The sequence below is a fragment of the Duganella qianjiadongensis genome (assembly GCF_009857915.1).
In the GTDB taxonomy this organism is placed as follows: domain Bacteria; phylum Pseudomonadota; class Gammaproteobacteria; order Burkholderiales; family Burkholderiaceae_D; genus Rugamonas; species Rugamonas qianjiadongensis.
Window position 1 is genome coordinate 56,976 of record NZ_WWCM01000010.1, and the last position, 57,287, is coordinate 114,262.

Below are 57,287 nucleotides of genomic sequence, written 5' to 3' on the forward strand. Positions count from 1 at the left end.
TTTGCGCAGCTTGTCGCGTCCTTCCAGCGCCGGTCCCACCAGCACCGAATAGAACAGGACCGCCCCCAGCACCAGCCCTCCCACGCGCAGGAAAGTACGTTCCTGTTCCGTGCGCGCACTCCAGAAAGCCGCTGCGCGGGCACGATAGTCATTCATCATCTGCGTCATCGCGCTCATGGTTTTCCTCCTGCTGCGCCACGCAGTACGCGCACCTGCCAGTTACCGGCCGAGCTTTCGGCCAGATCGAGCTGACGCGCCGCCAGTGCAGCGCGCAGTTGCGCCAGTGCGGCGCCATCGACCATATTCGGCTTCACCTTGAGCAATAGCGCACGCTCGCGGTATTCCAGCGTAGCGATAATATCTTTACGGGGCAGCACGGCCAGCGCCTCGCCCAGTGCCGCACTGATGGCGGTAAATTCATCGGCACCAGCTTCGCCGCCATCGGCCTTGGCCAGCGCGACATTCTTGCGCATCTGCTCAAGCGGATAGATGGCCGGCTCGTTCGGATAGGCCGCCTTGAAAGTCTGCAGCATGCTCAGTCGCACAGCCTCGGCATCGCGACGCAGGCCCAGCCACTCCACATTCAGGCCGATGACATTCACCAGGATGGCCAGCGCACCGATGCGCAGCGGCCAGCGCCAGCGCTGCCACTGGCGGCCGGCATTGCCGGTGGTGCCCAGCGCCGGCGCCAGATCCAGCGCTCCCGACCCCACCCGTGCTGCAGCAATCCAGTGTACCCACTGGTCTTCCAGCACGGTGATGCCATGCACGCTATCGGCACCGGACTGCAAAGCGGCGAACTCAGTCTGCAGGCTGGACGGCAGATACAGCGTTACCGGGTCACTCCCAGCCAGTGCGCGCAAAGTCTGCAGCGCCGCTTGCGGCTGCGCTGGCAGCGTCATGCCGAAACCGGCGGACTGCGCGGCCCTCACAGCCAGCTCGTAGCCGGCGTCGCTCACGCCCAGCGCAGCGGTCACCGTACCAGGCTGGTAAGGCAGGCATAGCTGCGCAGGCAGCAGGGAAATACTGTGCGCGCCTTGCGCCAGCAGGGCCTGCGCCAGACGCTCGAGCCACGCGCGCTGCGCTACGGCGATGGTACGCACGCCCTGCGCATCGGCAGGACCGGCGGCCAGCACGCAGTCGGCCGGATCGCCCAGCACCTGTTCTTCCACCAGACCGGGCAGAGCTTCTTTCAGACGTGCGGGCGACAGCGGCGGCGCCGTCACCTGCAACAGCGTGACATCGGCTGCTGCCAGCAGCAGCACCACGCGCCGCGCGGAACCCACCAGATCAGCCAGACTGCCCAGCGCAGCGGTGCCCTGCTGCAGCAGATTGCCGGCGTCGCCTACCAGCGCATAGGCGCAGCTCTGGGCCGCGCCATTATCAATACTGGCTTTGGCCGGATAGCGGATAAAAAGTGTACTCAAAGGGTCTCGCTTTCGTTCTTGCCTGTTCTAGTTTTCCCGTATCCACTTAACCTCGGTGGCGCCCACTGAACTGCGCTTGAGCAGCGACACCGTGTCGAGCGTGGCGCGATCAAGCTTTACCTTGCTTAGCGCCAGAAAGTAATTACTTTTTACATCCACCGGAATACTCGGTTTCAACGCGCCGTTCTGGAATTGCTGCAGCTGATCCTCGAAATTCGATGCATTTTTGAATGGCGTACGGCGGCGCACATTCACCAGCGCTGCTGCATCGGCCAGCGATAGCCGGTCTACCGCAGCGGCCAGCACTTCCGCTGGCGCAGTGTTCGCATTGAGCGCCGTCCGCTCCGGCAGCACGATCACCAGATCACGCAAGCGCTCGATGGCCGCCGGCGTAAACCCGCTAATGGCCAGCAAATCCTCCACCCGCAACAGGCCTAGCGGCTGCGGACCGCTAGCCTGCTGGCTGTTCTGCAGCGGATTGGCCGTTCCGCCCGGCGGCAGATTCGGCGGCGTAAAGGAAGCAGCGCTGGCCGCTGCAGCGGCACCCGCACCAGCTGCCGGCAATGCCTGCGCATTCACTACCGTATTCGCCACCGCCTGCGCCAGCGTCGCATCAAGCTGCACATTGCGCAACAGGCGCTGCAACGCAGCCACCTGCGCCGGATCGGCCGCACGCTGCCCTGCCGCCGCCAGATTAGTCAGATTGTAGCGCGACTGCGCATCCATCATGCGGCCAGACAGCGTGGCATTGAAATTTTCTGCCTGCGCCCGTTCACGTTCAATGTAGTCATCCAGCCGGGTTTCTTCCAGCGGCGTGGCCCACACCCCGTTCAGATGGGTTACGCCACCCGAATCGAAAAAGTCCTGAAACAGTACCAGCCGGCTCAGATCGAGCGCACCGCGCACGATCCAGCGCGTTTGTAATTGCAGGCGCTGGTTTTCCATCGAGCGCACCTGCACCTGTTGCTGCCAGAACAGGCTGGCCACAATGGTCACGGCCAGTGTGGTCAGCAGCAGCGCCGTCACCACCGCGACCCCCTGTTCGCGGCGCATCAGGTCCATCATAAGGCCCCCAGCAGAAACGACTTCACCAGCGGCTGCGCGGCGTCGGTCAAGCTCAGCGTCACTTCCATGCCGGTCGGCAGATTCGCCGCAGTCACTGCACCAGCAGTGGAAATACCGGCAGCAGCAACCCAGCCCGTGCCTATCCAGTAACGTACGCTCAGGCCCTGCACGCCGCTCTGCAGCGATACGCTGCCCTGCTGATCCTGATCGCTATCGCTGATAGCAGCCTGCCACAGCGCGTCAAGCTGCTGCAGGTCGCGCGTGGCGGCCGACTCGCGCCGCATTAGTTCACCATTGCGCAAACGGTAGGACACCACCTGCAGGCGGGTTGGCTGCATATCGTTCAATACCAGCCGCACCAGCGTCAGCCCCTGATTTTCCGCCTGCAGATAGGCCCGCCCCTGCAGCAGCGTAGCCGGCGCCAGATTGGCGGCATCGCTCTGCATCTGGGCAAACGCCAGCTGCATGCCGCGCGTCTGGCTCATCTGGCCGGTCAGCACGCTACGCGAACGGATGATGCCATCGAGCCCGCGCCAGCCCAGCACGGCGACGATGGCCAGTATCGAGATCGCCACCAGCAGTTCGATCAGGGTGAAGCCGCGCACTGCAGCGGCATGCTGGCGGTTCAGATCGGCGGCCATCATTGGTTCAGCACCAGTTGCACCAGCTTGACGATGCGCCGATCCGGCGCCGCCTGATCGTACACGCTCACTTCCACACGGCGGAAGCGGGGGTTCGGGCTAGGGATGACTTCTTCCTCGCACATCAGCTTCAGGTCGCCCTGCGGACATTCGTAGGTCTGCTTGCCCACGGCAGGGAACTGTTTGGTCAGGCGCATCTGCACCATGCGGTTCTCGGCCGACCAGGTGGCCATCATCGAACTGCGCAGGCCATTGCTATTGGCCGTCAGACTGCCCACCGCACGCAGCGAGGCGCCCAGCGCCGTGCCGACGATGACCAGTGCCACCAGCACTTCCAGCAGGGTGAATCCGTTTTGTGCGGTTTTGCCCATGCTAGTCCACCGTAAAGTGGCCGACGCCGTCGGCATGGATGGCAACGCTGGTTTCGCCGCTGCGCAGCGACAGCACGAAAGGCTTGTCGACCGGCTCGCGGCCGAAGACGATGCGCAGACCGGGATTGACGTCACTGGGCGGCGGATCGAGCAGCAGCGTCAGCGGCGAGTTCTTGAAACTGCGCTCGCGCAGCATGTCGTCCTGCTGCGGCAGGTCCCACTGCTTGTCATTGCGGATCATGAAACGGTAGCCCTCGGTATCGGCTTCGAAAGCGATCTGGCGGTTGCGCACGATAGCTTCATCACGCGCTACCTGCAGCAGCAGCGCGATCCGCTGGGCATCTTCGCGCATGCCCTGCTCCTTGCCCGGCAAGGCGTTCAGACTCACCAGCCCCAGCGTGATGCCCAGTATGACCATCACCACCAGCAGCTCGATGAGCGTAAAACCGCGTGCCGGGGCGGTCTGCATGATCAGGCTTGCCGATCTACCTAGTTATCCCACGAACCGATGTCGGCATCGTCGCCAGTGCCACCGGGTGCGCCATCGGCGCCGTAGGAGAACACGTCCACCTCGCCGTGTATGCCGGGCGAGAGGAACTGATACGGATTACCCCATGGGTCTTTCGGCATCTTTTCCAGATAGCCGCCGGTCTTCCAGCCGTTGGCCGCAGGGCCATTGGTCGGTTTGGTCAGCAATGCCTGCAGGCCCTGCTCGGTGGTGGGATAGCGCTGGTTATCGAGCTTGTAGAGCTTGAGCGCCTGCATCACGGTGGCGATGTCGACTTTGGCCGCTGCAATCTTGGATTCACCCGTACGGCTTAGCAGCTTGGGCACCACCAGCGCCGCCAGCACACCCATGATGACCACGACCACCATGATTTCGATCAGCGTAAAGCCGCGTACGACACGACGTGGAATGGAAAATTTTTTCATAATCAGAAGGCGGGCAGTTAAGTGCGAAAAGTGAGTGCGAAAGTATAAGGTGGAATCATGACAGGCTGACGAAATACCGGCAATTTTTGCGTCGCCTGCCTTAGCCAGCACTTAAACGGGCAGTATCCCTGCCCGTTCTTTACGCTGTTTTACCTGCTAGTCGTGTTTGCGGCTAGTGGATTCGATACGGTGCATGGCGCCGTCATTGGCGCCGCCTTCGGCTGCGGCCATCGGCGTAGACACCACTTTGGGCGTGGCGCCGACAAACGGCGCGATACCCAGTTCCGCATCGATTTCGCGCGGCGATACCAGATAGCCGCGGGTAATCACGGCCGCCACTTTACGCAGGTCGGCGATATCCCTGGTCGGATCGCCATCCACCAGCACCAGGTCGGCCAGCTTGCCCGGCGTGATGCTGCCACGCTCATGGCTGGTGCGGGTGTAGCGCGCGCCATTGCGGGTGGCTACCTGCAGCGCCTGCGCAGGGGTCAGTCCGGCTTTCACCAACTGGCTCAGTTCGGAATGCAGGGTAAAGCCGGCAATATCGTCCGTGCCAGCCACGATAGGCACACCGGCACGGTACATGATGCCGACGAATTCGATCATCTTGGCGTAGGACTTCTGATAGCGCTTCCACACCGTGTCATTCTCGATCTTCATGCCGCCCACGGAGAAACCGCGCGCCACATCGGGCGGCATATTGGCCGCAAAGCCCCGATACGGCTCGTTCATATCGCCATCACGCTGTTGCAGGAAGGCGAAGGCCGTCAGGGTAGGATCGATGGAAATCTGCTTCTTCACCAGCCCTGCCACGAAATCCTTGTACGGCTTGCTGTTGAAGTCCATATCGGCCACTTTTTCGGCCGGCAGGATGAAGCGGTTCAGGTTACGGGTTTCCGTGTCCGGCTTGACGAGGAAGTTCAGCAGCACCTGATTGATGTGCTGGATTTCGTCGTAGCCGGCATCGAGCGCTTCCTGCGCGCGCAGACCAGCCGGAATGTGGCCGGAAACGCGCATGCCGCGGCTGTGCGCATAGGCCACCGTGTCTTTCAGGATGGCTTTAGGGAAGGAGTTATAGATTTTCAGCTGCGGATAGCCATGCTGGGCATACCAGTCCACTGCCTTCTTGGCCTCGGCCAGATCCTTGATGACAAAGCCGTTATTGGCGCTGAACGGGCTCTCGCCTTCGAGGAAACCGGCCGGCACCACTTGCGGCGCCAGCAGCTTGCCCGCCGCCGTTTCATCGAGCATGGCTTGCAGCTGGGCGTTATCGTTGCCCATGTCGCGCACGCTGGTCACGCCCGTAGACAGGTTCAGCGCACCGGACCAGCGATCCACGTGGCCGTGCATATCGAACAGGCCGGGCAGTACGATGCGCCCTTCCGCATCGATGGTGTTGGCCACGCCCTGTGCTGGCGAACCGGCAGGCAGCACGGCGGTAATCCGGCCACGCAGCAGATAGATATCGGACGGCGCGCCGACCACGGCTTTTTCGCTATCGAACACGCGCGCATTGCGCACCACGGTCAGGCCCTTGAGCGGATGCTGCAGCTTGGCGGCCAGATCTTCCAGCATCCTGTTCTCGGCCTGCTTCTGGCGTGCTGCCAGTTGCGGCGCGACGCTCTGCCAGCCTTCTTCCAGTATGCTGGCAAAACCGGGAATGATGACGCCGAACAGGCGCGGCGTGCTGCCCGTAGTGGCCCAGTAGAACGCCGGCGACAGGCCCACGCCCGTCTGCGCTACCAGCTGCACGGTCTGTTTAGCGCCGCTAGCGCTGCTCACTTCCAGCGTATCGAGCACGGTCTGGGTCAGGGTACCGGATGGCAGCAGCGCCATTTTGTGATCGGGTGCTGCTGCCAGCACGCCGATGTAGGCCGACACCACTTCGAATGAACTATTCAGCGGCAGGTAGGCCGCGACGCCTTTGACGGTTTTCTGGCCCTGCTCGGAGGTAGACTTCCACTCGGCCTGATCGCCCTTGCGCTCGAAGCGCTCGTTGACCACCGCGCCGAAGGTGGAATTGCCCTGCACGCTGTAGCTGGTCATGCTGCCGTCGGCCGTCATGCGGAACTGTTCGGTCAGGTCCGGGCCACGGCCATTGTTTTTGAATTCGAAGCGTACTTTGGTGCTGCCGTCGTCGAGGTGCTCGGTGACCTGCGCGCCGATCTGCTTGGCGTTTTCGGAGATGATCAGATACCTGGTAGTGCTGGCAGCATGAGCGCTGAATGCGGCGGCCAATGCCAGCGGCATGATGGCAAGTCGTTTGAGCAGCAAGATAGTCCCCTTCACAGGTTGATTAGTTGAGAGTGCAGCCTCTGCAGACCGGACAGTCGCCGTTGCGCGCCACGCTGATACTGGTCCACTCCATATACAAGCCGTCGAGCATCAGCAGCCGGCCGGCCAGTGACGTTCCGACGTCCATCAGCAGCTTGAGTGCTTCGGCCGCCTGCATGGCGCCCACCACACCCACCAGAGGCGCAAACACGCCCATGGTCGAACAGGCTACATCTTCGAATTTCTGATCCTGCGGGAACAGGCAGGAATAGCAGGGCTGGGTGCCGCTGCGCGGATCGAATACGCTGATCTGGCCATCGAAGCGGATCACGGCGCCCGATACCAGCGGCTTGCACAGCGCCACACAGGCACGGTTGACGGCGTGGCGGGTGGCGAAGTTGTCGCTGCAGTCGAGCACCACATCGGCTTCGGCCACCAGCGCCTGCAGGCGCGCTTCATCGGCGCGCTCGTTGAGCGCAATCACGCTGATTTCAGGATTGATCTGGCCCAGCGTCTGGCGCGCCGATTCGGCCTTGGGCTGCCCTACCCGCTCGGTAGTGTGGGCGATCTGGCGCTGCAGATTGGTCAGGTCTACTGTGTCGTTATCGACCAGCGTAATCTGCCCCACGCCGGCCGAGGCCAGATACATGGCAGCCGGCGAACCGAGGCCACCGGCACCGATCACCAGCGCACGCGCAGCCAGCAGCTTCTGCTGGCCTTCGATACCGATCTGGTCGAGCAGTATATGGCGCGAGTAGCGCAGCAGCTGCTGATCGTTCATGGCCGTGGCGACGGGGCGGACTTGGCAGCCGATGCGGCCGACGCGGCGGCCGAAGCTGCTGCAGCAGCAGTAGCCGGTCCATCGGCCTTGGACAGCTGTACCGACAGGCCCTTGAAGTGGCGCAGCGCCTGCTGCAGCTGGAAGTCATCCTTGGAACCGAATTCCACCGGCTTGGCCTTCTTCGCCAGCGCCGCCGCACGCAGTTCTTCTTCCAGCTCGTCGCGCTGCGGCCCTTGGGACTGGGCGGCAGCCGGATCGCTATCGTTATTCAGGTGCTTCTGCAGATCGGCTTCGCGCACGCGCAGGCCCTTCATCGCGTCGCCTTCGGCACTTTCATCTACCAGCAGATCCGGTACGATGCCGCGCGCCTGGATCGAACGGTTGAGCGGCGTGTAATAGCGCGCCGTGGTCAGCTTGACGGCCGTATCGGCGGTAAGCTGGCGCAGCGTCTGCACCGAACCTTTACCGAAAGTCTGCGAACCCATGATGATGGCGCGCTTGTAGTCCTGCAGCGCACCGGCCACGATTTCCGACGCCGACGCCGAACCGGCGTTCACCAGCACCACCATCGGCACGTCTTTCAGGGCGGCCGGCAGTTTGGCTAGCGGGTCGTTCTTGCCGCGCACGACATAGTACTCGGGGCGGGCATAGAAAGTCTGCTTGGAGTCGGCCAGCTGGCCATTGGTGGACACCACCACGGCATCCTTAGGCAGGAAGGCAGCCGAAACGCCGATCGCACCGGGCACCACGCCACCGGGATCATTGCGCAGATCGAGCACCAGCCCTTTCAGATGCGGGTCCTGCGCATACAGCGCAGCGAGCTTTTTGGCCATATCGTCCACGGTCGGCTCCTGGAACTGCGAAATGCGCAGCCATGCATAACCGGGTTCTATCATTTTGGCTTTGACGCTCTGCACGCGGATTTCCTCGCGCATGATGGTCAGCACCAGCGGTTTGTCTTCATCCTTGCGGCTGATGGTCACCACCACCTTGGTACGCGGCTCGCCGCGCATTTTCTTCACACTTTCATCGAGCGACATGCCTTTGATGGGCGTGCTATCGATGCGGGTAATCAGGTCGCCAGCCTTGATGCCGGCCTTGAAAGCAGGCGTATCCTCGATCGGCGACACCACCTTCAGATAGCCGTCTTCCATGCCCACTTCGATGCCGATGCCGACAAACTTGCCCTCGACGGTTTCGCGCATTTCCGCAAAAGCCTTCTTATCGAGATAGACCGAATGGGGATCGAGCGACGCCACCATGCCGGAAATAGCTTCCGTCAGCAGCTTCTTGTCATCAACCGGCTCCACATAATCGCTCTTGATCAGACCAAAAACGTCGGATAGCTGGCGCAGTTCTTCCAGCGGCAACGGCGAGCCGCTGGCTTTCTGCGCTATCGCGGGATATTGCAGGGAGATGGCCACACCAGCCACCATTCCCAATCCTACCAGGACCATGCTTTTGACTTTGTTGCCCATTTTTCCCGCAAACCTTAAAACTTGATCCAGCCAGCCGGATCGAATGCCGCGCCCTGATGGCGTAGCTCGAAGTATAGACCCGATTCTTCCTGCCCGCCGCTGTTACCGGCCGTGGCGATCTGATCGCCGGGTTTAACGATGTCGCCTATGCGCTTGAGCAGCGTCTCGTTGTTACCGTAAATGCTCATGTACTGGCCACCGTGATCGACGATGATCAGGTTACCGAAGCCGCGCAGCCAGTCGGAAAACACCACCCGCCCGGCCGCAATGGCCTGAATGCCGGCGCCTTCGCTGGCGCGGATGAATACGCCCTTCCAGCTCGGGCCATCGCCACGCTTGCTGCCGAACTTCGCCGCCAGCTTGCCCGTCACGGGTGGCCGCAGCTGCCCTTTCAGGCTGGCGAAAGCGCCTGCCGGTGCGGCCGGCGCCAGCGCAATATCGGCCGGTTTGGCAGCTTCTTCGTCACGCGGCACAGATTTCGGTACTTCCACCGGCTTTTGCACCGCCACTTTCGCTTCCTCGGCCGGCTTCACGCTGCCTGCCTTGCCGCCATTGGCGCGTGCCAGCCGCTGGCGCTCGGCCTCGGCCGCCGCTGCTCTGGCCTGCGCACGCGCTTCCGCTTCGGCTTTCGCGCGGGCTTCGGCCCGTGCCGCCGCTAATTGTTCCTGACGTTTTTTCTCGGCCGCTGCGGCGATGGCCTGTTCCTGTATCAGCTTGTTGAGCTTATCGACCAGCCCACCCAGACGCTGTTCGTCGCGTTCCAGATTGCCCGCTTCCTTGCGCTGGGCCACCAGCTTCTTCGACAGATTGGCCAGCAGCGTGGCGCGCCGGCCCTTTTCCTGTTCCAGTTTCTGCTTCTGCTGTTTCTGCTCTTCGGCGATTTCCTGCAGCTCTTCCTTGGCGTTCTCCGCGTCGGCCTGATTGGTTTCCACCGCTTTCAGGTTGGCGCGCAGGGACTCCAGCAAGCGCGCCTGCGCCTGCGATACATAAGCCATCATCTGCAGATCGCGGTTGATGCGGTTGGGGTTATCGCCCGAGAGCAGCAGCTTGATGCGGTCTTCATTGCCCGCTACGTACTGCTCGCGCAGCAGCCTGGCCAGCTGCTGCTTCTGCTGTCCCACTACCTGCGCCAGCCGCTCGTGCTCGGCCGCCAGCTGCTGCAGGCGCAGGTTGGTGGCATCCTGCTCCTGCCCCAGCTCGCGCAGCGAACGGTTGGCATCGGAAATCGCCTGCTCCGATTCGGCCAGCGTATCGGCCGCATCATCCTTGGCGCTTTCGGTCTTGCTGATGTCCTTCTTGAGCGCGCTGAGCTTCTGCTGCAAGCCGGCGCGCTCGGCCTCGGCCGCCGCTTTCTGCTTGCTGCGTTCGGTGGTCTTGCCGAAGGTGGCCGCCTGCGTGCCCTGCAGCGGCAGGGACAGCAGCAATGACACTAGCAAGGACGCCAGCAGCGGCACAGCGGCGCGCTGCAGGGCGGCGCGCCCGCGTGGGAGAGCAATCTGAGACAAATTACTTGGCCTTACCCTGGTTGGCGACGGCTGCCTGGGCGGCAGCGATGGCATCGGCATCACCGAGGTAGTAGTGACGGAGTGGCTTGAGGTTTTCGTCCAGTTCGTACACCAGCGGCTGGCCGTTAGGGATGTTCAGGCCGACGATGTCGTTGTCGCTGATACCGTCCAGCATCTTGATCAGGGCGCGCAGGCTGTTGCCGTGGGCCGAGATGATGATTTTTTTGCCAGCACGGATAGCCGGAGCGATTTCTTCTTCCCACACGGGCATGACACGGGCCACGGTGTCTTTCAGGCATTCGGTCAGCGGAATCTGTTCCTTGGACAGACCAGCGTAGCGCGGGTCGTTGAACGAGGTGCGGTCGTCGCCCGCTTCCAGCGCTGGCGGCGGGGTGTCGTAGCTGCGGCGCCATACCAGCACCTGATCGTCGCCGTACTTGGCGGCCGTTTCGGCCTTGTCCAGCCCCTGCAGGGCGCCATAGTGACGCTCGTTCAGACGCCAGTCGTTTTTCACTGGCAGATACATCATATCCATCTCGTCCATGGCCAGCCACAGGGTGCGGATGGCGCGCTTGAGTACCGAGGTGTAGGCCAGATCGAAGCTGTAACCGGCGTCTTTCAGGACCTTGCCGGCGGCTCTGGCTTCGCTCACGCCTTTCTCGGTCAGATCAACATCGGTCCAGCCGGTGAAACGGTTCGAGAGGTTCCAGGTGGACTCGCCATGGCGCATGAATACGATTTTATACATGTGAACTATCTTCAAAAAAGTGTGAACGGGACGGAAAACCGGTGCAGCAAGAACTCTTCCAGCTTCTATTTTATAATGCGCGGATTAAGTTAAACCATTGGATCCCTGTGAAATTCTTCATTGATAATATTTTCGTCATCGGCATCGTGGCTCTTTCGGGCGGTGCTCTGCTCTGGCCGGTACTTACCCAGCGCGGCAAACGCGCCACGGCACACGAAGTCACGGTCTTGATAAATGGCGGCAAAGCCACCATTGTTGATGTACGCGACGCAACGGAATTTGCCTCTGGTCACTTAGCCAACGCTAAAAACATTCCGCTGGCCGATCTGGACAGCCGTATCGGCGAACTGGATAAAGCTAAGAGCAAATGCGTCATTCTGGTCTGCCAGAGCGGTGCCCGCTCCGGCGCCGCCGCAGGCAAACTGCTGAAAGCCGGCTTCACCGACGTCGTCAATCTGGACGGTGGCGTTGCTGCATGGCAAAAAGCCAACCTGCCGCTGGTGAAATAAAGGAAGGAATTACCATGACTGCCCGAGTAATCATGTACACCACTGCCGTATGCCCTTACTGCGTACGCGCCGAGCGCCTGCTGGAATCCAAGGGCGTGACCACGCTGGAAAAAATCCGTGTCGATCTGGATCCGGAACAGCGCATGGCCATGATGGAAAAGACCGGCCGCCGCACCGTGCCACAGATTTACATCGGTGACACCCATGTGGGCGGTTTCGATGACCTGTATGCGCTTGATCAAGCGGGTGGCCTGATCCCCTTGTTAAATGGCTAAACGCCACCAAATACAACGTCGGCATGGTTGAAATGCTTTGAAATCATAATGATTTTGATACAATTGCCCTCGCGTTTGGATGGCAATACAACCAAGCAAACATTCTCTGAGCGGCGCAAGCCGCTCGATTTCACTACAACGAAAGCGTTCCATGTCTGACGAAACTCAACAACCAGTTTTCCAAATCCAACGCGTCTACCTGAAGGACCTGTCGCTGGAACAACCAAATTCCCCAGCGATCTTCCTGGAACAAGAAGCTCCTAGCATCGAAGTCGCTCTGGACGTTGGCGCGTCGCCACTGGCCGAAGGCATCTTCGAGTCGACCGTCACCATCACCGTGACCGCTAAAGTCAAAGACAAGGTCGCTTTCCTGGTAGAAGGCAAACAAGCCGGTATCTTCGAAGCACGCAACATTCCTGCTGAACAGCTCGATCCGCTGCTGGGCATCGGTTGCCCTAACATCGTCTACCCTTACCTGCGTGCCAACATCGCTGACGTGATCACCCGTGCCGGTTTCCCTCCAGTACATCTGGCTGAAATCAACTTCGAAGTGTTCTACCAGCAACGTCTGCAAGCAATGGCCGAAGCCGCTGCTGCTGCACCAGCTGCCGCCGCTGACGGCGCTACCACCCACTAAGCAAGCGCTTAGCTGGCTGGTTCCTGCTGCCGGACGCCCGTCCGGCAGCAGCAATACCCCCAGGTGAGCAGCTGCGCTCCCGTACCTTGCTAGGCATCCCATGAGCTTTCCCCGTTTCCTGATCAGTCTGTCCCTGTTGCTGGCCGCGTCCAGTAGCCATGCGTTCGACTTCAAAACCGTGGGTGCCGCCCCTGTGATCCTGTATGACGCCCCTTCCACCAAAGGCGGCAAGCTGTACGTCGTGCCCCGTGGTGCACCGCTGGAAGTGGTGCTGGCCTATGGCGACTGGCTCAAAGTACGCGATGCGGCAGGCGCGCTGGCCTGGACCGAAGCCAAAGGCCTGAGCGCCAAACACAATGTCATCGTGCGCGCGGCCAATGTGAAAGTACGCGCCACGGCGGACGACAATGCCAGCCCCGCCTTCATAGCCGATAAGGATGTGCTGCTCGAAGTCATGGAACCGGCCGCCAACGGCTGGATCAAGGTGCGTCATCGCGACGGCCTGAGCGGTTACGTCAAAAGTAGCGAAGTCTGGGGCATATAATGTTGCCACGGCGTGCGTGCGCCGTCTGGCCAACGAGGTGTCATGCAAGAATCAACTAAACAAACGGCGGCTGTCCGTCAGGTAACCGTGCTGGGCGCTGGCGCCTGGGGCACGGCTGTTGCTATGGCGTTGGCCCAGCGTCACGACGTCATGCTGTGGGGCCGCAACGGCGCCGCCATGGCCGCCATGGCCGAGGCACGCGTCAATCAGGATTATCTGCCCGACCAGCCGTTTCCGGCTGGTCTCAAAATCAGCAGCGATTTCGCTACTGCGCTGGCCCACGTTGCCCGCCCCGACAGTCTGCTGATCGCCGCCTGCCCGGTGGCCGGCCTGCGCCCTTTGCTGGCGCAGCTCAAGGCTTACCCGATACCGAATGTGGTGTGGCTGTGCAAGGGCTTCGAATACGACACCGGCCTGCTGCCGCACCAGATCGTGCGTGAAGTGCTGGGTGATAGCGTGGCCGGTGGCGCCCTGTCAGGTCCATCGTTTGCGCAGGAAGTGGCACGCGGCCTGCCCTGTGCCCTGACCATCGCCTCAACCGACGCTGCGCTGCGCGAGCGCGTGGTGGCCACCGTGCATGGCGGCAATCTGCGGGTCTATTCGAGTACCGATCTGGTGGGCGTCGAGGTGGGTGGCGCCGTGAAAAATGTGCTGGCCATCGCCACCGGCGTGGCCGACGGGCTGGGGCTGGGCCTGAATGCCCGTGCCGCCCTGATTACGCGCGGACTGGCGGAAATTACCCGTCTGGGCGCGACGCTGGGCGGACAGACGGAAACCTTTATGGGCCTGACCGGCATGGGCGACCTGATCCTCACCTGCACGGGCGATCTGTCGCGCAACCGCCGCGTCGGCCTCGGTCTGGCGCAAGGCAAGGCGCTCGAACAGATCGTGCAGGAACTCGGTCATGTGGCCGAAGGCGTGCCCTGCGCCAAGGCTGTGCGCGAACTGGCAGGCAAGCTGGGCGTGGAGATGCCGATCACCAACGCCGTGGCTGGCGTGCTGTTCGATGGCGACCAGCCGCCAGCGATGGTGGCACGCCTGCTAGCCCGTGACCCGCGCGACGAAGCGGTGCAACGCTAGGCAGGCGGCAGTCCAGCCTCGCTGAGCGCTGGCCTGTTGCTGACGCGCCCGCCTTTATTCCGCGCTGACTTCCTCTTGCGCCGTGCGCATCCACTGCACCAGCGGAAACGCATCCTTCAGGCCGCTCACTAGCGTGGGCACCAGCAGTTCCGGCTGGTTCAGCGGCAGATCGATTTCGGTCCACACGAAAAAGCTTTTCAGCTTGATGTACTCGATATGCTCGTGCGCGGGATCGAAACCTTTAGGCGGGCGCTGCAGCTTGCCTTCGTTCTGGATATCGCCGAAAGTCGCGCGCAACTTCTTGTTTTTCAACACTTTGGTGAAACCGGCCGCATCCTCCACCATCAGCTGGCGCAGCGCTTTCAGGCGGGGTGGCGGCGGCATGTATTCACCGGCGCCGAACAGCAGACGGCCTGCCGCATCGATCTGCATGTAGTAGGTAGGACCACCGGCCTTGCTGGGACGGCGCATGTCGTTCGGCGCTACCGCCGCAGAAAAGCGGGTCTTGTACGGGCTCTTGTCATGGGCAAAGCGCACGTCGCGGTTGATGCGGAACATGGCTTTCTTGGGATCGCAGAACTTCACGGCCGGATCGAATTTGCCCAGCTCGGCAATCATCTCCGTGACCACTTGCAGGAATTCGGCCCGCAGAATGTCGTAGCGAGGCTTGTTCATGATGAACCATGGCCGGTTGTTGTTCTCGGTCAGTTCGGACAGAAAATGTTTGAGATCGCGTAAATGCATGGGCTTCCTTATCGCTTGCTGCTGGGACGCTTGCCTACCTGTACGGTCAGCGTGCTTTCCTGATTCTTGCGTAAAATTTTGAGGCTGGCTTTTTCACCCGGCACCAGCTGGGCGATCACATTCAGCATCTGGTTGGTATCGACGATGGCCTGCTCGTTCACCGTCAGCAGAATATCGCCGGGCTTCACGCCGCCGTGATCGGCCGGACCGTTTTTCACCACGCCGGCAATGATGGCGCCGCTCTGGCGTTTGAGGCCGAAGCTGCTGGCCAGTTCCGGCGTAATTTCCTGCGTCTCCACGCCCAGCCAGCCGCGCACCACCTGCCCGTTCTTGATAATGGCTTCCATCACGGATTTGGCAGTGGAAACAGGAATGGCAAAGCCTATGCCTATCGAGCCGCCCGTCTGCGAATAGATGGCCGAATTAATTCCCAGCAGATTGCCGTTGGTATCGATCAGGGCGCCGCCGGAATTGCCGAAATTGATGGCCGCATCCGTCTGGATGAAATTCTCGAAGTGATTGATGTGCAGATTGTTGCGGCCCAGCGCGGAGATGATGCCCATGGTGACCGTCTGGCCCACACCGAACGGGTTGCCGATGGCCAGCACCACATCGCCCACCTGCGCCTGATCGACCTGCCCCAGCACCATCACCGGCAGCTTTTCCAGACTGATCTTGATGACCGCCAGATCCGTCTCGGGATCGGTGCCCACCACCTTGGCGGCAGCCTTGCGGCCATCGGCCAGCACCACCTCGATTTCGTCGGCCGCTTCCACCACGTGGTTATTGGTCAGGATATAGCCTTCGGCCGAAACGATCACGCCCGAGCCCAGACTCGATTCTTCCTCATCGGCATCGCTGTCATGGTCGCGCTCGCCGAAGAATTTCTTGAAGAAGGGATCACGCAGCAGCGGATGCTTGCCGCGCTTGGGTTTCTTGCTGGTGATGATGTTGACCACGGCCGGCATGGCGCGTGCTGCCGCCGCACGGTAGGAACCGGCAGCAGGTACCGGCGCCCTGGCGGGACGGGCTTCCAGCATCACGGCCGGATGCTCGGCATCGCCCATCTGCTGGGCGCGCGCAGGCGGGCGCCGCTCCGGTCCTACGGCGGTGTACACCATATACAGTGCCAGTAACACGGTCACCGTTTGAGCAAACAATAACCAGAGTCGTCGCATCGCCGTAGGCCTTGCCGTCGCAGGGACGGCAGCTGGTTATTTTTTCAGGGAGTCGCGGATTTCGCGCAGCAGGGCGATGTCTTCCGGTACCGGTGCTGGCGCCGCTTCGGCTGCCGCCTCGGCCTGCTTATTGCTGAGATTGCGCGCCTTGTTCATCAGACGCACCATCTGGAAGATCACGAAAGCCAGAATGATGAAGTTGAGCAGGATGGTAGCGAAGTTACCGTAGGCGAACACGGCACCCAGTTTCTTGGCCTCTACCAGACTCAGATTCGAGGCCTGACCGTTGAGGCCGATGTAGTAGTTGGCAAAGTCCAGGCCGCCGAACAGTTTGCCTATGGGTGGCATGATGATATCGGCGACCAGCGAGTCCACGATCTTGCCGAAAGCGCCGCCGATGATCACACCGACGGCCAGATCGACCACGTTGCCCTTCATCGCGAATTCTTTAAATTCCTGCATCATTGCCATAGTCTTTTTCCCCGCTGTGTGGTCAATTGTGAACAAAACCGCGCTTGGATCATACTATTTTTTCAATCAGATTCAAAACACCGCTATCAGATGCGCATTTTGGTGCGGTTTTAGGCTATAAATTTGTCTTGCATCAATATCTACCGTTTGTGCGCCCCTAAGTAGGGCATCACCCTGCAGAATTCAAGCGCACAACGGCGCACTCTGCAGCAACATGCGGGGCCCGAGGAGGATTTTTTCTTTAGTTCGAAAACTGCTTACCCTATAATTTAAGGTTGCAAGAAGCTCCGTAGACGGGGTTTTCGCTTCCGATTTTGGTGTATGCGGTATCGGATTTTGTTCGCACTTTGACTGATTGGGGTTTGTATGAGTAACGAAAAGCAGGTCGATTCCGGCCGACGCGGATTGCTCGTCGCTACTGGCGCGGCGGGTGGTGTAGTGGGGCTGGCAACCGCTGGCGCGTTGGTAAGTACGTTCCAGCCGTCCGAGCGCGCCAAGGCCGCCGGCGCACCGGTAGAAGTGGATATTGGCAGCCTCAATCCGGGCGAAATGAAAACCGTGGAATGGCGCGGTAAGCCCGTCTGGATCATCAAACGTACGCCGGAGATGATCGCCTCGCTGAAAAACACCGACGGCAAAGTTGCCGACGCTGAATCGAAACGTAATCCGGACGAATTCACCCCGGAATATGCGCGTAACGAACACCGCTCGCGCAAGCCGGAAATTCTGGTGGCCGTCGGTATCTGCACCCACCTGGGCTGCTCGCCTTCGTCGAAATTCACCCCCGGCCCGCAGCCATCGCTGCCGGACGACTGGGAAGGCGGCTTCCTCTGCCCATGCCACGGCTCGACCTTCGACATGGCAGGCCGCGTGTTCAAGAACAAACCGGCACCGGACAATCTGCAAGTTCCGCGTCACATGTTCCTGAGCGACACCAAGCTGGTGATCGGTAAAGACGAGAAAGGCGAGGCATAAATCATGGCGGCTTTCAAAGAGACCAAATTCCCGGCCGACGCGCCGGCGGCACAAAAAGCGCTGGGCTGGGTCGATGACCGCTTCCCGCTGAGCAAACTGTGGAACGACCAGTGGGGCAAATACTACGCTCCCAAGAACTTCAACTTCTGGTACATCTTCGGCTCGCTGGCCATGCTGGTGTTGGTGCTGCAGATCGTCACCGGTATCTTCCTGACCATGCACTACAAACCGGACGCGCTGCTGGCCTTCGCTTCGGTGGAATACATCATGCGCGAAGTGCCGTGGGGCTGGCTGGTGCGCTATATGCACTCGACCGGCGCTTCGTCGTTCTTCATCATCGTCTACCTGCACATGACGCGCGGCCTGCTGTACGGCTCCTACCGCAAGCCACGTGAACTGATCTGGCTGTTCGGTTTCGCCATCTTCCTGTGTCTGATGGCCGAAGCCTTCTTCGGTTACCTGCTGCCATGGGGCCAGATGTCGTACTGGGGCGCCCAGGTGATCGTCAACCTGTTCGGTGCGATTCCGCTGATCGGCCCTGACCTGTCGCTGTGGATCCGTGGTGACTACGTGGTGTCCGACGCGACCCTGAACCGCTTCTTCGCCTTCCACGTGATCGCGATTCCGCTGGTTCTGCTGGGTCTGGTTGCAGCCCACCTGATCGCGCTGCACGAAGTGGGTTCGAGCAACCCTGACGGTATCGAAGTGAAAGAAAACCTGGGCGCCGATGGCCACCCAGTCGATTCGATTCCTTCCCACCCTTACTACACCGTGCACGATCTGTTCGGCGTATCGATCTTCCTGACCATCTTCAGCGCCGTGGTGTTCTTCGCGCCGGAAATGGGCGGTTATTTCCTGGAATACAACAATTTCCTGCCCGGCGATTCGCTGAAAACCCCGCTGCACATTGCGCCGACCTGGTACTTCACGGCGTTCTACTCGGTGCTGCGTGCGACTACCGCGGACTTCATGTGGGTACTGATGTTCTTCGTGGCTGGCTATGTCAGCTTCGTCTGGCTGAAGTCGAATCTGGCCCGCACCACCAAGACTGCGATTGCCGCAATTGCACTGGTGGCCGTGGTTGGTATGCTGCCACAGGTACTCGATGCGAAATTCTGGGGCGTGGTGTTCTTCGGTGGTTCGGTGGTGATTCTGGCCTTCCTGCCTTGGCTGGATAAATCGCCGGTCAAATCGATCCGCTACCGTCCAAGCTGGCACAAATATGTGTACGCCGTGTTCTTCCTGAGCTTCCTGACGCTGGGCTACCTCGGTACCCTGCCGCCAACGGAAGGCCGTACGATTATTTCGCAAGTCTGCACGCTGCTCTACTTTAGCTTCTTCCTGTTCATGCCGTGGTGGAGCGCCATGGGCACGTTCAAGAAGGTGCCGGACCGTGTGGTTTATCACGCGCACTGATCGACTTGGCTAAAGTACACAAAGGACATTACATGAATTTCCCTAAAAAACTGCTCGCCATGCTGGCTCTGGTGCCGGCACTGGCACTGGCCAACGAAGGCGGCGTCGCTCTCGACAAGGCCCCGGACCGTTCCAACAACATGGCTGCCCTGCAGAATGGCGCGAAACTGTTCGTCAATTACTGCCTGAACTGCCATAATGCGTCCTCGATGCGTTACAACCGTCTGAAAGATCTGGGCCTGACGGAAGACCAGATCAAGGCTAACCTGTTGTTTACCGGTGAAAAAGTGGGCGAAATGATGACCACCACCATGCAGCCGAAAGATGCCAAAGCATGGTTCGGCGTGGTACCACCGGATCTGTCGGTCATCGCCCGCGCCAAGGCATCGAATGCCGGCAGCGGTGCCGACTACCTGTACACCTACCTGCGTACGTTCTACAAGGATGACACCCGCCCGACCGGCTGGAACAACCTGGTACTGAACAATGCAGCGATGCCGCATATCCTGTGGGAACTGCAAGGTGAACAAAAGGTTAAAATGAAGGAAGTGCCGGATCCGCACGAAGCCGGTAAAATGACGCACCAGTTCGATGGCTTCGAACAAATTACTCCAGGGAAACTGAGCAAGATCGATTATGACAATGCCGTCGGCGATCTGGTCGGTTACATGGAGTGGATGGCCGAACCGGCTGCCGCCACCCGTAAAAAACTTGGTGTGGTAGTGGTCATGTTCATGGCCTTGTTCGCCTTCCTGGCATGGCGCTTGAACGCGTCCTTCTGGAAAGAAGTGAAGTAAACCAAATCGAGAGCGCCGGTTCGCCGGCGCTTGTTTTTGCGATGCCCGCACTGGCGGGCGATCGATTCAGGATGAGCCGTTCGCGGCGTCATCCTTTTTGTTTCTAAGGAACTATAAAAAATGATGGTTCTCTACTCGGGTACGACCTGCCCATTTTCGCAACGCTGCCGTCTGGTCCTGTTTGAAAAAGGCATGGACTTCGAAGTGCGCGACGTTGACCTGTTCAACAAGCCGGAAGACATTTCGACCATGAATCCTTATGGTCAGGTGCCGATTCTGGTGGAACGTGAACTGATCCTGTACGAATCGAACATCATCAACGAGTACATCGACGAGCGCTTCCCGCACCCGCAACTGATGCCGGCCGACCCGCTGATGCGCGCCCGTGCCCGTCTGATGCTGTTCAACTTCGAAAAAGAACTGTTCGTCCACGTGCACACGCTGGAAAGCGAGCGCGCCAAGGGCAACGACAAGAGCCACGACAAGGCCCGCGCCGAAATCCGCGACCGCCTGACCACGCTGGCACCGCTGTTCCTGAAGAACAAGTACATGCTGGGCGACGAGTTCTCCATGCTGGACGTCGCCGTCGCGCCGCTGCTGTGGCGCCTCGACCACTACGGCATCGAACTGTCGAAGACGGCAGCACCGCTGATGAAATACGCCGAGCGCATCTTCTCGCGCCCAGCCTATATCGAAGCGCTGACCCCGTCGGAAAAGGTAATGCGCCGCTAAGCGCAGTACTGCTGTTCTTGAAGTCTATCGGCGCGTTTGCCAGCCAGTTCTGGCGGCGCGCCGGGTTTTATCGCAGTCTGGAAAGCCATGTCTGAAATTTCTACCAAGCCCTATATGCTGCGCGCCATTTACGAATGGTGTACCGATAGCGGCTATACGCCGTATCTGGCCGTCAAGGTCGACCGTGCCGCCACAGTGCCGATGGAATACGTGAAAAACGGCGAAATCGTACTCAACATCAGCTTCGGCGCCACTTCGGGCCTGAAGATGGACAACGATGCGATCCGCTTCCACGCCCGCTTCGGCGGCGTATCGCGCGAGATTTTCGTGCCGGTCAATAATGTGATCGCTATCTACGCCAGCGAAAATGGTCAGGGCATGGCCTTCGAGCCTATGCTGGGCATGGACGAGGCCGAGCCGGAGGAGGAAGAAGAGAGCGCACCGACGCTGTCGCTGGCCCCTGCGGCCAGCCCTGCGCCGGCCACGGAAAGCGAGCCGAACGGCACGCCGGACGATGACGGCACACCGCCCAAAAAGGGCGGCCGCCCCACCCTTACGCGTATTAAATAGCGTATAATTCGCCCCGTACAAGTTTCGCCGACTTAGCTCATTTGGTAGAGCAGTTGATTTGTAATCATCAGGTGGCCAGTTCGAAACCGGCAGTCGGCACCAGAATTAATTACTAAAACCAAGGGGTTACATGCTTTGCGTGTGACCCCTTTGTTCTTTTCCGTCTCTCCTACATGAGCCATGTAGGCACTGTGTAGGCAATTTCTAAAAAGATAAGGGATATGCTGGCAAGTCGCTCATTCTCAACAACAAGCGTTTTCGTGCTTCGGATTGAGGACGTCGAGACATTTGTCCAATTCTTGGTGCAAGACCTGCCGCGCATGAAGTTCTCAATCAAATGCTCCGATACGATTACTCGTTACTTTGATAACTTTGGTGAGCTGAAGGCTTATACCAATCCTGAACGAGCAGCGATTCAGCAACTGAGGATTAGGGCAGTAGATGACACTGGAGAACAGACAGCAGTCTTTATGTTCAATTCAGATACTCATTCGAATGTCACGCTGAGCCTTGACGGTGAGGTAGACCTTGTAACTAAGCTAAATCAGTATTGGGAAGATTTTGTCGCCGGACGGCGCCCATGGTACTCCTGGATTTGCACAGCTTCTTGGGGGATGATTGTTTACGGTGGCTGGCTTTTACTCGCAATTATTGCCATATTGATCATGCTCGCTAAGACAAAGGCTCCTATCAAGTGGGAGTGGCCCAAAGAGGGAATGCCCTTAGAGGGCTGGGGGAAGAGTTTCATTCTCGGCTCCATCCCGGCCTTGATAGTGGTCGCTATTGAGAGGGTGAAGAAAACTTATTTTCCAACCGGCACATTCGCTATTGGTGATGGGGTGAATCGCCATGCGAATCAAGAAACGGTGCGCACAGTGATTATTGCGGGATTTGTGATTTCCATCATCACAACAGTTGTCCTTTCCTGGTTTATTTGACTACCCCTAAGACATTGGCGCGTGATATTGCATACTGCCGCGCAAGTGCGCTCACGCTCTCACCGACTGCGTACTTAGCCATGATTTCCATCCGCTGCTCGGCCGTGGTCTTCGATGGCCGGCCCCGCGACTTGCCTTCGCTCTTGGCGCGCGCCAGCCTAGCTTGAGTACGCTCCACCAACAGTCGGCATCTCCAACGATCCGCTTACTCGCATCAGAAATCTTCCGCAATTGCATTTGCAGGTGGTGGAAGTGTTCGACTTGGATCGCTGCATGGCCGTGCACGTTCAACGACGACGGGACGCTAGAAACCTTGAGCATTCAGTATTGCTGCATCACGCAACATGCCGGGTCGATGCGCCCAGCGGTGCTGTGGTCTACCGTGATGGAACTCCAATGTGCATTGCTCCGATTCGCTGGTCGGCAGGGGGAGCAAATGAATGGCTCCATGCGAGCGCATACAATAGCGTCTTGGGACTCCTGATGTTATGTGATCGACAGTCTCCATGATCGCCGATTTCGATCGACGAATGGGTAAAAGCGTTAGAGGAAGGTCCTGAGCAATGAGCATATCGATTGCCGAGTGAGCGCAGCACGTGGCACGCATGCGAGCCAACTTCGCGCCGGAAGGGCTACTTGCCGACGCCACCGAACTTTCCTTGCCTTGCAAGTGGCTTACCTTTCAGGCGGGGCCACGCTCAGCGACTTACTTGCTTACGCGCGAGCCTTCGCATTGGTGTGTGTCTCCGATCAAATACCGCGGGGTGATCACAAGTCGGGTTCGATCTAGAGCGAGGCTTCCCCGGTCGCCCTAAGCGATGCTCATCGTTCCTGAAGACCGCCTTGGTGCGTGCATGCCGAGCGAAGGGCAATTTGAGGCCCGCGAGGGCTGGAGCGAAGCGGAACCCTTCTTGCATCACGGCGGCATGTAGGGGCGTTTTGGCCGGTCATCTCGGCCAGCGACGATGCCAGTCGTCCGAGAACAGCGGCATATTCGTATTGATGGGACAATGCGTTGACATTTCGTGAACATCGCAGATACTGTGTGCAGATACAGTTATTTTGCTTTTAAATTATTGTTTGACAACAAATACACAAAATAATCACGCAATCCGCAACTCAAGATTTCCCGAATTTCCTACCTGTAGTATGGTGACGCCATGGAAACACCTAACGCACTCGAATTCAGTATAGATATTTTCAAGCCGGAGACCATTCCGATGTCCCGGCTTGCCGAATATATGGGCGAGTTGGCCGCCCTGTATGGCAGCGAGTTGTCTGTGCATTTCAAAGAGATTCGCACAGGAAGTGCGATCTTGAAAGCCGTCGTGGAAGAATCGGCGACAGAAGCGGTTGAGTCACGTTTACGACTTGTGCACGATGTCGCCGCGCCAGACGACCTGAAAAAAGCATATCAAAATCTCAATGGCATGCTTAGATCTGATAAGGCTGTCGGTGAAATCAAGCACCCACAGGGGGCCGTGATTCTAGCGTTTCCAGGTAGAGACACGCCTGTTCAAAAAACCTATCGAGTGAAGGAGGTAGGTGTTCTTGACGGGGTAGTAATTCGTATCGGCGGCAAGGATAACACTGTGCCTGTATGGCTCAAGGACTTGGATGGAACCATCCATAAGTGCGAGGCAAATAGCGAAATGGCTCGCGAACTTATCAAAAAATACCTTTCAAGTCCTATTCGTGTCACCGGCCAAGGAGATTGGCTACGCGGTGAAGATGGCGCTTGGGCGCTGGAGAAGTTCAAGATCAGCGGGTGGGAGTCCTTGGACGAGAAGCCGATAGCCGACATAGTCAACGCCGCCCGGAATACAAAGGGCAATGGCTGGAACGAACTGGATGATCCCATCAAAGAACACCTTCATATACGAGGATCAGATTGATGGTGCTCTTTGACGCAGGAATACTCATCAAACTTCTTGATGCCAGAACCCCGGATGGTCAACGGGCGAAGCTCGACTATTTGATATCCACGTTGCAAAAGTCGAAGACCAAAATTCTCATTCCTACCCCTGCATTGTCAGAATTTTATGTCAAGGCAGACCCGGATGTTGTTGCCAATTTCAAAGGCAAGTCTGCATTTATTATTGCGTCTTTCGACGAGAAAGCGGCACTCGAATGTTCTATTAGCGTTGCAGACGCCATCCGCTCACGTGACAAGAAAGCAGCTCAGCCGGATGCCCCGTGGCAGAAAATTAAGTTCGATCATCAGATTGTAGCGATCGCAAAATGCCATGGAGCGACTACGATATACTCTGAAGATTCGGGTCTTAGAAAGTTTGCTGAGCTGCTTGGACTCAAGGCTTTGTCAACGGATGATTTGCCAGAAGATCCAGCATTCAAGCAGCAAAAGCTCGATCTGTGACGGCACATTAGTGTCAACGAAACGTCAACGCTACTGTTAGATCAGCAAGGCAGCACTGTTAGGTCAAGTGGCGTATGTGCCTGATTTCGTTGTGTAATGTTAGCTAGTGTTACTGACGAGAAGGAATTTGTAATCATCAGGTGGCCAGTTCGAAACCGGCAGTCGGCACCAGAAATATCAAGCACTTAGCCCAGCCCTCACCGGCTGGGCTTTTTGCTTTCTAGAGCCGTGTAGGCATAGTGTAGTTTTTTCTCAGGCGCTCAATCTCGAATTCCACCATCTACGGCGGCCATCTTTTCTCAGCACGCATGCGCAGCATGTATGTGACGAGGAACCGCCTGCATCCAGCTTAAGATAACGCAAGTCGTATTGCATTTTTTTAAAGTATCTCAGCGTCCTGACGTAAAACAGACACGAGCTCTATTTTGCTAAATCCACCAACTTGGTAAAAATATATGCCTCACCGGAATCACCTACAGGCTGCTATCCCATGTCTACCGTCAACGCTCTCGCTTCCCTCGCCGCCACGCCAACCCCAGCAACGGCAAGCACCAACCGCAGTGCGGCTGCCAGTGCAGCTCTCAGCACTCGTACGGCAAGCTCCACAGTAGTAAATCTGGGTGAACAGGGCGAAACCAGCACCAAAGCACTGGCTTGGGAAAACCGCACGCACAGCACTTCGGCCACGCTCATGGCCCGCAACATGAACAACGACGAGCTTTCCACCCGCCTGAGCGGCCTCGGTAGCGAACTGCTCAAACAGGTTGCCTATGACGGCGCCGACTTTTCCCAGTCGGTGCAGCAGCTGCCGGCAAGCGCAACGTCCGACACCTATGCCTTGCAGGTATCGCCGGCGAAAATATCGCAGCATGGCATGGGCGATAATCAGATCAGCCTGAACATCATGACTGCCAGCGGCATCAAAGTCGAATTGAAGCTCGATGCCAGCGATAACGGCATCGCCGTCGAAGCGCACAGCAGTGGCAAGCTCAATGACGCGGAACGCAAAGCGCTGGGAAAATTATCCGAAGCGTTCCAGAAATCCATCGACGGCCTGAGCGAAAATCCGCCCCGCATCGATCTTGCCGGACTCACCCAGTTCGACAGTCATGCGCTCGCTGCGGTGGATCTGAAAGGCCAGATCAAAATCGATGCCAAGGATACCCAGCGACTGGAATTTCATGCCGACAGCATGGGGCGCACGCTGAGTTTTAACGGCCCGGCAGGCACGGCCAGCATCGCCGTTGACCTGAGCAAGCCGGCCAGCTGGGGCAGCAAGGCGCAGCAGGCGGCCGCGCTCGACCATTATCTGCAGCAGATCGATCAGGCTGCAACGCGCGGTCTGGGCCGTGGCGCCATTATCGGCATGTTCAAACAAGGCTTCAGCGCCCTCAATAGCGATTACGGCAGCGGCCCTGTGGCACCGCAAGGCATCGCCCTGAATCAGCAGGACCATGCACTGACCACAGGGCTGGCAGACTTCAACGCATCCTTTGCACAAACCGAAGAATTCCCCAATCCCGCCCGCAGCACGGAGAAGGATAGCTTTGCCTACGAGCTGGCCCAGAAGACCAGCATCGGCGGCGGCTCGCAACTGGACCGCAGCATCTCGCAGCAGCAAAGCTCGCACCTCAAGGCACGCTACCACGCCCCCATCAGGGCTGACGCCAAGCTAGCACTGGATCTATCGCCCAATTCGCAGAACTATCACTACGTGACGATAGACGACGCCGCTTCCAGTCAAACCGAAATCGCCTATCACAAAGGCGTGCTGGCCAAAGCCACACTCGATATGCAGGCCAGCCAGTCGACACGCACTCTGCGCTACTCGCTGGGCAAGCTGCAGGACGACCATACCACGCCTGCCGGCAAGCGCAGTTCGCGCGATTTGCTGACGACACTGGAACCGGAGCGCACAGGCCACGATCCGCTGTCCGAGACCGAACAAGCGCAAATGCTGGCGAAGCTGCATCCGCAGATACTGCTGCAGCAGAATCCCGACGCACTTTCTGCCAGCCCACTCCCGTAGTGCCTGCGCACTGATAGCTAACCCGGTGGAGGGCGCGCGTGGTCGCCTTGCTGGTAGCGCAAGGCGCTACCGCACAAGTATCCCGGACCCGGTGAGAATGTACGTATTTCACGCCAGTCTAATCTGATAGGCTTGCTTCCTTTCGGACTTGCCAAGGCGCCCAGTCTGCGCCCAAGCCTTCATCACGGACTCAGTAGGAGCTTACCCATGCATTTCATCAAAGGCGTGCTGATCACGCTGCTCGTCACCACCTTATCCGGCTGCGCCTTCTGGGGCTCCGGCCAGCGCGTGCAGCAGAACGGCAGCGTGGTCGATTACCTCTACCCCAACGCCAAACAGCCCACGGCCATGGTGCCCGGCATGACCCAGCTGCGTCCGCCGGTGCGCGTGGGGATAGCCTTCGTGCCTGGCGGTGGCTGGGGCAATGGCCCGTCCGAACAGCAGAAGATGAAACTGCTGGAACGCGTCAAAGCTTCGTTCTCCCAGCACGCCTACATCGGCAGCATCGAAATCATCCCGTCTGCCTACATGCAGGCACGCGGCGGCTTCGATAATCTGGATCAGGTAGCGCGCATGTTCAACGTGGAAGTGGTCGCGCTGCTGTCCTACGATCAGGTGCAGTTCAACGACACCAACCGCTTGTCGCTGCTGTACTGGACCATCGTCGGCGCCTACGTCATCAACGGCAACCAGTACGATATCCAGACCATGCTCGATGCCTCCGTGTTCGATGTGAAGAGCCGCAAGCTGCTGTTCCGCGCCCCCGGCACCAGCCGCATAGCCGGCAACGCCACCATGGCCGGCTTCAGCGAGAAATCGCGCGCCGCCCAGACCGAAGGCTACAACCAAGCCGTCGATCAGCTGATCCCCAATCTGCAGGGGCAGCTCGACAACTTCCGCGAGCATCTCAAATCCGACAGCTCGATCCAGATCACAAACAAGGACGGCTATCGCGGCGGCGGCGCTGCCGACTGGAGCTGGCTGGCACTGGCTGCCATACTGGCCGCGCTAGTGTATGGCCAGCGCCGCCGCACGCGCTAACTGGCCCGGCGTCAGCATCACACTGACACTGGCCGCATGCGCGCTGCAGCTGGCGCCGGCGGAGTTAGCCGCTGTGCTCGCCTACGACCGCACAGCGCTGCTCGGCGGCCAGTGGTGGCGGCTATGGAGCTGTCATCTGGTGCATTATTCTGCAGCCCATGCATTATCCGATGGCACCGTCGTACTGCTCTGCGGCTGGCTGCTGGAACCCACGCTTGGACGCCGCCGCCTGTGCCTCACGCTGGGCTGGAGTAGTGCCCTGATTGCCCTGCTGCTGTTGCTATGGGTGCCGGCACTGAGCGAATATCGCGGCCTTTCCGCGCTCGCTGTCATGCTGATGAGCATGACCCTGATCACCCTGTGGCGCCAACGGCGCCTGCCGCGCCCATGGCTGGCACTGCTGGCGAGCCTGTTGCTGCTCAAAACGGGCGCCGAAGCACTCGGCATGATGCCTGCCTCGCAGGCTCTCCCTGCAGACATACAGCTAGTGTGGCAAGCCCATGTGCTAGGCATGGTATGCGGCGTGCTCAACACCCTACCTGCCCGCTAAGCCTCGGACTCAACCCCGGCTAAGCGCAAAAGTCGCAAAAATTTTCGCTGAAACGATTAAAATCGCTTGCTATTAAATAGCGCACTATATATTATCTCTCCATTCCGGCAACTCGCCCGTCACTTCCCCAGGCAGCGCCGGATTTTTTTGAGTAAATAATATAGTGCACTATTTAATAGCGCACTACCAAACCTGACTAAAGGACCTCTACCATGCAACGCAGCTCGAAAATTATCGCCGCTCTGGCCCTCGCCTTCAGTGCTCACGCCGGTATTGCCAACGCGGCGCCCGGCGTAGAACAGCACACCCAGTCCTTCCTCGACGCACTGGCCAAAGGCGGTGGCCAGCCACTGGAAACCCTGAGCCCAGCCGTAGCCCGTCAGGTGCTGGCGGGTGCACAAGCCGGCGCCGCCCTGCCTGCCGCTGATGTCAGTGAAAAAACCATCAGCGTCGATGGCAAGGCCGTCAGATTGCATATCGTCCGTCCCCACGGCGTCCAGGGTGTGTTACCCGTATTCATGTTTGTGCACGGTGGCGGCTGGATACTGGGCGACTTCCCCACCCATGAACGCCTGGTACGTGATCTGGTCGCCGAATCGGGTGCCGTCGCCGTCTTCGTCGACTACACGCCATCACCGGAGGCACGCTATCCGGTGGCTATCAATGAAATTTACGGTGCCACCCAATGGGTGGCCGCACACGGCGCCGAAATCAATGTCGATGGCAAGCGTCTGGCCGTGGTCGGTAACAGTGTGGGCGGCAATATGGCAGCAGTCACCGCGCTAATGGCCAAAGATCTGGGCGGCCCGCAGATCAGAGCACAAGTGCTGTTCTGGCCCGTTACTAACGCCAGCTTCGAAAATGCGTCGTATGACGAATTCGAACAGGGCTATTTCCTGACCCGGCCGATGATGAAATGGTTCTGGGATGCCTACACCAGCGATGCCGCGCAGCGTAAAGAGATCTATGCCGCACCGCTGCTGGCCACACCAGCCCAGTTAAAAGGTCTGCCGCCAGCGCTGGTGATCACGGCGGAAAAGGATGTGCTGCGTGACGAAGGCGAAGCCTATGCACGCAAACTCGATGCAGCCGGTGTGCCCGTCGTTGCTACCCGCTACAACGGCATGATTCACGACTTCGGCCTGCTCAATGTACTGGCCAACGTTCCGGCCACGCGCAGCGCCCTGCATCAGGCGGCTGAGGAGCTGAAAGCCAGACTGAAATAAATGCCATCGCGCTGCGCCGTCCCGGGTAGCCACACTAGGGTTAGCCATCCACCCGCCAATGCGCACGCTTGGTACGCAGCGTGTGCAGCTTGCGATATTCGCCGGGACTCAGGCCCATGGCCCGGCGAAACAGCTTGCTGAAAGTGCTGGCATTGGCATAGCCGCAGGCATGTGCAATGGTCTGCAGGCTGTTGATGCTAATTTCCAGCATCACCTTGGCCCGCTGTATGCGCAGATCATGCAGAAACTCCAGTGGCGTCATGCCCAGCACGCTCTGGAAATGTCGCAGCAGAGTACGCTCGCTGGCCGAAGCAATGGCCGCCAGTTGCGGCAAATCGTAGGGCTGCTCCACATGCATCTCCAGCCACTGTTTGGCACGGAATACGGGACTATCCGCCGTGCGCGACAGCCATTGCTGGCTTAGCTGCTGGCTATGCATTTGCTGGCGCTCGGGCTGGAACAGCAACAGGCGCGCGCAGCTTTGCGCCACTTCTTCGTCGTAGCAGTCATGCAGCACGCGGATCAGCATTTCGCTCTGGGCCGTCGGCACCACGCAGCTATACAGCCGGCCATTCACGCTGATCGCCTCGCTGGCCGAAAAGTCCGCCTGCGGCACCACGCGCATGAAGAAGGATTTGAAGGCCCAGTGCGCATCGAGTCTGGCCTGCTGCAGCAAACCCGTTTCGGCGGCAAAGATCAGCCCCGTGGCGCACACGGCCAGTGCCCCGCCCTGCTGCACATGGGCCGCGATACGTGCCAGCACATCGGGATATTTCTGCGCCAGCGCCGGCAGCTCCAGCGCGTTGGCCGCATACACGGCCGGCACCACCAGCAGCGTGCGCTGCGGCAACGGTGTTTGCATGGGAGGCTCGCTCGACAGTTGCGCCAGCGCCGCAGGGGTCAGCATGGCCGGACTGGCATGCGGCACCCACAGCGACCACGTCAGCGAGGGCGCAGCGTGGCTATTACGCAACTTCAGCACCAGCGCCGCCAGCTGCAGCACGTCGATAGCGCTAAACACGGTACCGGGCATGGCCTCGGGTAAAGACAGCACTTCGACGTGCAAAACAGGGCTAGCAGTGGCGGAATCAGTCATCATTATGGCGATATTGCACCTATTTTAATCAGATGGCAAATCCTAGAATCGGCCTCAGCAGGCAAGTGCCGGCATGATAAAGAACTGATTAACGGGAGAATGAACTTGAAACAGCAAGGAGTACCCATTGGTTTGTGTAGCAGCGCAGTCAGCCTGGCACTGGCCAGCATGGCAGCACCGGCCGCGTTTGCTCAGGATGCACAGGTAGTGGTGGTGACGGCGCAGAGCCGCAGCCAGCAGATCCAGAACGTGCCGATATCCGTCCAGACCATGTCCGGCGCGGCCTTGAAAGATCAGGGCGCGGCCAGTCTGGCCGATATCGACGCCTTCGTGCCCGGCCTCGCCATCGACACTTCGCAATCTACCCGCCCTTCCGTGTTCCTGCGCGGCGTGGGCACGGAGGATTTCGGCATCGGTACCGATTCGCCTGTGGGCATCTACACCGACGGCGTGTACACGGGCAAAACGGGCGGCTCCATGCTCAACTTCAATGACGTGAAACGCATCGAAGTACTGAAAGGCCCGCAAGGCACGCTGTTTGGCCGCAACGCCGCAGCGGGCGCCATTTCCATTGTCACCAACGAACCCGTCAACCGCAACGAAGCGAGCGCACTGGTGAGACTGGGCAGCTACGGCAGCCAGCATGTGGAAGCGCTGGTCAACACGCCGCTCAGCGATGCCGTCGCGCTGCGGGTGTCCGCCATCAGCCAGCAGGACCGTGGCTGGGCCTCCAACCAGTGGAACGGCAGCCACATGGGCGACTCCGGCGACCGTGGCCTGCGCGCTGCCGTGCGCTGGCAGGGCAATGGCAGCAGCGCCATCCTCGGCTTCGAACATGAAGTGATGCGCGAAGCAGGGCCGCCGGTGTTCTCCGTCACCGGCGGCAAGATCAACTTCGGCGCACCGGCCACCTGGACCGATCCGCTCAAGCAGCCGCTAATCAACGACGCCACGCCGAATATGCAGTCGCGCACCTTCGACGGCGTCAACCTGCGCATCGAGCACCCGCTGTCGTTTGCCACCCTGAGCAGCACCACCGCCTACCGCCACTTCAACTCGCAGAACTGGCAGGACAACGATGCCGGCGCCAATCCGGCCGCCTACCTCGCCACCGGCAATGTGGAAAGCAACGCGACCTGGCAACAGGAATTCAAGCTCAGTGGCCAGAGCGGCGCACTGGACTGGGTGAGCGGCATCAGCGCCTTCCGCGAACGCGCCACCGAAACGGAAAGCGTGGACGCCACCACTACCTCGCTCGACACCATCATCAAAGCTGCTTCCGGGCTGGCGCCGTATGCCACGCTGACCCAGCTGGCGCAAGGCGTGGGCAAAGCCACCGGCAACAGCACGCTGCAAAGCTTGAGCATGATGGGCCAGCCATGGCGCGAAGCCGTGATCGACCGCGGTGACTACCGCGCCTACGCCATCTACGGCGACGTCATCTGGCATGCCACGGCCAGCACCAACCTCACGCTGGGTGGCCGCTACACGCATGACCAGAAGTCCTTTAGCTGGTACAACCCGGTACGCACCGCTAACGCACTCGATGCGCAGCTGGCAGCGCTGAAGCAGCTCAACTTCTTCAACACGCTGGTAGCGCTCAAACAGCTGACGGCGCAGCAGGCCGCGTTACTGCAGAAGGTCGCAGCCAGCAATGTGGAATTCAACAATCCCGGCTCGACCAGCGCCCCCTTCGCCTCTTCGCGCAGCTGGAACAACTTCAGCCCGCGTGTGGTGCTGGACCAGCACCTCAACGCCGATACCATGGTCTTCGCTTCGTGGAGCAAAGGCTATCAGGCGGGCGGCTTTGACGCAGTGGGCGTGAACGGCCACTACGACGAAGAACTGGTGACCAATCTGGAGCTGGGCATCAAGGGACAGCTGAAAGCCATCGGCCTGACTTACGGCGCCTCGGTATTCCGCTACAAATACAGCAACCTGCAAAGCCTGACGCTGGTCCCGGCCAGCGCCACCACCGGCATTCCGAGCTACCAGATCGTCAATAGCGACCAGAAGGCTACCGGCCTCGATCTGGAAGCGCAGTGGAAGCTAGACCGCATCTGGCGCCTCACCGGTTCGCTCGAATACCTCGACCAGAGCTACGACCATTACGTAGCGCCCACCGGCGTCACGCTCGATGGCCAGCCAGCCGGCGCGCCCTTCCTCAGCGCAGCCGCTGGCATTGCAGCACGCTGGCCTGTGCTGAGCGGTAAAGCGGATTTCAGCCTGCAGTACGGCTACATGGGCAACAAGCGCTGCAACGACGACACCCGCAAACAGGGCACCTGCCTGTTCAGCAACGACGTGGGTGCGGGCAAGGCGCGTGAAAAAGTCGATCTGCGGCTGGGCTGGACGGCAGCCTCGGGCCACTGGGGCGTGGGCCTGATTGCCAACAACCTCACTAACAAGCAATATGTCTCCATTAGCACTCTGGGCTCGGCAACGGGCTCACCGTATGCCTACGTGAGCAAGCCGCGCGTGGTGGCGCTGGAACTGCATGGTGATCTGTAATCTACAGGAGAAATAACAATGCAAAAACAGGCAATACTGGGCAAGGCTGGCAAGCTGCTGGCCGCAGGCGTACTGCTGCTAGGCGGCAGCCTGCTGGTCAACACGCTGCGCCTGCCATCGCTGCCGGCCAGCGATGGCAAGGCTGCCGCCACACCGGCCGATCTGAGCGCAGCGGTGGCGCGACTGGCCGCCGCCATCCGCCTGCCTACCGTATCGCACGGTCCGGAGGCAACGGCCACACCTAACCCCTTCCCCGCCTTCCATCAGCTACTGGCCACCAGCTTCCCGCTCACGCACGCGCGCCTAAAGCGCGAAGTGATCAGCGAGTCCAGCCTGCTCTACACCTGGCAGGGCAGCGACGCCAGCCTGCCGCCGCTGCTGCTGACGGCGCACATGGATACGGTGCCGGTGGAACCGGGCACGGAAGGCAAGTGGCAGCATGCGCCGTTCAGCGGCGACATCGCTGACGGCTATGTCTGGGGCCGCGGCACCATGGACATGAAGCACGCCGTGATGGCCACGCTGGAAGGCGTGGAGCATATGCTGGCGCAAGGCTACCAGCCGCGCCGCACCATCCTGATCGCCTTCGGCCACGACGAGGAAATCGGCGGCGTGCAGGGCGCGGCCAAAATCGCCGAACTGCTGGAACAGCGCCACATCAAACCGTGGTTCTCGCTCGATGAAGGGCTGGTCATCATCGATGGTTTCATCGCCGGGGCCCAGCGCCCCATCGCACAGATCGGGCTGGCCGAGAAAGGCATGCTCAGTCTGGCCCTGACGGCCAAAGCCGACGGCGGCCACTCGTCCATGCCGCCAGCACTGACGGCCGTGGGCCGGGTTAGCCGTGCCGTGGCACGGCTGGAACAGCAGCCGCTGCCCGCCACGCTGGCCGGTCCCGGTGGCGCCGGCATACGCGCCATGGCGCCGGCGCTGCCGCTGGCCAGCCGCGTGGTGATCGCCAACAGCTGGCTGCTGGAACCGCTGCTGCTGCGCCAGCTGGAAGGCGCTCCCGCCACCAATGCGCTGATCCGCACCACCACGGCACCCACCATGATCAGCGGCGGCGTGAAGGAAAACGTGCTGCCTGCCGAAGCACGGGCCATCGTCAACTTCCGGCTGGCGCCCGGCGATACACCGGACAGTGTGCTGGCCCATGTGCGCAAGGCCATCGATGATCCGGCTATAGCCATCGCCAGCTATGATGGCGCCGGCGTGCCCGCCAGCGCCGTGGCAGACCAGACATCGCCGGGCTTCCGCCTGATAGCCGAAGCAGCGCGCAAGGTAGACCCGGCCGCGCTGGTGACGCCGGGGCTGGTGGTAGGGGCCACGGACAGCCGTTATTACGGCCGCCTCAGCGGAGCGGCCTTCCGCTTCCTGCCGGTGCACTTCACGCCACAGGATGTGCCGCGCGTGCACGGCACGGATGAACGCATCAGCATTGCCGATTACGGCGGCATGATTAACTTCTATATCGAGCTGATCCGCAGCAGTACCGGCACGCCATAAGCTTAGCTTTTAAACGGTAAGCTGTGCTGTCTCGACACTACAGCTGGCGCGGCGCGCCGCAGATTCTGCAGCGCGCTGCAATGCGCTCCTCACGCAAACTGACGCGGTGGCCGTTCATGACGCATGCGCCGTACCAGCCGCAAAGGCAGCGGCAGGCCGCGCGTCACCGACCAGCCGGTCAATCCGGTCAGACCATCGCTCACCTGCGCCTGCAAGCGGCGCGTGGTGAGCACAGCGTGCTGTTCGAGCCAGCGGCACAGCGCGGAATGATAGCCCTGCTGACGCGCAATCTCGGCCACCACGCTAAGGAAGGCGGCGATGATCTGGCGCTCCTGCACTCCGCTGCGCAGCAGACCCACCAGCATCTGGCTCAGAGAGACCGACAGACTGTCCGACCACGCTGCCAATTCAGCCGGAATGATGTGATCGAGCTGCCGTGCTTCCCAGCGCTGTGCCAGTAGCCCGATGAACCTCTGCAGCGATTCCTGCTCGGCCTGTCGCACCAGAGCACCGTCACCCGACTCATTAACATCCTCACGCAGGAATGCCGGTATATCGTACTGCTCCATCCCGTTCATTTCACTTGCCGCAAACATGGGGGCCGCTGCCATACGGAACACCGCCGGCGCCCGCAGCGCCACCTTCGCCGTACCGCCCCAGCCAGCCGGCAGCATCTGCGACACGCGGCTCAGCGCTGCAGCTTCGCTGGCCTGATCCGTAGCGCTGCGCTCATGCACCAGCAACATGCGTGTGACATCGGTCAGCAAACGATAATCGAGAGCAGTCTGCAACTGCTGCTGCGCCGTCAGCCCGGGCAGCCGCATGGCAGCCGCCACACGTGCCAGCGTGTCGCCGGCCAGCTGCGGCATCTGTGCGCCCAGCATCAGCGTCAGCTCGCCGGGCTGGCCCGCACGCTGCCAGTGCAGACGGACTTGCCCGGGCAAGCCGTCAGTAAAACCGGCCAGCGCGTGCGTCGTCTCTTCCGCGAACAGACGCTGGCGCGGCGCCACCTGCCAGCAGCTCGGCATCTGCCAATCCAGCGCCAGGTCCTGCACGGGCGGCTGACGCATGCGGCGGAAGGTACGCAGTATCGCTTCCTGTATAGCGCCCTGCAGACTGACGAATTCGCAGGCACCGGCGGTTTCGTCGGCCAGCCGCTGCAGCATGCAGCCTGCCGGTGCCATGCCTATGGCCACCACAAATATCCGCTGGCCAGCGCGCCGCGCCTGTTCCAGCAGCGATTCGGCATCCGAGATCTGCCCGTCCGTCAGCAGCAGAATATCGGCCTCTCCGGCCAGCGCATAGGTCTCGCCCAGAGCCAGTTCCAGTTCCGTGCCGCCCAGATCGGCATCCAGCGCGGCCACCCAGTGCCGCCCCTCGTTACGCAGATCCGCATCGACCGGCCGTATGCCACGATGCAGGTGATGCACTGTGCAGCCGAAGCGGCTCAGGTTCAGACTGTCCTGCGGCTGCAATTCGTCCAGTATCTCCCGCAGCGCCATGCGGGTAGCTGCGATGCTATCGCCAGCCATCGAACCGGAACAATCCACCAGCACCTTCATGGCTAATGGCCGGGCCACCACTGCGCCGGCGGCTGCGGCACACAGGCTGGCCAGCACCACCTGAGCGCCGCTGACATCATCCTTGCCGCTCACGGCCAGCGACTGGCCCTGCAGTCCGTCCACCAGAACTACCAGATCGCGGTCCATGCGCGCACTCTTATCGAGATCGACCCGCACCGCCCCCTCTGCCATGCGCACCTTCAGCGCATGGCTGGGCGAACTGATGGCGCCCGCCTGCAATGCGCCTAGCAATTGCAGCTGCAGCGTGCACGGATATTCGGCCAGCATATCGGTGACGGGATACTGATGCGGCAGCTGCCCGGCGCGGGCCGGATTGCCATAGCGCGGGGCGATCACGGTAGGGATGGCGATACGTATCTGGCCCTGTGCAAAGGCCAGCAGCTGCGCGTAGCGGTAGCGCACCACGCAGCTCGCGCCGGCCTGCAGATTACCGATATTGATCGTGCTGTAGCCTTCACCGCCGGCCTGCACCATCACTGGCAGATCGCCCTGCTCGAGCGCCTCTTCGTAGCGCCGCTCGCCCTCTGGCGCCGCCAGTACGGTAGCGCACAGCTGCCGTTCGCCCAGCGTACAGACCATGTCCAGCAGCACCGCACCAACGGGTAGCGGGAAGGTGTACACCACTTCCACATCGCCTGTGGACACGTTATGGAAATGCTGCTCCACGCTCAGCTCCAGCATGAGCCCACTGACCGTACCACGCATATCTACCTGTTTGAGCACAGGCACGGGGCCGGAGCGCACCTGCATGCCCACTACGCTTTTCTCCTCGACCACCATGTTCATCCCCTTTTACTGTTGATCCGCTACTGCCTGCACGCGGGCATAGGCATCCAGCACCGCCGCGTAGAACTGGCGCAGCTGTTCCGGCGACAGGCCGGCGCGTGCCGCCTCTACATGCAGCTCCACGCCATCGGCTAGCACCATGTGACTCCAGACCTCTATGCTGCCGGGCGGCCGCTGCCGCTGCGGCATGGCCGTATGCGCACCCGCCAGCAGTTCGCGTATGCGCTCCAGCGCTACGCCCTCCTGCACCCAGCGGCGAATCTGCAGCAGCTGTTCGAGGTGACGTGCACCATAACGGGCTGCGCGGGTTTCACCTTCCGGCCGGTCCACCAGCCCAAGCTGCACGTAATAGCGCACGGTACGCTTATTGAGGTCGGTGAGCCCACACAACTCGTCAAGAGTAAATTCCCGGTCTGGTTCCATTGCTAATTTCCTGGTTGTCCGCCGCATTCATTTTTAAACAGTAAATTAATACACCATAACTGTCAATAAATACTTGAGCGCCAGAATGTGCCAAATTCCATGTTATTTCCAAAAAGAAATTTGTGATTTTTGATATTTCACTCCTTCATCTTTCAATGCACAATTGAGATTTCCGCATGGAAACACTTACTTAGGCTTTGCTAGTATGACCATGAACGCCCAGGCCCTATTACCCACCGCTATCCTGCTGCACGCCCGCTGCTGGGGCGCTGCCCTGCTCTCGCTGCTCTGTCTGCATAGCTACGGGGCTGACACGCCCATGGTGGTCAGGGTAGAAGCTGCCTCGGCCCGCGACAATCCGGTCGTCGCCTACCGTATCGAGCTGGCGCAGAAGGCCCTGAACGCCAGCGGCAAGCGCTACACGATAGAAAGCTGTCACTTCCCCGCCGCCCAGACTTCCGATGCCCGCGCGCGCGACAGCGTACGCAACCAGCACTATTGCGACGTGATCGCAACCTCGGCAGGCGGCAAAGCCAGCCGCGAACTGTCGGTGGTGCCGGTGCCCCTCTATCTAGGGGGTGGCGGCTACCGCGTCTTCATGGCCAACCAGCACGGCCACGACCGGGCTGCCAAAGTGCGCAGTCTGGCGGACTTGCGCAAGCTCAGCATCGGCAGCGGTCCGGACTGGATAGACAGCAACATCATGCTCGATAGCGGCCTGAATCTGGTGCAGGCCGAATACATCCATCTGTTCAGCATGCTGGCCGTGAAACGCTTCGATCTGCTGACCCGTGCCATCTACGAAGTCACCGGCGAATTCCGCAATATCGGGCTGGAAGATGGCATCGTGCTGGAGCCACGCCTGATGCTGCACTACCCGAACGACCTGTTCTTCTATGTGGCGCCAGAGCGCAAAGACTTGCAGGAAGACTTGTACAAGGGCATGAAAATTCTCTATTGCAATGGAGAACTGCAGCGCCACATCAGCGAGCACTATTCCACCCGCGCCATGCGTACGCTGGTGCGGCCCGAGCGCCGTCTGGTGTTCGAATTGCCCAACAAATACCTGAGCCGCAGCGAAACCTGGGCCCTGCAAACCTTTACCAGCGCACCGCCCACGCAGCCGCTACGCAAGGGCGCAGGCGGCAAAGCGGAATCCTTTGCGCCCTATAATCCGCAAGCCTGCAACGCCCCCTAGCAGCAGGCGCTAACACCGGCCATCCGCACGGACGGCCGCCCTACTCTCCCCGTCCTGCGCGCAGCTTCACGCCGTTTTTGCGCATTCTGCTCCCTGTTTTTTGCAGTTCGTCACATGCCGATGGAAGCGCGTCATGCGCTTGTCTATAGTTCACTCATCGCAAGACAAAACGTTGTTCAACCCACCACCAAGGAGCTAGAAATGAACATCGCAAAAAACATGGAAGCCATCTTCCTCGCCGCACTGGTTATCGCTGGCGCTACCTCGTTCGCAACCGCTGCTGTGCCTGAACATGTAATCACCGCCAAGGCCGACAGCGCCGCCGTGCAAGTGGTACACGTATCGGCCAAACGCCTGACCGCAGCTGAAAAAGCTGCCCTGTAATCGACCCTCGTCACGACGGAGCATACGATGAAAAAAATTCTGCAGGCCGCCATGCTGGCCACTCTGATGACCGGCGGCGCACAACTGGCGCAAGCGGCTGATGTCAGCAGCGAGAGCCGCAGCGTCGATGCGCGTACCGTCAACGTTGATCTCGATGGGGTGATCAACCTGAAACTCAAACAAGGACCAGTCGCGTCGCTGACTCTGTACGGAGAGGCTGACGCGCTGAAAAAAGTGACGGTGGAGCAAAGCGGTGACACGCTGCGCATCGGCACAGTAAAACAGCGCACGATTAACTTTGGCAATCGCCAGGAACTGCGCGCCGAGCTGACCCTGCCGAATCTGCGTCAGCTCACTTCCGGCGGCGTGGGTGCCGCCGAAGTCAAAGGCTTTAGCGGCGATAACCTGCGGCTGGCACTGGAAGGCGCAGGCGCTGTCAACGTCAGCTCGCAGTACCGCAACGTCAACGTGCGGCTCGGCGGCGTCGGCAGCATGACGGTCAATGCAGGCACCAGCGACAACGTCGATCTGGATCTGCATGGTGCAGGGCATATCGAAATGAGCGGCCAGACCAGACAGCTACACGTCAATCTGGGCGGCGTAGGCGGGCTCGATGCGCAGAAGCTGCGCGCCGACGCGGTCGACGTGAATCTGACAGGACTGGGCAGCGCATCGGTCTACGCCAAGAATAGCGCGGCGATGAAGCTGACGGGTCTGGGTTCGGCCACCGTGTACGGCAATCCCGCCACGCGTAGCGCCAGCACCAAAGGAATGGGCAGCATCAGCTGGCAATGACCAACTAGCATAGACAGCTGGCAGCAAGGAATGCGGTAGTCCGCAGCAGTAAACACATGGGTGTGTTTTTCACCGTCCGCCTGGTTTCCCCCTAGCGGACGGTTTTTTTATTTGCCCAGCATGGCGGGCAGCATGTGATATACCTGTATGACGGCAGGCCCTATCAGGACCAGCATCAGCGTAGGAAAAATGCAGAAGATCAGCGGGAACAGCAGCTTGAGGGCGATCTTCGCGGCCGCTTCCTCCGCCACCACACTGCGCTTGGCACGCAGATTCTCCGCATGCACGCGCAAGGATTCGCCCATGCTAGTGCCGAAACGTTCCGACTGGATCAGCATCGCCACCAGCGTATCCACATCTTCCACCCCGCTGCGCAAAGCCAGATTGCGCAAGGCTTTCTCCTTGCTGAAACCGGCACGCAGTTCCATCAGCACCAGCTGGAGTTCCTGCGCCAGCGCGGCACTCTTGATGTGGATTTCGCCTGCCACCTTGGCCAGCGCGCGTTCCAGACTCAGACCCGCTTCGACGCAGACTGTCAGCAGATCCAGCGCATCGGGAAAATTCTCGAAGATGTCGCGGCAGCGGTAGGCCACACGCCGCGCCAGCAGCAGATTCGGCAGGTAGTAGCCGAGTGCGGCGCCCGCCAGCAGCAGCGGGAACAGGCCACGCGTCAGGTTCAGTTGCCATAGCGTGCCAGCCAGCAGCGCAAACAGGGCGGGCAACAGCAAGGCCAGCGCCGTTTTGGTAGCAAAGTACAGCGTAGGTGCCGAGGCGCCGCGCCAGCCGGCGTTCATGAAACGGGTGCGCAGCGGCGAACGCTCCCAGCCTTCATCGGGCAGCGACAGGCGCGAGAGCGGCTGCGCCACCTGCGCCACTCGCTCCACCCACGCCGTTTCGCTCGGCTGCAGCGGCGCCTGCGACGCCAGCATGCCTAGCCGCTCGCGCAGCGAGGCCGAAGAAAGCAGCAGCAATGCCAGCAGGGCCACGCCCACCACCACCACGAACACAATCAGCAGAAACGCTATCTGGCCCGGTTCCATGCAGCCTCCTACACGTGTATGCGGATCAGCTTGCGCATCCACACCACGCCAACTGCGGCCATGCCCAGCGCATACCACATCAGGCGTATGCCGACAGGGTCGGTCCACAGCACGCGGATGTAGGCGGGATTGGTGAGCACCATCAGCATCAGCACGCCCAGCGGCAGCAGACCCAGTATCCATGCCGACATGCGCCCCTCGGCCGACATCACCCGCACCTGTGCCAGCAGGCGCAGGCGGGCGCGGATCAGGCGGCTGATATTGCCCAGCACCTCCGCCAGATTGCCGCCCGATTCGCGCTGTATCAGCACGGCGATGACCAGATAGCGCAAATCCGTCAGCGGCACACGTACCGCCATATTGTGCAAGGCCTCGTTCATCGGCACGCCGTAGTTGATTTCCTCGTAGGTGAATTTGAACTCGCCAGCGATAGGTTCCGGCATTTCCTCCCCCACCATCTGCATCACATTGGCAAACGAATGGCCGGCGCACAGGGCGCGGGCGAAAAAATCCGCGGCTTCCGGCAGCTGCTGTTCCAGTCTGATCAGACGGGCCTGACGCCGGCGCCAGATCAGCAGCAGCGGCAAGCAGGGCAACACCAGCAAGGCGACAACCTGCAGCAGCCATGGCAAGTGCAGCAGCGGGAGCAGGCCAAGCGCAGCAAGCAGCAGAGCCAGCATACTGCCCAGCACCTGCGCTACCGACCATGTCGCGCCAGCCTGCTGCAGCAGACGGTCAAGCAGGGCCAGGCTGCTGTAGCGGCGCAGCTGATGCTCCAGCCGTGCATGACGGCTGTAGCTGCGCTGCTTGAGTATGTCGATCCGCTCGCCCTGACGCTCGCTCTGCGCCGCCATCAGGCGCAAGCGCTTGGCGATGCGGCGCGCTGCACTGCCGTGAGCGGCCGACCACCAGATCCACAGCGCTTCCAGCAGCAGGATCAGGGCGGCGAACAACAGGACAAAAAAACCGGCCAGCCAGGGGTTCATGGCGCTACTCGAAAATGCGGTCGGGATCGAATACGCTATCGGCCACCGCCGCGCCGAACATGCGCAGCCGCTCCGTAAAGCGGGGCCGCACGCCAGTGGCGGAGAAACGTCCCTGCACTTTGCCTTCCGCCGTTACCCCGCGCTGCTCGTAGCGGAAGATCTCGTGCATGGCGATCACATCGCCCTCCATGCCGGTGATCTCCTGCAGGCTGACCAGCTTGCGCGTGCCATCCGTCAGGCGCGATACCTGCATCACCACCGTGATCGCGGAGCAGATCTGCTGGCGGATCGCGCGCGGCGTCAGGTTCAGCCCCGTCATGCCCACCATATTCTCCAGCCGCGCCAGCGCGTCGCGCGGGGTGTTGGAGTGGATGGTGGCGAGCGATCCTTCGTGCCCCGTATTCATGGCCTGCAGCATATCGAGCGCTTCCGGCCCGCGCACTTCGCCCAGGATGATGCGGTCCGGCCGCATCCGCAGGGCATTGCGCACCAGCGAGCGCTGATTGACTTCGCCCTTGCCTTCGATATTCGGCGGACGCGTCTCCAGCCTCACCACGTGAGGCTGGCGCATCTGCAGTTCCGCTGCATCTTCTATCGTCACGATGCGCTCTGCTGCCGGAATAAAGCCGGACAGCACGTTGAGCATGGTGGTCTTGCCGCTACCCGTGCCGCCGGAAATCAGGATGTTCACTTTGGCCTGCCCCAGCGCCTGCAGCACTTCCATCATCGGTGGCGTGAGGCTGCGGTAATCGAGCATGTTCTGCACCGTCAGCGGCTGGACGGCAAAGCGCCGGATCGACAGTATCGGCCCGTCGATCGCCAGCGGCGGAATGATGGCGTTCACGCGCGAACCATCGGGCAGCCGCGCATCCACCATGGGGCTCGATTCGTCCACCCGCCGCCCTACCCGCGAAACGATTTTTTCGATGATCTTCATCAGGTGGGCGTTATCGTTGAAGCTCACCTCGGTCAGCTCCAGCCGGCCGGCGCGCTCCACATACACCTTGCTACAGGTGTTGACCAGTATGTCCGACACGCCGGGATCGGCCAGCAAGGGTTCCAGCGGCCCAAAGCCCAGCATCTCGTGCTGGATGTCGAGCACCAGACTATGGCGCTCATGCTGGTTCAACACGATGCGTTCGTCCTCGATGATGCGCTGGACCAGCAGCGCCAGCTCGTGCTTGAACTGCTCGGGCGTCAGCCGCTTGAGCCGCTCCAGATCGATGCGGTCCAGTATGGTCTGGTGCATACTCTTCTTCAGTTCCTGATACGCTGCCGCGGCCAGTGCCGGCGCATCCGCTGCCGGCAAGCGTGCGTCGTCGGTCAGGCTCAGGCGTTCGCGCAAGCTCATGCTTCCTCCGTGATGGTGACAAATCAATGGCTGGTGGATGTTTATTCCGCTTCGTGGCGGCCAAACAGACGGTCAAACAGGCCTTTGCTTTCCGGCGCGCGGCGGGCGGTCACCAGCTCGACCAGTTCGCCCAGACTGCGCGCCACGGTGCTGCTGCGCGAAAGCTGCAGTACCGGTATGCCCTGATTGACCGAATCGGTCGCGGACAGATAGTCATTGGGCACCGTGTGCATGACGTCGGCGCCCAGCGCCTGCTCCAGATCGGCCAGACGCAGCTTGCCGCCCTTCTCGTAACGGTTGACGATCAGCCGTATGCGGTCGGCGGCATAGCCCAGCGAACGGAAAATATCGAGCAGACGGCGGCCATCGCGGATATCGGGCAGCGCCAGCTGCAGCACCGGATGGATGGCGTCAGCCTGATCCAGCGCGCGCAGCGATATCGCATCGATCTGGCGTCCCACGTCAAGCACGATGTAGTCGTAATGCTGGCGTGCCACGCGCAGGATGGTATCCATATGTTCGGGCTTCATATCCACCGCGTGCTGGGGATCGTCGGCGGCGGCCAGCACGCCGAAGTTGGAGGCCACATGCACCAGACAGGATTCCAGAAACGCACCGTCCATGCGGCTGATCTGGGCGCAGATATCGGACAGCGTCATGGCCGGCTTCTGGTCCGAGACATACAGTGTGGCATCGCCGAACTGGCCGTGCAGGTCGATCAGCAGGACCTTCTTGTCCGCCAGAGCAGCCAGCGCGTAGGCAAAATTGGTCGATAAAAAAGTCGCCCCGCTACCGCCCTTGCAGGAAATGAAGGCCAGTACTTTGCCGTTGCGCAGCTGGCCGCGCCCCGCTGCCAGCTCGATGCGTCCTAGCGCTTCGTGAAACGCGCTATGCACCAGCGGCAGCTGCAGCACTTCGCGGATACCGGCGCGCATGGCACGGATCAGCAGTTCCTGCGGCGGCTCGCGCGTGAGCAGCAGAAAACTGGTCGCCGGATACAGCTTGCACAGACGCTCGATCAGCTCTGCTTCGCCCGCTGTCACCTCGCTGGCATCGACGATGGCCAGCTCCGGCAGCTCGTCCAGCGGCCGCTCCACCGCTTCACGCAGGCCGGTCCGGGTTGCCACCAGTTGCAGGCCCGGCATGCGCGCCGCTCCTTGCGCGGCAATTTCTGCATGCAGCAGACTATCTGCGCTGACCATCAGTGCTTTCATCGCCATTCCTCACTTAGTGCTTGCGCTCTGTCCTGCGTCGGATCGGGCCGTGTCGCCCGCTGCCTGCTGATAGTGCTGATAGGCTGCCCTGGCCTTGTGCCCATCCATGCCCGCTACGTCAGCATTATTCACAGGCCCCGTCTGCAGCACCTGCGATGCCAGCGTTGCGCGCGCACGCATGCCGAAGTGCCGATCCCATTCCGGTGTGCTGGACGCCGGCAGCACGCTACAGCCACAAGTCAGGACCGCCAGTAAAGGCACAGCGAAAGACAGAGTACGTGTGTACATGACAGGGATCCATTCAGCGGGTTGGTCCGGCGGGCGCCGTTACAGGTGCTGGTTCTTGCGCCGCCTCTTGCGCCGGCTCTTGCCCCACTTCCAGCTTGCCCTGCAGGTAGCGGCGTGCACGGTCCGCAGCTTGCAGGCCGTCCGTAGGCAGGGCATAGCTGGCCGGCAGCGGTTTTACCAGATGCGGCGTCACTACAAATAGCAGTTCGGTGCGGTCCTGCTGAAAGTCGGTACTGCGGAACAGCGCCCCCAGTACCGGCAGTTCGCCCAGTAGCGGCAAGCCGCGCACGCCGCTGCTCTGGCTATCGCGTATCAGGCCACCTATGGCAAAGCTCTGGCCATCATAGAGTTCTACCGTAGTAGCAGCGCGGCGCGTGGTAATCAGCGGCAGCAGCGCATTGCCGCTGATGCCATTGGCCGATATGCCTATGCCATCACGCGAAAGCTCCGACACTTCCGGTGCCACGCGCAGATTGATGCGCCCGCCGGACAGCACAGTGGGAGTAAAGCGCAGGCCCACACCGAATTCCTTCTCTTCCAGCGTCACCTTGTTATTGTCCTGCCCCACGGGGATGTAGATTTTTCCGCCTGCGAGAAAGCTGCCTTCCTGCCCGCTCAGCGCCATCACTGTCGGCTCGGCCAGTATGCGCACCAGACCATCCTGCTTTTCCGCTGCCAGCGTCACATGGTCACCCGCCGCACTGCCGATACGCAGCAAACTGCGCAATGTCCCGCTCACAAAACTGGAGCTCAGGGCCGAGCTCCAGCTGCCGCCACCAAACGATAGCGTGCTGCCTGCCTCCAGCTTGTCCAGCAGCGACTTGGAAACCTCGGCGATTTTCACTTCCAGCATGACCTGCTGCGGTGCGCGCACCGCCAGCAGATTGATGATGGCTGCGCCTGACGCTGCCTGGCCTGCGGCTGACGGTGACGCCGATGCAGCCGCCCTGCTGCCATCCGCTGCGGGCGGCTGACGCCGCACGAAAGCAGTCGCCACTTCCAGCACGCGCTCCACGCTGGGCGCATCGTCCACCGTACCGCTCAGCACCAGCGTATCGCCTGCCGCACTGACCCGCACATCCTTCTGCTCCGGCAGCAGCGTGGCCAGCGCATTCTGCACGGCTCCGGCATCGCGCCCCACCACCACCTCGATCAGCGCGCACATGCCGCTGGGGCCCTGCACTATCATATTGCTGCTGCCTATCTCCATGCCCAGCAGGTACAGCGCATCGGGCGCCACCAGCATTGCCCGCAGCACGGACGGATTACCGACGCTGCGCGCTTCCACCGCTTCCGGCATCTGCATCAGCTTGGCCTTGCCTAGCGCCAGATTCAGGCTGACCGGTGCGGCCGTCTGGCCATTGCAGCGCAAGCGCGGACTGGCCTTGGCCGCCGCACAGGCCCGCCCTGCGCTGGTAGCCATCACCAGCAAGGCAATACAAGCGAGCATTTTCATGACGTCCTCACAGACATTCCTCCACCCGCTCGGTCCCCTCGATCACGCCTATGCAATGGCGCGCGCGCGCGCCAGCCTGTACCGGCGCACGGGCAGGTCTGGGCGCTTCGACCGGCACAGGCGGCGCTTCGATGTGCAGCAGAGTATTGCGGGTCGCTCCCGTGGTCACGCCCGGCAATGGATCGATCTGGTTACGCAGCACCAGCGACAGCGTCCCCACGCTGCGCGCCAGATCGATGCTCTCGGCCTGCGCCGGCGTCACTTCCAGCGTCACTGCATTGACTACTTTGGGCCGGGTTTCATCGCGCCCCACTTCCTGCGCCACCGCCAGCACCAGTATGCGTTCCAGCACGATGCGCGAGATGGCATGCTCGCCACCGCCGGGCGAAGCCTGCACGTTGACCAGTATGTCGACGAAATTGCCCGGCAAGGCAAAGCCGGCCACCCCCACCACATCATTGACGCGCACCGTGATGGCCCGCTTGCCTTCGGCGATCAGCGCCGACAGGCCACCTAGCGTGCCGGCTGGCGCCAGCTTGGCTTCGCTCAGCGGTTCGTCGCGCAGCACACTGCTGCGCAAAACCCGTCCCACCAGCCGCGCGCTGTCATGTACGGCACCGCGCGGCATGCTCTCCGCCGGCCAGTCCAGCGCCTTCAGCATTTCCGGCGTCAGGCGCTGGCCCAGACTGATATCGCTGGCCGCCACGATGATGCGCTTCGCCGCCGCCGGCGCGGGCCGCAGCAGCCAGCGCGCCGCCAGCGCCACTGCGGCCAGCCCTAACAGCAGGGCCAGCGCCAGCATGATCAATGCGCGGCGCTGGTTCATATGCGGCGCTGTCCATCGTGCTGCGGCTGCATGGCTGTAGCACCATCGGTTCCCGCCGCGAACATGCTGGTCCAGGCCTGATCGAGCGTGGCCACTGTTGCCCGCGCCGGCTCGCCCATGAATCCGGCAAAGTCGCGGATACGGCCGACAATTTCTGCGGGATAGCAGGCCAGCAAGGGCAGGCCGCTGCCGCCATGCAGCTGCTCGATCAGGTAGCGCATGGCTGCATCGTCGAACACCACGCCGCTACTTACGCAGCGGTGGCGGAACAGCGTGCGGTAGCTGGCTGCATCGAGTGCGTCGATGCCGATCTTGTAGCTGATGCGGCGCAGTGCCGCAGCATCGAACAGGCTATCCGGCTGCATGCTGGTGACAAACACCAGCTGCAGGCGGCAAACCACACTGACGGCACTGGCCACGCCCACCGTGACGCTGCTGCGCCCCAGCTCCTGCGCCAGCGTCAGACGGTTCAGCAGATCGGCGGCCGGCATGCGCTGGCGGCCCAGATCATCGACGATCAGCAAACCATTGTTGGCCTGCAGCTGTGGCGGTGCGCGGTAGCAGCCGGCCTGCACATCGGATTGCAGCTCCAGCTGCGCGCTGCTCAGCTCTGCATCGAGCGCCACCACCGGACGCTGGCACAATATCCAGCGCGGGTCACAGCTGCGCCGCTCGCCAAGCTGGCGTAGCTGATACGGCTGGGGCGCCCGGTGCAGCATGGCGTCATATACCTGCACGATATCGCTGCCGATCAGCAGCGCGTGGGGCACGGCCACGATGCCCTGCAACAGGCTGCCGAGGCGGCGTGCCAGTGTCGATTTGCCGCTGCCGGAAGGCCCGTGCAGCAGTAGCGTACGCCCCGCATACAGGGCAGCTCCCAGCATGCGCTGCTGGGCGGCAGCAAGAAACACATCACCGAGTTCACCGGCCAGATCCTCGGCAGTCAGCGCCAGCATCTGTCCGGCCTGACGCTCCACCAGTGCAGCGTAGGCGGCCAGCGTTACGGGCGCCGGCCCCGTGTAGGCGCAGCGCTCCAGCCACGAGGTGGCGCGCTGGCGTCCTGTCGCCGTCAGCTGGTACTGCACATCGAGATCGGAATCGCCGCGCCAGGCTACTTCCAGCACGTGTTCGGCGACCAGCAGCTCCAGCACTTCGCGCAATACGTTGAGCGACAGATGCAGCCGGGAGGTCAGCGCTGACAGCGGAGTCTTACCGGACAGCAGTATTGCCTTGGCGATCAGCTCGGCAATCAGCGGTACCGGCAGGCCCGTTTCGCGCACGGAACGGGGCACTGGCGGCCATAGCTCGGCCTGCGCAGCAGCGGGCCCGGTTTCAGTCGCAGCAGACGTCGCCAGCGCAGTCATGGTGCACTCCCCTTGTGATCAGGAAACTTAGTCTAGCGAGCCCTGCTCCGCAGACATTGACGCGGAACAAGCCCGAACGCCTAGCGCGATGCCAGCAGCACCGTGGTGACGGTGGCCAGCGCAATGGCCAGGCCATACGGTATGCCGCCCGCGCTGGCGCTAGCCGGCAGCGGCACGGCCTGCATGGGCAGCCCCAGACAGCGCCACCACAGCGGTGCACACAGCGTGCGCAGATTGCGCCAGGCCTGACGCCACCGGCCCGAACACAGCAGCATCACCAGCGCCAGCAAGCCGCCAAACAGGGTGGCCAGCGCCGCCACCTGCACGGCAGCCAGCGGTCCCAGAAACGCCCCCACCATGGCCAGCAGCTTTACATCGCCGGCGGCCATGCCGCGCAGCAGATACAGAGGAAGAAAAAGAAAAAGGCCGGTGACAGCACCGGCCAGCCACTGATGCGTGAGCGCGCCCTGCGGTCCGGCCAGACTGTGCAGGATCAGCGCCAGCAGCAGGCCACTCAGTATCAGTACATTGGGAATTTTGCGCAGCGTCAAATCCGTCAGCGCCGCTTGCGCCACCAGACAGACCAGTATCATTTCTATGGCAGTGAGCATGATCAATTCTCCTTCGCTGACTCTCCGGCGCGGCTGCCGCCGGAGAGTGCCCTGCACGATGACGGTGTGGTCCGCTTCAGGTATGGATGCGGCTGGCCATATCGGTGAAGGCGGCGTTCAGGGCCGGCGTCAGCACCCCGAACGCGGCCACCACCGCGCCTACCATGACGGCGGCGATCAGACCGTATTCGATGGCGGTAATGCCGTCATCATCGTGGGCAAAAGCTGTTACTGCCTTATGTGCTGCTTGGATCAGTGCGTGCATGATGTGCTCCCGTGTAGTGTCAACGAAATACCCTGTTGCAGCAGGCCCGCGGTGCGGTGTTTCCCGTTTGCTGCAGCATTGGAGTCACTATACAAAAGCTGCCGCACGGCAAGTTGACGTGACGCAAGTTTTCCACATGGAATCATTTGTCAGGACTGATGAAATATATTCAGCTATGCCCCCGAACAGTGCTGGCTTATGTCAAACTGCACCCTAGCCTGCATGGTTATGCTGCTGAGCAGTAGAGTTGTCGGAAAAAAGTTGCACTCGTCTGTAAGAGAAGTTTTTTTTCACACACATGAATTGCTTTGATTACAAAAAGCTATTATCCTGCCTAGCTGTTCTTTGGAAAGGCTCCCCGTTGCTGCTTCACTGTGCGCCTGACTATCAAAGATATGGACTTGATAGGCGCGAAGCTAGCCTGGCTCAACACAAGGTTGTGTGATTACTCTCCAAAGAAGAAGATGGATTCCCTACTGAAACACATGGTGGACATGACTGGCCACCGCGATCACACGATGCTGGACATCTCGGTGATCTCGGCGGTTCAGGAACTGGCGAACGCCAGCCAGACCCGCGTGCTATCGCTGGTCACCATCCGTGGCAAAACTTTTGTGCGTCCCCGCGCCCGCATCCGCGCCGGCGAAGTGGCGCACATGGTCGAGAACAACGATCCGCACCATCCGGGCGAGCCGCTGCTGAACATCGAGCCGCTGGCCAACTGCATCAGCAAACACGAATCGAGCGCCGACATCGTCAACGAGGTGGGCGGGCACACGCTGTGGCTGCCGATCTGGATGGGCGACAAATGCGATACCTGTCTGGAAATCATCAACCCGACGCCCTACACCCCCGATACCATCCACGTTATCGGCGGCATCGTCAGCGTCTACCGCAATTTCCAGAATCTGCTCGATTACAGCGAGCGCGATTCGCTCACCGGCCTGCTCAACCGCAAGACTTTTGACGATCAGCTAGCCAAGATGCTGGCCGCCAGCACGGACAGCCATTCCGTCTCCCTGCTCGGCGAGCCGGAACGGCGCAGCCCGCGCGATCAGGAAAAACAGTGGCTGGCCGTGGTCGATGTCGACCATTTCAAACTGGTCAACGACCGCTTCGGCCACCTGTACGGCGACGAAGTGCTGATTCTGATCGCCAACCTGCTGACCTCTTCGTTCCGCAGCCAGGACCGCGTGTTCCGCTTCGGCGGCGAAGAATTCGTCGTGCTGCTGCGTTCCACCACGCTGGAAAACGCCAAGAAAATCATCGAACGCTTCCGCATGAGCGTGGCCGCGCATGATTTCCCGCAAGTGGGCAAGGTTACCGTCAGCGTCGGTTTCGTCAGCATCAGCGCGCTGGACGCGCCGGTGATGATCCTCGGCCATGCCGATCAGGCGCTGTATTACGCCAAGAGCCATGGCCGCAACATGGCCTGCCACTACGACGAGCTGGTGCAGGAAGGCCTGCTGCAGACCGTGGCTTCCAACGATACGGCGGAATTCTTCTAAAAAAACAGCCTCGGACGAGGCTGTTTTGTCATGGGCCGGCAGCGTGGCGCGCTAGCTCAGGCTGAGGAAACGCATAGGATCGACATTCCACTTGCTTGGTGATTCATGGCCGACGATCTTGTCGCCGCCGCCAAAACCCAGTCCGCGCGACAGATCCACCATTTCCGGTTTGATGTACAGGTTCTGCTTGGTATTGAAGAATACATTGACCTTGGGCGCCAGCAGATTGGTTTCATGCGGCTCGACCACCACGCCCAGACGGCCCGATTCCAGCATGACCATGGTACCGACGGGGTAGATGCCCACGCAGCGCATGAATTCCTGCGCATACTGGGGATTGAAGTGGAACTTGCTCCACTCGTAAATCTTGCGCAGCGCCGCTGCTGCCGACATGCCCTTGTGATAGCAGCGGTCGGCCGTAATGGCATCGTACACATCGACAATGGCGGCCATCTGGGCCAGTTCGCTGATGCCGTCACCGCCCAGTTTGTCCGGATAGCCGCTGCCGTCGCGCCGCTCATGGTGGTGCAGCGTGATATCGAGCGGTATCGGCCCCACTTCGGGCGACTTCAGCAGGATGTCGTAGCCGTCTTTCGGGTGGCGCTTGATGATGGCAAATTCTTCGTCCGTCAGCGGGCCCGGCTTGTTGAGAATCTTGTCCGGCACCAGCGCCTTGCCGGTATCGTGCAGCAGGCCGCCCAGACCGGCCTGATGGGTGCGCTCCGCTTCGAAATTGCGCGAGCGGCAGAACGCCACCAGCAAGGTACACACACTGACCGAATGCAGGAAGGTGTAATCGTCTTTATTCTTAATCCGCAGCAAACCCACCAGCGCACCGGGATTGCGCAGGATGGATTCGGTGATATTCTCCACCACCGGCGACACCTGATCGAGTTCCACGGCCTTGCCCAGCCGTGCATCCTGCATCACCGTGCGCACCAGCGTGGAGGCCTGATGACGGATCTGCACGGCACGCTTCATTTCTTCACCCAGCGAAACGCGGGTGACGATGGGCGATTTGGCGGCAATTTCGACAATTTCCCGCTCCGTGGCGGCCTGGGCTTCGGCCAGCGTGGGCGCATCCTGCACATCCAGTCCCTTGTCGTTGTCAATGACAACGTCGTGGATACCGGCGCTGATAATCTTGCGAATTTCGTCTTCGCTGGTGAGCAAAAAGCGGTTGCGCACAAAAGGATGGGTCATCCAGTCGCAACTCAGGTCATGGATGTACATGCCCACTTTAAGCTGAGAGGAGTCGACTTTCTTTAACATGCGGAACCTACTGAGAGTGGGGCTTGGACTGCCGGAAGGGACGATTTGAGTATATCAAATAGTTGCCTGTCGGGACTAAATTTCCGGATGCTATCATCTGTTTGTACCCTGGGAGACACTATTATTATGGAACTTCGTCAGCTTCGTTATTTTGTTGCTATTGTTGACCACGGCTCGTTGTCCAAGGCAGCCGTGGTTTTGCATATTGCGCAACCGGCGCTGACCCAGCAGCTGCGGCAACTCGAAGACGAGCTCGGCGTACAGCTGCTGCACCGCAGCGCGCAAGGCGTGCTGAGTACCGATGCGGGCAAGATTTTCTACGAGCATGCACAGGCCATCCTCAAGCAGGTGGCCGATGCCCGCTCCGCCGTCACCCAGTGCAGCGAACGCCCGGGCGGCGTAGTCACGCTGGGGCTGCCGCACAGTATTTCCGGTGCCCTGGCCCTGCCCCTGCTGACGGCAGCGCGGGCCCAGTATCCCGAAATCACTCTGCAACTGACGGAAGAAATTACCGGCAATCTGAGCGAGCAGCTCAAGTCCGGCCGCATCAATCTGGCCGTGCTGTTCGATGACGGCCAGCTGGGCGGCTTTGCCAGCACGGCGCTGGTGGAGGAGGAACTGCGCTTTATCTCGGCCAGCTCGCCCTCAGAAACTGCCGAACATGACGAAAGTGAGCAGTCACTAACACTCGCCGAAGCCGTGCAGCACACCCTGATACTGCCCAGCCCCTTGCAGGGCGTACGGCCCCGTATCGACAGCGTGGCCCGTCAGGCCGGTCTCAGCCTGCCGCATGTCATCGAGATCAATTCCATCGCCATCCTCAAGTCCGCCATACTGGCCCATCTGGGTGCCACCATCCTCCCTGCCGCGCCTGTACTGGACGAACTGAAACGGGGCAGCATGCGTTCGCGCCGGATCGAACAGCCGACCATTGCGCGCACCGTGGTGCTATGCGCCTCGCGCAATATTCCCCTGACCAATGCCGCGGAAGCCATACGCAAGCTGGTGCAGCAGGTCAGCCAGCAACTGTGCGCCGAACAGCGCTGGCCCGGCGCGCGCGTGCTGGCATAAACCTGTCCAGAACAACGACCACCCCTCCCCATAAGTTTTACTTATACCACCATAGTCGAACGGTATTTCCGTATACGTCAAGTAGCGCCCATACTCCGCGCACAGTGGATAAGTGGGGCATGCTGCATCTCTGCCGTCTTGACCTACACTGATCCCAGCGCCGCTAACCATGCGGCTCATGGCCTGTTCCCGGCGTGCTTACCCGGCACCACCCAGAACAGGCGCGATTCTGATACCAAACCGGAGACACGCCATGCCCGCTACCACGGCAAACGGCCCAGCAACGTCGCACGACGGCGCCGCCAGCACCCCTAGCCCTTCCTCGCCTACACGCCTCAGCACCGTCAGCCTCGACGACAAATACACGGCCACCAGCGGCGATATTTTCCTGTCCGGCATACAGGCGCTGGTGCGCCTGCCGATGATGCAGCGTCTGCGCGATCAGGCCGCCGGCCTGAACACGGCCGGCTTCATTTCCGGCTACCGCGGTTCGCCGCTCGGTGGTCTGGACGAGAATCTGTGGAAAGCTAAAGGCCATCTGGAAGCCCACCACGTGCAGTTCGTGCCGGGCGTGAACGAGGATCTGGCCGCCACGGCCGTGTGGGGTTCGCAGCAGGTCGACCTGATCGGCGAAGCCAAATACGACGGCGTGTTCGCCATGTGGTACGGCAAAGGCCCCGGCGTGGACCGCTGCGGCGACGTCTTCAAGCACATGAACCATGCCGGCACCTCGGCCAAGGGCGGCGTGCTGCTGGTGGCCGGCGACGACCACGGCGCCTATTCGTCCACCCTGCCGCATCAGTCCGACCACCTGTTCTCGGCGTCCATGATTCCTGTGCTGTACCCGTGCAATGTGCAGGAATATCTGGATCTGGGCATCCACGGCTGGGCCATGTCGCGCTTCTCCGGCTGTACCGTGGCCTTCAAGGCGCTGGCCGATACGGTGGAATCGTCGGCCTCGGTGGATGCCAATCCGTTCCGCGTCGACGTGAAAATCCCGCAGGACTTCGTCATGCCCGAAGGTGGCCTGAACGCCCGCCTGTCCAGCATTCCGCTCGGTCAGCAGGCGCGCAATCAGGAAGCCCTGATGCAGGACTATAAAATCTACGCGGCGCTGGCCTATGCGCGCGAGAACAAGCTCAATCACACCACCATCACCAGCCCCAATGCCAAGCTGGGCATCATCGCCTCCGGCAAATCCTATCTGGACGTGCTGGAAGCGCTGGAAGAACTGGGCATCGACGAAAAACTGGCGGCCGAACTGGGCCTGCGCCTGTTTAAAGTCGCCATGCCATGGCCGCTGGAACCGGACAGCGTGCGCGAATTCGCCCAGGGTCTGGACGAGATACTGGTGGTGGAAGAAAAACGCCAGATCGTCGAATACCAGCTCAAGGAACAGCTGTACAACTGGCGCGACGACGTGCGCCCGCGCGTGATCGGCAAGTTCGATGAAAAAGGCGAATGGGTCGCCCCGCGCGGCGAATGGCTGCTCACTTCCAAGGCCGATTTCTCCGTCTCGCAAGTAGCGCGCGTGATCGCCAGCCGCGTCTCGCGCCTGATCAGCGATCCCGTCACCTGCGACCACATCAAAGCCCGTCTGAGCTTCCTCGATGCCAAGGATGCGGTGCTGAAGAAGGCCATCAACACGCCATTCCGTCCCGCCTTCTACTGCTCCGGCTGTCCGCACAATACTTCGACCAAAGTACCGGAAGGCAGTCTGGCGCTGGCCGGTATCGGCTGCCACGTCATGGCTACCTCGATCTACCCCGAGTTCAACAAGCTCACCACCCACATGGGCGGCGAAGGCGCACCGTGGATAGGTCAGGCCGCGTTCTCCAAGATTCCCCACGTGTTCCAGAATCTCGGTGACGGCACCTACTTCCACTCCGGCTATCTGGCCATCCGCGCAGCCGTGGCGGCCAGGGTCAACATCACCTACAAGATACTGTACAACGACGCCGTCGCCATGACGGGCGGCCAGCCGGTCGACGGCACCACCTCGGTGCCGATGATCGCCCAGCAGATGGCCGCCGAAGGGGTGAAGCGCATTGCACTGGTGACGGAAGACCTGAGCCGCTACACCGACCGCAGCGCCCTGCCGACCATCGTCAGCCTGCACGACCGCAAGGATATGGATGCCGTGCAGCGCGAGCTGCGCGAAGTGGGCGGCACCTCGGTGCTGATCTACGACCAGACCTGCGCGGCCGAAAAACGCCGGCGCCGCAAGAAAGGCGAATTCCCCGACCCGGCCAAACGCATGGTCATCAACGAAGCCGTGTGCGAGGGCTGCGGCGATTGCGGCATCCAGTCCAATTGCGTCTCGATACTGCCGAAAGAAACGGAATTCGGCCGCAAGCGCACCATCGACCAGTCGTCCTGCAACAAGGACTACTCGTGCGTGCAAGGCTTCTGCCCCAGCTTCGTCACGGTGGAAGGGGGCAGCCTGAAAAAATCCAGGGCCGGCGTCAGCAAGGACAATAGCGACGACGGCTTCGGCGCCCTGCCGGAACCGGCCCTGCCCAACTGCGACCAGCCCTACAACATTCTGATCAACGGTATCGGCGGCACGGGCGTGATCACCGTCGGCGCGCTGATGGGCATGGCCGCCCACCTCGAAGGCAAAGGCGCTTCCGTGCTCGACATGACGGGTATGTCGCAGAAAAACGGCTCCGTCACTTCGCACGTGAAGATCGCCCGCAGCCCGGCCCACCTGCGCGCCCAGCGCATCGCTACGGGCGAAGCGGATGTGATCCTCGGCTGCGACATGCTGACCGCCGGTGCGGCAGACGCCGTCTCGAAAATGCGTCCGGGCCGCACGCTGGCCGTGGTCAATCTGCACCAGCAGCCACCGGGCACCTTCGCCCAGAAGCCGGACTGGCAGTATCCGGTGGAAGAGGTGCGGGCCCTGATCGAAGAATCGGTCGGTGCCGGCGCTGCCGACTTCATCGACGCCACCAGGCTGGCCACCGCGCTGATGGGCGATTCCATCGCCGCCAACCTGTTCATGCTCGGTTACGCCTGGCAGAAAGGCCGCATCCCGCTCAATGAAGCCTCGCTGCTGCGCGCCATCGAACTCAATGGCGTGGGCATCGCTTCCAACAAGAAGAGCTTCCTGTGGGGCCGCCGTGCCGCCGTCGATCTGGCCAAGGTACAGCGCGTCGTGGCACCGGCCCAGCCAGTGCTGATGCAGCTGCCGCAGAATCTCGATACCATCGTCAGCAAGCGCGTGGACTTCCTCACCGCCTACCAGAACGCTGCCTACGCCGCCACCTATCAGCAACTGGTGGAACAGGTGCGCGCACGCGAAAGCGCTCTGGGTCTGGGCAGCAAGCTGTCCACCGCCGTCGCCAAGTACGCCTTCAAGCTGATGGCCTACAAGGATGAATACGAAGTGGCGCGCCTGTACACCGATGGCCGCTTTGTCGAACAGCTGCAGCAGCAGTTCGAAGGCAGCTTCTCGCTCAAGTTCAATCTGGCGCCGCCGCTGTTCGCCAGAAAGGACGCCAAGGGCCATCTGGTCAAAGCGGAATTCGGTTCGTGGATGTGGCAGGCCATGAAGCTGATGGCCAAGCTGAAAGGCTTGCGCGGCAGCGCCTTCGACCTGTTCGGCCACACCGCCGAGCGCAAGATGGAACGTGCGCTGATCGTGGAATACCGCGAGCTGGTGCAGCAACTGCTAGGCGCGCTGTCGCCGGAAAACCACGCGCAAGCCGTGGAACTGGCCAGCCTGCCGGAAAAAGTACGCGGTTTCGGCCACGTCAAAGAGCAGGCTGTGGCCACTTTCCGTAGCGAAAAAGCCCGCCTGCTGGGCCAGCTCGGCCTGCAACGCGCCGCCTAACAGGCTACAACGGCACGCAATCTGCACGCAAAATGCAGCTTAGTGTCTGAATAACACCTTAGGCGGGCCGGATGGCACCATCCGGCCCGCACTTTCTGCGTCAGGATCACGGCGATTGACGTTTACGTAAAGGGAAACGTAAACGGCATATAATGGCCGAACGACGCAGATCGCCACCAGCATTCAAGGGACATCATGACTGACCTCTCCACACCGAATATGGCTGCCGTACCAGACCAGCCACGCCTGCATAACAAAATCCGCTTTGTCACGGCGGCCTCGCTGTTCGATGGCCACGACGCTTCCATCAACATCATGCGCCGCATCCTGCAATCGAATGGCGTGGAAGTGGTCCACCTCGGTCACAACCGTTCGGTCGACGAAGTCGTTACCGCAGCGCTGGCCGAAGACGTGCAGGGCATCGCCATCTCCAGCTATCAGGGCGGCCACGTCGAATACTTCAAATACATGATCGACCTGCTGCGCCAGCGCGGCGGCGCCCACATCAAGGTGTTCGGCGGCGGCGGCGGCGTGATCGTGCCCGATGAAATCGCCGACCTGCATGCCTATGGCGTGAGCAAAATCTTCAGCCCAGAAGATGGC

General features: G+C 60.9%; 55 protein-coding genes and 1 tRNA gene (2 of these 56 cut by a window edge). 27 read left to right on the forward strand and 29 right to left on the reverse strand.

The features are described 5' to 3' along the window. The 12 genes from GTP27_RS14965 to gpmA form a co-directional block, all read right to left on the reverse strand. A protein-coding gene (locus GTP27_RS14965) for a type II secretion system protein M (RefSeq protein ID WP_161039984.1) crosses the window boundary here: on the reverse strand, window positions 1–177 show its 5' portion. The gene continues 342 nt to the left of window position 1, outside the view; only the first 177 of its 519 coding nucleotides appear in the window; its start codon is at window positions 175–177; its stop codon lies off the left edge, out of view. Continuing rightward, window positions 174–1,427 (reverse strand): type II secretion system protein GspL, encoded by a 1,254-nt coding sequence (gspL, locus tag GTP27_RS14970; RefSeq protein ID WP_161039985.1) that lies wholly within the window; start codon window positions 1,425–1,427, stop codon window positions 174–176. Before gspL ends, GTP27_RS14965 begins: the two co-directional genes overlap by 4 nt. Before the next feature lie 27 nt (window positions 1,428–1,454). Then, window positions 1,455–2,492: a type II secretion system minor pseudopilin GspK gene (gspK, locus tag GTP27_RS14975; RefSeq protein WP_229633949.1), complete on the reverse strand. Its 1,038-nt coding sequence runs from the start codon at window positions 2,490–2,492 to the stop codon at window positions 1,455–1,457. Next, window positions 2,489–3,136: a type II secretion system protein GspJ gene (locus GTP27_RS14980; protein WP_229633951.1), complete on the reverse strand. Its 648-nt coding sequence runs from the start codon at window positions 3,134–3,136 to the stop codon at window positions 2,489–2,491. Before GTP27_RS14980 ends, gspK begins: the two co-directional genes overlap by 4 nt. After that, window positions 3,133–3,504, reverse strand: a complete 372-nt coding sequence (gene gspI / locus GTP27_RS14985; RefSeq protein ID WP_161039986.1) for a type II secretion system minor pseudopilin GspI — start codon at window positions 3,502–3,504, stop codon at window positions 3,133–3,135. The genes GTP27_RS14980 and gspI overlap by 4 nt, the downstream gene beginning before the upstream one ends. 1 nt (window position 3,505) lies before the next feature. Further along, complete coding sequence (locus GTP27_RS14990; protein ID WP_161039987.1) at window positions 3,506–3,973, reverse strand: GspH/FimT family pseudopilin; 468 nt, start codon at window positions 3,971–3,973, stop codon at window positions 3,506–3,508. A gap of 20 nt (window positions 3,974–3,993) precedes the next feature. Further along, window positions 3,994–4,437 carry a type II secretion system major pseudopilin GspG gene (gene gspG, locus GTP27_RS14995; protein WP_161039988.1) on the reverse strand — a complete coding sequence of 148 codons (444 nt, stop codon included), beginning with the start codon at window positions 4,435–4,437 and terminating at the stop codon, window positions 3,994–3,996. A 156-nt stretch (window positions 4,438–4,593) separates the two neighbouring features. After that, a complete protein-coding gene (locus tag GTP27_RS15000; RefSeq protein WP_229633965.1) occupies window positions 4,594–6,711 on the reverse strand; it encodes an amidohydrolase family protein in 2,118 nt (705 codons plus the stop codon). Window positions 6,712–6,733: 22 nt separating this feature from the next. After that, complete coding sequence (locus tag GTP27_RS15005) at window positions 6,734–7,492, reverse strand: HesA/MoeB/ThiF family protein (RefSeq protein WP_161039989.1); 759 nt, start codon at window positions 7,490–7,492, stop codon at window positions 6,734–6,736. Beyond that, window positions 7,489–8,970, reverse strand: a complete 1,482-nt coding sequence (locus GTP27_RS15010) for a S41 family peptidase (protein WP_161039990.1) — start codon at window positions 8,968–8,970, stop codon at window positions 7,489–7,491. Before GTP27_RS15010 ends, GTP27_RS15005 begins: the two co-directional genes overlap by 4 nt. Before the next feature lie 14 nt (window positions 8,971–8,984). Next, a complete protein-coding gene (locus GTP27_RS15015) occupies window positions 8,985–10,382 on the reverse strand; it encodes a murein hydrolase activator EnvC family protein (protein WP_161040105.1) in 1,398 nt (465 codons plus the stop codon). A gap of 94 nt (window positions 10,383–10,476) precedes the next feature. After that, on the reverse strand, window positions 10,477–11,223 hold the full coding sequence (gene gpmA / locus GTP27_RS15020) for a 2,3-diphosphoglycerate-dependent phosphoglycerate mutase (protein WP_161039991.1): 747 nt from the start codon (window positions 11,221–11,223) through the stop codon (window positions 10,477–10,479). Between the two features lie 107 nt (window positions 11,224–11,330). Between gpmA and GTP27_RS15025 the strand changes: the two genes are divergently transcribed. The 5 genes from GTP27_RS15025 (at window position 11,331) to GTP27_RS15045 (ending at window position 14,268) form a co-directional block, all read left to right on the forward strand. Further along, complete coding sequence (locus GTP27_RS15025; protein ID WP_161040106.1) at window positions 11,331–11,732, forward strand: rhodanese-like domain-containing protein; 402 nt, start codon at window positions 11,331–11,333, stop codon at window positions 11,730–11,732. Between the two features lie 14 nt (window positions 11,733–11,746). Further along, window positions 11,747–12,007 (forward strand): glutaredoxin 3, encoded by a 261-nt coding sequence (gene grxC, locus GTP27_RS15030; RefSeq protein ID WP_161039992.1) that lies wholly within the window; start codon window positions 11,747–11,749, stop codon window positions 12,005–12,007. Between the two features lie 151 nt (window positions 12,008–12,158). Beyond that, a complete protein-coding gene (gene secB / locus GTP27_RS15035; protein ID WP_161039993.1) occupies window positions 12,159–12,644 on the forward strand; it encodes a protein-export chaperone SecB in 486 nt (161 codons plus the stop codon). A 100-nt stretch (window positions 12,645–12,744) separates the two neighbouring features. Beyond that, window positions 12,745–13,188 carry an SH3 domain-containing protein gene (locus GTP27_RS15040; protein ID WP_161039994.1) on the forward strand — a complete coding sequence of 148 codons (444 nt, stop codon included), beginning with the start codon at window positions 12,745–12,747 and terminating at the stop codon, window positions 13,186–13,188. Window positions 13,189–13,230: 42 nt separating this feature from the next. Then, window positions 13,231–14,268, forward strand: a complete 1,038-nt coding sequence (locus GTP27_RS15045) for an NAD(P)H-dependent glycerol-3-phosphate dehydrogenase (protein WP_161039995.1) — start codon at window positions 13,231–13,233, stop codon at window positions 14,266–14,268. Window positions 14,269–14,322: 54 nt separating this feature from the next. Here GTP27_RS15045 and GTP27_RS15050 read toward each other — a convergent pair whose 3' ends face one another. From GTP27_RS15050 to mscL, 3 genes are read right to left on the reverse strand one after another with little or no spacing between them, the layout of a single operon-like run. Then, window positions 14,323–15,012 (reverse strand): DUF2461 domain-containing protein, encoded by a 690-nt coding sequence (locus tag GTP27_RS15050; protein WP_161039996.1) that lies wholly within the window; start codon window positions 15,010–15,012, stop codon window positions 14,323–14,325. Between the two features lie 8 nt (window positions 15,013–15,020). Then, window positions 15,021–16,190, reverse strand: coding sequence for a Do family serine endopeptidase (locus GTP27_RS15055; RefSeq protein WP_161039997.1), 1,170 nt, complete (start codon window positions 16,188–16,190; stop codon window positions 15,021–15,023). A 36-nt stretch (window positions 16,191–16,226) separates the two neighbouring features. Next, entirely contained in the window at window positions 16,227–16,661 is a 435-nt protein-coding gene (mscL, locus tag GTP27_RS15060; RefSeq protein WP_161039998.1) for a large conductance mechanosensitive channel protein MscL, read from the reverse strand. Between the two features lie 366 nt (window positions 16,662–17,027). Here mscL and petA point away from each other — a divergent pair, with 366 nt between their 5' ends. From petA to GTP27_RS15125, 13 genes are all read left to right on the forward strand, one after another. Further along, window positions 17,028–17,636 (forward strand): ubiquinol-cytochrome c reductase iron-sulfur subunit, encoded by a 609-nt coding sequence (gene petA, locus GTP27_RS15065; RefSeq protein WP_155435449.1) that lies wholly within the window; start codon window positions 17,028–17,030, stop codon window positions 17,634–17,636. A gap of 3 nt (window positions 17,637–17,639) precedes the next feature. Then, complete coding sequence (locus GTP27_RS15070; RefSeq protein WP_161039999.1) at window positions 17,640–19,052, forward strand: cytochrome b; 1,413 nt, start codon at window positions 17,640–17,642, stop codon at window positions 19,050–19,052. A 32-nt stretch (window positions 19,053–19,084) separates the two neighbouring features. Further along, complete coding sequence (locus GTP27_RS15075; protein WP_161040000.1) at window positions 19,085–19,849, forward strand: cytochrome c1; 765 nt, start codon at window positions 19,085–19,087, stop codon at window positions 19,847–19,849. A 120-nt stretch (window positions 19,850–19,969) separates the two neighbouring features. Next, window positions 19,970–20,581, forward strand: a complete 612-nt coding sequence (locus GTP27_RS15080) for a glutathione S-transferase N-terminal domain-containing protein (protein ID WP_072788101.1) — start codon at window positions 19,970–19,972, stop codon at window positions 20,579–20,581. A gap of 87 nt (window positions 20,582–20,668) precedes the next feature. Then, entirely contained in the window at window positions 20,669–21,151 is a 483-nt protein-coding gene (locus tag GTP27_RS15085) for a ClpXP protease specificity-enhancing factor (protein ID WP_161040001.1), read from the forward strand. 26 nt (window positions 21,152–21,177) lie between these two features. Then, a tRNA-Thr gene (locus GTP27_RS15090) sits at window positions 21,178–21,253 on the forward strand. Between the two features lie 119 nt (window positions 21,254–21,372). Beyond that, window positions 21,373–22,089 carry a hypothetical protein gene (locus GTP27_RS15095; protein WP_161040002.1) on the forward strand — a complete coding sequence of 239 codons (717 nt, stop codon included), beginning with the start codon at window positions 21,373–21,375 and terminating at the stop codon, window positions 22,087–22,089. Window positions 22,090–23,249: 1,160 nt separating this feature from the next. Beyond that, the gene (locus tag GTP27_RS15100) at window positions 23,250–23,984 is read left to right on the forward strand and encodes an MFS transporter (RefSeq protein ID WP_161040003.1); all 735 of its coding nucleotides are present in this window, start codon (window positions 23,250–23,252) and stop codon (window positions 23,982–23,984) included. Next, the gene (locus GTP27_RS15105) at window positions 23,984–24,466 is read left to right on the forward strand and encodes a type II toxin-antitoxin system VapC family toxin (protein ID WP_161040004.1); all 483 of its coding nucleotides are present in this window, start codon (window positions 23,984–23,986) and stop codon (window positions 24,464–24,466) included. Before GTP27_RS15100 ends, GTP27_RS15105 begins: the two co-directional genes overlap by 1 nt. 490 nt (window positions 24,467–24,956) lie before the next feature. Next, window positions 24,957–26,495: a hypothetical protein gene (locus GTP27_RS15110; protein WP_161040005.1), complete on the forward strand. Its 1,539-nt coding sequence runs from the start codon at window positions 24,957–24,959 to the stop codon at window positions 26,493–26,495. Window positions 26,496–26,702: 207 nt separating this feature from the next. Continuing rightward, window positions 26,703–27,536, forward strand: coding sequence for a rhombotarget lipoprotein (gene rhlP / locus GTP27_RS15115; protein WP_161040006.1), 834 nt, complete (start codon window positions 26,703–26,705; stop codon window positions 27,534–27,536). After that, entirely contained in the window at window positions 27,511–28,086 is a 576-nt protein-coding gene (gene rrtA, locus GTP27_RS15120) for a rhombosortase (RefSeq protein ID WP_161040007.1), read from the forward strand. Before rhlP ends, rrtA begins: the two co-directional genes overlap by 26 nt. 212 nt (window positions 28,087–28,298) lie before the next feature. Further along, on the forward strand, window positions 28,299–29,312 hold the full coding sequence (locus GTP27_RS15125) for an alpha/beta hydrolase (protein WP_161040008.1): 1,014 nt from the start codon (window positions 28,299–28,301) through the stop codon (window positions 29,310–29,312). 40 nt (window positions 29,313–29,352) lie between these two features. Here GTP27_RS15125 and GTP27_RS15130 read toward each other — a convergent pair whose 3' ends face one another. Continuing rightward, window positions 29,353–30,411 (reverse strand): GlxA family transcriptional regulator, encoded by a 1,059-nt coding sequence (locus GTP27_RS15130; RefSeq protein ID WP_161040009.1) that lies wholly within the window; start codon window positions 30,409–30,411, stop codon window positions 29,353–29,355. A gap of 129 nt (window positions 30,412–30,540) precedes the next feature. Between GTP27_RS15130 and GTP27_RS15135 the strand changes: the two genes are divergently transcribed. Together GTP27_RS15135 and GTP27_RS15140 are read left to right on the forward strand one after the other, a co-directional pair. Continuing rightward, entirely contained in the window at window positions 30,541–32,919 is a 2,379-nt protein-coding gene (locus tag GTP27_RS15135) for a TonB-dependent receptor (protein WP_161040010.1), read from the forward strand. Between the two features lie 18 nt (window positions 32,920–32,937). Then, complete coding sequence (locus GTP27_RS15140) at window positions 32,938–34,425, forward strand: M20/M25/M40 family metallo-hydrolase (protein WP_161040011.1); 1,488 nt, start codon at window positions 32,938–32,940, stop codon at window positions 34,423–34,425. Window positions 34,426–34,514: 89 nt separating this feature from the next. Here GTP27_RS15140 and GTP27_RS15145 read toward each other — a convergent pair whose 3' ends face one another. Both GTP27_RS15145 and GTP27_RS15150 read right to left on the reverse strand, forming a co-directional pair. Then, complete coding sequence (locus GTP27_RS15145; RefSeq protein WP_161040012.1) at window positions 34,515–36,794, reverse strand: VIT and vWA domain-containing protein; 2,280 nt, start codon at window positions 36,792–36,794, stop codon at window positions 34,515–34,517. Between the two features lie 6 nt (window positions 36,795–36,800). Beyond that, window positions 36,801–37,217 carry a helix-turn-helix domain-containing protein gene (locus tag GTP27_RS15150; protein WP_161040013.1) on the reverse strand — a complete coding sequence of 139 codons (417 nt, stop codon included), beginning with the start codon at window positions 37,215–37,217 and terminating at the stop codon, window positions 36,801–36,803. Between the two features lie 205 nt (window positions 37,218–37,422). Between GTP27_RS15150 and GTP27_RS15155 the strand changes: the two genes are divergently transcribed. From GTP27_RS15155 to GTP27_RS15165, 3 genes are all read left to right on the forward strand, one after another. After that, on the forward strand, window positions 37,423–38,415 hold the full coding sequence (locus tag GTP27_RS15155; RefSeq protein WP_161040014.1) for a hypothetical protein: 993 nt from the start codon (window positions 37,423–37,425) through the stop codon (window positions 38,413–38,415). A 201-nt stretch (window positions 38,416–38,616) separates the two neighbouring features. Continuing rightward, window positions 38,617–38,799: a hypothetical protein gene (locus GTP27_RS15160; protein WP_161040015.1), complete on the forward strand. Its 183-nt coding sequence runs from the start codon at window positions 38,617–38,619 to the stop codon at window positions 38,797–38,799. Window positions 38,800–38,826: 27 nt separating this feature from the next. Next, window positions 38,827–39,594, forward strand: a complete 768-nt coding sequence (locus GTP27_RS15165) for a GIN domain-containing protein (RefSeq protein ID WP_161040016.1) — start codon at window positions 38,827–38,829, stop codon at window positions 39,592–39,594. Between the two features lie 107 nt (window positions 39,595–39,701). Here GTP27_RS15165 and GTP27_RS15170 read toward each other — a convergent pair whose 3' ends face one another. The 10 genes from GTP27_RS15170 to GTP27_RS15215 all read right to left on the reverse strand — a co-directional run bounded on the left by GTP27_RS15170 (window position 39,702) and on the right by GTP27_RS15215 (window position 48,995). Next, a complete protein-coding gene (locus GTP27_RS15170) occupies window positions 39,702–40,634 on the reverse strand; it encodes a type II secretion system F family protein (RefSeq protein WP_161040017.1) in 933 nt (310 codons plus the stop codon). 8 nt (window positions 40,635–40,642) lie between these two features. Further along, window positions 40,643–41,620, reverse strand: a complete 978-nt coding sequence (locus GTP27_RS15175) for a type II secretion system F family protein (RefSeq protein ID WP_161040018.1) — start codon at window positions 41,618–41,620, stop codon at window positions 40,643–40,645. Between the two features lie 4 nt (window positions 41,621–41,624). Then, window positions 41,625–42,971, reverse strand: a complete 1,347-nt coding sequence (locus GTP27_RS15180) for a TadA family conjugal transfer-associated ATPase (protein ID WP_161040019.1) — start codon at window positions 42,969–42,971, stop codon at window positions 41,625–41,627. Window positions 42,972–43,012: 41 nt separating this feature from the next. After that, window positions 43,013–44,185, reverse strand: a complete 1,173-nt coding sequence (locus GTP27_RS15185; RefSeq protein ID WP_161040020.1) for a CpaE/TadZ family protein — start codon at window positions 44,183–44,185, stop codon at window positions 43,013–43,015. Between the two features lie 9 nt (window positions 44,186–44,194). Further along, window positions 44,195–44,473 (reverse strand): hypothetical protein, encoded by a 279-nt coding sequence (locus tag GTP27_RS15190; RefSeq protein WP_161040021.1) that lies wholly within the window; start codon window positions 44,471–44,473, stop codon window positions 44,195–44,197. Between the two features lie 13 nt (window positions 44,474–44,486). Continuing rightward, on the reverse strand, window positions 44,487–45,929 hold the full coding sequence (locus GTP27_RS15195) for a type II and III secretion system protein family protein (protein ID WP_161040022.1): 1,443 nt from the start codon (window positions 45,927–45,929) through the stop codon (window positions 44,487–44,489). 7 nt (window positions 45,930–45,936) lie between these two features. Further along, complete coding sequence (gene cpaB, locus GTP27_RS15200; protein WP_161040023.1) at window positions 45,937–46,755, reverse strand: Flp pilus assembly protein CpaB; 819 nt, start codon at window positions 46,753–46,755, stop codon at window positions 45,937–45,939. After that, a complete protein-coding gene (locus GTP27_RS15205; RefSeq protein ID WP_161040024.1) occupies window positions 46,752–48,119 on the reverse strand; it encodes a DUF8689 domain-containing protein in 1,368 nt (455 codons plus the stop codon). Before GTP27_RS15205 ends, cpaB begins: the two co-directional genes overlap by 4 nt. Before the next feature lie 80 nt (window positions 48,120–48,199). Continuing rightward, entirely contained in the window at window positions 48,200–48,730 is a 531-nt protein-coding gene (locus GTP27_RS15210) for a prepilin peptidase (RefSeq protein ID WP_161040025.1), read from the reverse strand. A gap of 76 nt (window positions 48,731–48,806) precedes the next feature. Beyond that, window positions 48,807–48,995 carry a Flp family type IVb pilin gene (locus GTP27_RS15215; protein WP_161040026.1) on the reverse strand — a complete coding sequence of 63 codons (189 nt, stop codon included), beginning with the start codon at window positions 48,993–48,995 and terminating at the stop codon, window positions 48,807–48,809. A gap of 464 nt (window positions 48,996–49,459) precedes the next feature. On the opposite strand from GTP27_RS15215, the gene GTP27_RS15220 reads away from it, so the two are divergent. Then, window positions 49,460–50,503, forward strand: a complete 1,044-nt coding sequence (locus GTP27_RS15220; RefSeq protein ID WP_161040027.1) for a GGDEF domain-containing protein — start codon at window positions 49,460–49,462, stop codon at window positions 50,501–50,503. A gap of 51 nt (window positions 50,504–50,554) precedes the next feature. Here GTP27_RS15220 and GTP27_RS15225 read toward each other — a convergent pair whose 3' ends face one another. Next, complete coding sequence (locus GTP27_RS15225) at window positions 50,555–51,775, reverse strand: HD-GYP domain-containing protein (protein ID WP_161040028.1); 1,221 nt, start codon at window positions 51,773–51,775, stop codon at window positions 50,555–50,557. Window positions 51,776–51,901: 126 nt separating this feature from the next. On the opposite strand from GTP27_RS15225, the gene GTP27_RS15230 reads away from it, so the two are divergent. The 3 genes from GTP27_RS15230 to icmF form a co-directional block, all read left to right on the forward strand. Beyond that, entirely contained in the window at window positions 51,902–52,846 is a 945-nt protein-coding gene (locus tag GTP27_RS15230) for a LysR substrate-binding domain-containing protein (RefSeq protein ID WP_161040029.1), read from the forward strand. Between the two features lie 253 nt (window positions 52,847–53,099). Then, window positions 53,100–56,684: an indolepyruvate ferredoxin oxidoreductase family protein gene (locus GTP27_RS15235; RefSeq protein WP_161040030.1), complete on the forward strand. Its 3,585-nt coding sequence runs from the start codon at window positions 53,100–53,102 to the stop codon at window positions 56,682–56,684. A 195-nt stretch (window positions 56,685–56,879) separates the two neighbouring features. Continuing rightward, window positions 56,880–57,287, forward strand: partial view of a fused isobutyryl-CoA mutase/GTPase IcmF gene (icmF, locus tag GTP27_RS15240; RefSeq protein ID WP_161040031.1) — the start only. It continues 2,883 nt past the right edge of the window; the window shows 408 of its 3,291 coding nt (coding positions 1–408); the start codon lies at window positions 56,880–56,882; the stop codon falls past the right edge of the window.

Bases quoted from the DNA above. Each gene is read 5' to 3' on its own strand.
- gspK (WP_229633949.1), bottom strand. From the start codon at position 2,492: ATGATGGACCTGATGCGCCGCGAACAGGGGGTCGCGGTGGTGACGGCG.
- GTP27_RS14980 (WP_229633951.1), bottom strand. From the start codon at position 3,136: ATGATGGCCGCCGATCTGAACCGCCAGCATGCCGCTGCAGTGCGCGGC.
- gspI (WP_161039986.1), bottom strand. From the start codon at position 3,504: ATGGGCAAAACCGCACAAAACGGATTCACCCTGCTGGAAGTGCTGGTG.
- GTP27_RS14990 (WP_161039987.1), bottom strand. From the start codon at position 3,973: ATGCAGACCGCCCCGGCACGCGGTTTTACGCTCATCGAGCTGCTGGTG.
- gspG (WP_161039988.1), bottom strand. From the start codon at position 4,437: ATGAAAAAATTTTCCATTCCACGTCGTGTCGTACGCGGCTTTACGCTG.
- GTP27_RS15005 (WP_161039989.1), bottom strand. From the start codon at position 7,492: ATGAACGATCAGCAGCTGCTGCGCTACTCGCGCCATATACTGCTCGAC.
- GTP27_RS15010 (WP_161039990.1), bottom strand. From the start codon at position 8,970: ATGGGCAACAAAGTCAAAAGCATGGTCCTGGTAGGATTGGGAATGGTG.
- gpmA (WP_161039991.1), bottom strand. From the start codon at position 11,223: ATGTATAAAATCGTATTCATGCGCCATGGCGAGTCCACCTGGAACCTC.
- grxC (WP_161039992.1), top strand. From the start codon at position 11,747: ATGACTGCCCGAGTAATCATGTACACCACTGCCGTATGCCCTTACTGC.
- secB (WP_161039993.1), top strand. From the start codon at position 12,159: ATGTCTGACGAAACTCAACAACCAGTTTTCCAAATCCAACGCGTCTAC.
- GTP27_RS15040 (WP_161039994.1), top strand. From the start codon at position 12,745: ATGAGCTTTCCCCGTTTCCTGATCAGTCTGTCCCTGTTGCTGGCCGCG.
- GTP27_RS15045 (WP_161039995.1), top strand. From the start codon at position 13,231: ATGCAAGAATCAACTAAACAAACGGCGGCTGTCCGTCAGGTAACCGTG.
- GTP27_RS15050 (WP_161039996.1), bottom strand. From the start codon at position 15,012: ATGCATTTACGCGATCTCAAACATTTTCTGTCCGAACTGACCGAGAAC.
- GTP27_RS15055 (WP_161039997.1), bottom strand. From the start codon at position 16,190: ATGCGACGACTCTGGTTATTGTTTGCTCAAACGGTGACCGTGTTACTG.
- mscL (WP_161039998.1), bottom strand. From the start codon at position 16,661: ATGGCAATGATGCAGGAATTTAAAGAATTCGCGATGAAGGGCAACGTG.
- petA (WP_155435449.1), top strand. From the start codon at position 17,028: ATGAGTAACGAAAAGCAGGTCGATTCCGGCCGACGCGGATTGCTCGTC.
- GTP27_RS15070 (WP_161039999.1), top strand. From the start codon at position 17,640: ATGGCGGCTTTCAAAGAGACCAAATTCCCGGCCGACGCGCCGGCGGCA.
- GTP27_RS15075 (WP_161040000.1), top strand. From the start codon at position 19,085: ATGAATTTCCCTAAAAAACTGCTCGCCATGCTGGCTCTGGTGCCGGCA.
- GTP27_RS15080 (WP_072788101.1), top strand. From the start codon at position 19,970: ATGATGGTTCTCTACTCGGGTACGACCTGCCCATTTTCGCAACGCTGC.
- GTP27_RS15085 (WP_161040001.1), top strand. From the start codon at position 20,669: ATGTCTGAAATTTCTACCAAGCCCTATATGCTGCGCGCCATTTACGAA.
- GTP27_RS15095 (WP_161040002.1), top strand. From the start codon at position 21,373: ATGCTGGCAAGTCGCTCATTCTCAACAACAAGCGTTTTCGTGCTTCGG.
- GTP27_RS15100 (WP_161040003.1), top strand. From the start codon at position 23,250: ATGGAAACACCTAACGCACTCGAATTCAGTATAGATATTTTCAAGCCG.
- GTP27_RS15105 (WP_161040004.1), top strand. From the start codon at position 23,984: ATGGTGCTCTTTGACGCAGGAATACTCATCAAACTTCTTGATGCCAGA.
- GTP27_RS15110 (WP_161040005.1), top strand. From the start codon at position 24,957: ATGTCTACCGTCAACGCTCTCGCTTCCCTCGCCGCCACGCCAACCCCA.
- rhlP (WP_161040006.1), top strand. From the start codon at position 26,703: ATGCATTTCATCAAAGGCGTGCTGATCACGCTGCTCGTCACCACCTTA.
- rrtA (WP_161040007.1), top strand. From the start codon at position 27,511: ATGGCCAGCGCCGCCGCACGCGCTAACTGGCCCGGCGTCAGCATCACA.
- GTP27_RS15125 (WP_161040008.1), top strand. From the start codon at position 28,299: ATGCAACGCAGCTCGAAAATTATCGCCGCTCTGGCCCTCGCCTTCAGT.
- GTP27_RS15130 (WP_161040009.1), bottom strand. From the start codon at position 30,411: ATGATGACTGATTCCGCCACTGCTAGCCCTGTTTTGCACGTCGAAGTG.
- GTP27_RS15140 (WP_161040011.1), top strand. From the start codon at position 32,938: ATGCAAAAACAGGCAATACTGGGCAAGGCTGGCAAGCTGCTGGCCGCA.
- GTP27_RS15145 (WP_161040012.1), bottom strand. From the start codon at position 36,794: ATGAACATGGTGGTCGAGGAGAAAAGCGTAGTGGGCATGCAGGTGCGC.
- GTP27_RS15150 (WP_161040013.1), bottom strand. From the start codon at position 37,217: ATGGAACCAGACCGGGAATTTACTCTTGACGAGTTGTGTGGGCTCACC.
- GTP27_RS15155 (WP_161040014.1), top strand. From the start codon at position 37,423: ATGACCATGAACGCCCAGGCCCTATTACCCACCGCTATCCTGCTGCAC.
- GTP27_RS15160 (WP_161040015.1), top strand. From the start codon at position 38,617: ATGAACATCGCAAAAAACATGGAAGCCATCTTCCTCGCCGCACTGGTT.
- GTP27_RS15165 (WP_161040016.1), top strand. From the start codon at position 38,827: ATGAAAAAAATTCTGCAGGCCGCCATGCTGGCCACTCTGATGACCGGC.
- GTP27_RS15170 (WP_161040017.1), bottom strand. From the start codon at position 40,634: ATGGAACCGGGCCAGATAGCGTTTCTGCTGATTGTGTTCGTGGTGGTG.
- GTP27_RS15175 (WP_161040018.1), bottom strand. From the start codon at position 41,620: ATGAACCCCTGGCTGGCCGGTTTTTTTGTCCTGTTGTTCGCCGCCCTG.
- GTP27_RS15180 (WP_161040019.1), bottom strand. From the start codon at position 42,971: ATGAGCTTGCGCGAACGCCTGAGCCTGACCGACGACGCACGCTTGCCG.
- GTP27_RS15185 (WP_161040020.1), bottom strand. From the start codon at position 44,185: ATGAAAGCACTGATGGTCAGCGCAGATAGTCTGCTGCATGCAGAAATT.
- GTP27_RS15190 (WP_161040021.1), bottom strand. From the start codon at position 44,473: ATGTACACACGTACTCTGTCTTTCGCTGTGCCTTTACTGGCGGTCCTG.
- GTP27_RS15195 (WP_161040022.1), bottom strand. From the start codon at position 45,929: ATGAAAATGCTCGCTTGTATTGCCTTGCTGGTGATGGCTACCAGCGCA.
- cpaB (WP_161040023.1), bottom strand. From the start codon at position 46,755: ATGAACCAGCGCCGCGCATTGATCATGCTGGCGCTGGCCCTGCTGTTA.
- GTP27_RS15205 (WP_161040024.1), bottom strand. From the start codon at position 48,119: ATGACTGCGCTGGCGACGTCTGCTGCGACTGAAACCGGGCCCGCTGCT.
- GTP27_RS15210 (WP_161040025.1), bottom strand. From the start codon at position 48,730: ATGCTCACTGCCATAGAAATGATACTGGTCTGTCTGGTGGCGCAAGCG.
- GTP27_RS15215 (WP_161040026.1), bottom strand. From the start codon at position 48,995: ATGCACGCACTGATCCAAGCAGCACATAAGGCAGTAACAGCTTTTGCC.
- GTP27_RS15220 (WP_161040027.1), top strand. From the start codon at position 49,460: ATGGATTCCCTACTGAAACACATGGTGGACATGACTGGCCACCGCGAT.
- GTP27_RS15225 (WP_161040028.1), bottom strand. From the start codon at position 51,775: ATGTTAAAGAAAGTCGACTCCTCTCAGCTTAAAGTGGGCATGTACATC.
- GTP27_RS15230 (WP_161040029.1), top strand. From the start codon at position 51,902: ATGGAACTTCGTCAGCTTCGTTATTTTGTTGCTATTGTTGACCACGGC.
- GTP27_RS15235 (WP_161040030.1), top strand. From the start codon at position 53,100: ATGCCCGCTACCACGGCAAACGGCCCAGCAACGTCGCACGACGGCGCC.